Source organism: Mucilaginibacter flavus, assembly GCF_030409315.1.
In the GTDB taxonomy this organism is placed as follows: domain Bacteria; phylum Bacteroidota; class Bacteroidia; order Sphingobacteriales; family Sphingobacteriaceae; genus Mucilaginibacter; species Mucilaginibacter flavus.
Genome location: NZ_JAUFPS010000034.1, coordinates 57,672 through 115,342 on the forward strand (window position 1 = coordinate 57,672; position 57,671 = coordinate 115,342).

56 protein-coding genes and 1 tRNA gene (2 of these 57 cut by a window edge) are annotated in these 57,671 nt (G+C 42.6%); 28 read left to right on the top strand and 29 right to left on the bottom strand.

Going from position 1 to position 57,671, the window contains the following annotated elements:
* On the top strand, positions 1 to 404 hold the 3' portion of the coding sequence (locus QWZ17_RS15590) for a hypothetical protein (protein ID WP_290306187.1). Its footprint begins 313 nt before the window's first position; 404 of the gene's 717 nt are visible here — the last part of the coding sequence; its start codon lies beyond the left edge, outside the window; its stop codon occupies positions 402 to 404.
* A gap of 223 nt (positions 405 to 627) precedes the next feature.
* Here the strand turns inward: QWZ17_RS15590 and QWZ17_RS15595 are convergent, their stop codons facing one another.
* Positions 628 to 1,104: an Lrp/AsnC ligand binding domain-containing protein gene (locus QWZ17_RS15595; protein WP_076373882.1), complete on the bottom strand. Its 477-nt coding sequence runs from the start codon at positions 1,102 to 1,104 to the stop codon at positions 628 to 630.
* 151 nt (positions 1,105 to 1,255) lie between these two features.
* Between QWZ17_RS15595 and QWZ17_RS15600 the strand changes: the two genes are divergently transcribed.
* Positions 1,256 to 1,367: transfer RNA gene (locus QWZ17_RS15600), tRNA-Asp, on the top strand.
* Between the two features lie 569 nt (positions 1,368 to 1,936).
* Positions 1,937 to 5,362 carry a ThuA domain-containing protein gene (locus QWZ17_RS15605; RefSeq protein WP_290306189.1) on the top strand — a complete coding sequence of 1,142 codons (3,426 nt, stop codon included), beginning with the start codon at positions 1,937 to 1,939 and terminating at the stop codon, positions 5,360 to 5,362.
* 98 nt (positions 5,363 to 5,460) lie between these two features.
* Here QWZ17_RS15605 and QWZ17_RS15610 read toward each other — a convergent pair whose 3' ends face one another.
* From QWZ17_RS15610 to QWZ17_RS15620, 3 genes are all read right to left on the bottom strand, one after another.
* Positions 5,461 to 6,042 (bottom strand): porin family protein, encoded by a 582-nt coding sequence (locus QWZ17_RS15610; protein ID WP_290306190.1) that lies wholly within the window; start codon positions 6,040 to 6,042, stop codon positions 5,461 to 5,463.
* 177 nt (positions 6,043 to 6,219) lie between these two features.
* Positions 6,220 to 6,381, bottom strand: a complete 162-nt coding sequence (locus tag QWZ17_RS15615; protein ID WP_290306191.1) for a hypothetical protein — start codon at positions 6,379 to 6,381, stop codon at positions 6,220 to 6,222.
* 93 nt (positions 6,382 to 6,474) lie between these two features.
* Entirely contained in the window at positions 6,475 to 7,674 is a 1,200-nt protein-coding gene (locus QWZ17_RS15620) for an aminotransferase-like domain-containing protein (protein ID WP_290306192.1), read from the bottom strand.
* A 79-nt stretch (positions 7,675 to 7,753) separates the two neighbouring features.
* Between QWZ17_RS15620 and QWZ17_RS15625 the strand changes: the two genes are divergently transcribed.
* From QWZ17_RS15625 to QWZ17_RS15685, 13 genes are all read left to right on the top strand, one after another.
* Positions 7,754 to 8,389: a pyridoxamine 5'-phosphate oxidase family protein gene (locus QWZ17_RS15625; RefSeq protein ID WP_290306193.1), complete on the top strand. Its 636-nt coding sequence runs from the start codon at positions 7,754 to 7,756 to the stop codon at positions 8,387 to 8,389.
* Between the two features lie 79 nt (positions 8,390 to 8,468).
* Complete coding sequence (locus QWZ17_RS15630; RefSeq protein ID WP_259095720.1) at positions 8,469 to 8,684, top strand: hypothetical protein; 216 nt, start codon at positions 8,469 to 8,471, stop codon at positions 8,682 to 8,684.
* Between the two features lie 67 nt (positions 8,685 to 8,751).
* A complete protein-coding gene (locus QWZ17_RS15635; RefSeq protein WP_290306194.1) occupies positions 8,752 to 10,488 on the top strand; it encodes a S41 family peptidase in 1,737 nt (578 codons plus the stop codon).
* A 127-nt stretch (positions 10,489 to 10,615) separates the two neighbouring features.
* Entirely contained in the window at positions 10,616 to 11,113 is a 498-nt protein-coding gene (locus tag QWZ17_RS15640) for a hypothetical protein (protein ID WP_290306195.1), read from the top strand.
* A 192-nt stretch (positions 11,114 to 11,305) separates the two neighbouring features.
* Positions 11,306 to 11,884, top strand: coding sequence for a hypothetical protein (locus QWZ17_RS15645; protein WP_290306196.1), 579 nt, complete (start codon positions 11,306 to 11,308; stop codon positions 11,882 to 11,884).
* 355 nt (positions 11,885 to 12,239) lie between these two features.
* Complete coding sequence (locus QWZ17_RS15650) at positions 12,240 to 12,893, top strand: metal-dependent transcriptional regulator (protein ID WP_290306197.1); 654 nt, start codon at positions 12,240 to 12,242, stop codon at positions 12,891 to 12,893.
* Between the two features lie 476 nt (positions 12,894 to 13,369).
* Entirely contained in the window at positions 13,370 to 14,314 is a 945-nt protein-coding gene (locus tag QWZ17_RS15655) for an FAD:protein FMN transferase (protein ID WP_290306198.1), read from the top strand.
* A gap of 190 nt (positions 14,315 to 14,504) precedes the next feature.
* Positions 14,505 to 14,840, top strand: a complete 336-nt coding sequence (locus QWZ17_RS15660) for a hypothetical protein (RefSeq protein WP_290306199.1) — start codon at positions 14,505 to 14,507, stop codon at positions 14,838 to 14,840.
* A 30-nt stretch (positions 14,841 to 14,870) separates the two neighbouring features.
* A complete protein-coding gene (locus QWZ17_RS15665; RefSeq protein WP_290306200.1) occupies positions 14,871 to 15,743 on the top strand; it encodes a hypothetical protein in 873 nt (290 codons plus the stop codon).
* Positions 15,744 to 15,752: 9 nt separating this feature from the next.
* The gene (locus QWZ17_RS15670; RefSeq protein WP_290306201.1) at positions 15,753 to 16,436 is read left to right on the top strand and encodes a response regulator transcription factor; all 684 of its coding nucleotides are present in this window, start codon (positions 15,753 to 15,755) and stop codon (positions 16,434 to 16,436) included.
* A gap of 3 nt (positions 16,437 to 16,439) precedes the next feature.
* On the top strand, positions 16,440 to 17,774 hold the full coding sequence (locus QWZ17_RS15675) for a sensor histidine kinase (RefSeq protein WP_290306202.1): 1,335 nt from the start codon (positions 16,440 to 16,442) through the stop codon (positions 17,772 to 17,774).
* Between the two features lie 430 nt (positions 17,775 to 18,204).
* A complete protein-coding gene (locus tag QWZ17_RS15680) occupies positions 18,205 to 18,699 on the top strand; it encodes a thioredoxin family protein (protein ID WP_290306203.1) in 495 nt (164 codons plus the stop codon).
* A gap of 182 nt (positions 18,700 to 18,881) precedes the next feature.
* Complete coding sequence (locus QWZ17_RS15685; protein ID WP_290306204.1) at positions 18,882 to 19,082, top strand: hypothetical protein; 201 nt, start codon at positions 18,882 to 18,884, stop codon at positions 19,080 to 19,082.
* Positions 19,083 to 19,138: 56 nt separating this feature from the next.
* On the opposite strand, the gene QWZ17_RS15690 is transcribed toward QWZ17_RS15685, so the two are convergent.
* The 12 genes from QWZ17_RS15690 to gcvH all read right to left on the bottom strand — a co-directional run bounded on the left by QWZ17_RS15690 (position 19,139) and on the right by gcvH (position 28,163).
* Positions 19,139 to 19,816: a TonB family protein gene (locus QWZ17_RS15690; protein WP_290306205.1), complete on the bottom strand. Its 678-nt coding sequence runs from the start codon at positions 19,814 to 19,816 to the stop codon at positions 19,139 to 19,141.
* 282 nt (positions 19,817 to 20,098) lie between these two features.
* The gene (locus QWZ17_RS15695) at positions 20,099 to 20,785 is read right to left on the bottom strand and encodes a peptidoglycan DD-metalloendopeptidase family protein (protein WP_290306206.1); all 687 of its coding nucleotides are present in this window, start codon (positions 20,783 to 20,785) and stop codon (positions 20,099 to 20,101) included.
* 12 nt (positions 20,786 to 20,797) lie between these two features.
* Positions 20,798 to 21,175, bottom strand: a complete 378-nt coding sequence (gene rbfA, locus QWZ17_RS15700) for a 30S ribosome-binding factor RbfA (RefSeq protein ID WP_290306207.1) — start codon at positions 21,173 to 21,175, stop codon at positions 20,798 to 20,800.
* A 63-nt stretch (positions 21,176 to 21,238) separates the two neighbouring features.
* On the bottom strand, positions 21,239 to 21,613 hold the full coding sequence (locus QWZ17_RS15705; protein ID WP_290306208.1) for a hypothetical protein: 375 nt from the start codon (positions 21,611 to 21,613) through the stop codon (positions 21,239 to 21,241).
* A gap of 9 nt (positions 21,614 to 21,622) precedes the next feature.
* Positions 21,623 to 22,849 (bottom strand): FtsX-like permease family protein, encoded by a 1,227-nt coding sequence (locus tag QWZ17_RS15710; RefSeq protein WP_290306209.1) that lies wholly within the window; start codon positions 22,847 to 22,849, stop codon positions 21,623 to 21,625.
* Between the two features lie 124 nt (positions 22,850 to 22,973).
* Positions 22,974 to 23,612 (bottom strand): MBL fold metallo-hydrolase, encoded by a 639-nt coding sequence (locus tag QWZ17_RS15715; RefSeq protein ID WP_290306210.1) that lies wholly within the window; start codon positions 23,610 to 23,612, stop codon positions 22,974 to 22,976.
* A gap of 183 nt (positions 23,613 to 23,795) precedes the next feature.
* The gene (locus tag QWZ17_RS15720; RefSeq protein WP_290306211.1) at positions 23,796 to 24,407 is read right to left on the bottom strand and encodes a SprT-like domain-containing protein; all 612 of its coding nucleotides are present in this window, start codon (positions 24,405 to 24,407) and stop codon (positions 23,796 to 23,798) included.
* Positions 24,408 to 24,687: 280 nt separating this feature from the next.
* Entirely contained in the window at positions 24,688 to 26,802 is a 2,115-nt protein-coding gene (gene feoB, locus QWZ17_RS15725; protein ID WP_290306212.1) for a ferrous iron transport protein B, read from the bottom strand.
* An 11-nt stretch (positions 26,803 to 26,813) separates the two neighbouring features.
* A complete protein-coding gene (locus tag QWZ17_RS15730) occupies positions 26,814 to 27,029 on the bottom strand; it encodes a FeoA family protein (RefSeq protein WP_290306213.1) in 216 nt (71 codons plus the stop codon).
* Positions 27,030 to 27,230: 201 nt separating this feature from the next.
* Positions 27,231 to 27,401 (bottom strand): hypothetical protein, encoded by a 171-nt coding sequence (locus tag QWZ17_RS15735; RefSeq protein ID WP_290306214.1) that lies wholly within the window; start codon positions 27,399 to 27,401, stop codon positions 27,231 to 27,233.
* The gene (locus QWZ17_RS15740) at positions 27,388 to 27,783 is read right to left on the bottom strand and encodes a VanZ family protein (RefSeq protein ID WP_290306215.1); all 396 of its coding nucleotides are present in this window, start codon (positions 27,781 to 27,783) and stop codon (positions 27,388 to 27,390) included. Before QWZ17_RS15740 ends, QWZ17_RS15735 begins: the two co-directional genes overlap by 14 nt.
* Positions 27,783 to 28,163 carry a glycine cleavage system protein GcvH gene (gene gcvH / locus QWZ17_RS15745; RefSeq protein WP_290306216.1) on the bottom strand — a complete coding sequence of 127 codons (381 nt, stop codon included), beginning with the start codon at positions 28,161 to 28,163 and terminating at the stop codon, positions 27,783 to 27,785. The genes QWZ17_RS15740 and gcvH overlap by 1 nt, the downstream gene beginning before the upstream one ends.
* 236 nt (positions 28,164 to 28,399) lie before the next feature.
* Here gcvH and QWZ17_RS15750 point away from each other — a divergent pair, with 236 nt between their 5' ends.
* Both QWZ17_RS15750 and QWZ17_RS15755 read left to right on the top strand, forming a co-directional pair.
* Entirely contained in the window at positions 28,400 to 28,972 is a 573-nt protein-coding gene (locus QWZ17_RS15750) for an RNA polymerase sigma factor (RefSeq protein WP_290306217.1), read from the top strand.
* A complete protein-coding gene (locus QWZ17_RS15755; protein WP_290306218.1) occupies positions 28,962 to 30,344 on the top strand; it encodes a carboxypeptidase-like regulatory domain-containing protein in 1,383 nt (460 codons plus the stop codon). The genes QWZ17_RS15750 and QWZ17_RS15755 overlap by 11 nt, the downstream gene beginning before the upstream one ends.
* Here the strand turns inward: QWZ17_RS15755 and QWZ17_RS15760 are convergent, their stop codons facing one another.
* From QWZ17_RS15760 to QWZ17_RS15805, 10 genes are all read right to left on the bottom strand, one after another.
* Positions 30,345 to 30,659 carry a low molecular weight protein tyrosine phosphatase family protein gene (locus tag QWZ17_RS15760; protein WP_290306219.1) on the bottom strand — a complete coding sequence of 105 codons (315 nt, stop codon included), beginning with the start codon at positions 30,657 to 30,659 and terminating at the stop codon, positions 30,345 to 30,347. It lies immediately after the preceding gene.
* Positions 30,660 to 30,668: 9 nt separating this feature from the next.
* A complete protein-coding gene (locus QWZ17_RS15765) occupies positions 30,669 to 31,547 on the bottom strand; it encodes a hypothetical protein (RefSeq protein WP_290306220.1) in 879 nt (292 codons plus the stop codon).
* A gap of 9 nt (positions 31,548 to 31,556) precedes the next feature.
* Positions 31,557 to 32,222: a hypothetical protein gene (locus QWZ17_RS15770; protein WP_290306221.1), complete on the bottom strand. Its 666-nt coding sequence runs from the start codon at positions 32,220 to 32,222 to the stop codon at positions 31,557 to 31,559.
* Positions 32,223 to 32,249: 27 nt separating this feature from the next.
* Entirely contained in the window at positions 32,250 to 32,756 is a 507-nt protein-coding gene (locus QWZ17_RS15775) for a DUF4440 domain-containing protein (RefSeq protein ID WP_290306222.1), read from the bottom strand.
* Positions 32,757 to 32,844: 88 nt separating this feature from the next.
* Positions 32,845 to 34,152, bottom strand: a complete 1,308-nt coding sequence (locus QWZ17_RS15780; RefSeq protein WP_290306223.1) for an amidohydrolase — start codon at positions 34,150 to 34,152, stop codon at positions 32,845 to 32,847.
* A gap of 107 nt (positions 34,153 to 34,259) precedes the next feature.
* Complete coding sequence (locus QWZ17_RS15785; protein WP_290306224.1) at positions 34,260 to 34,721, bottom strand: FKBP-type peptidyl-prolyl cis-trans isomerase; 462 nt, start codon at positions 34,719 to 34,721, stop codon at positions 34,260 to 34,262.
* Positions 34,722 to 34,815: 94 nt separating this feature from the next.
* The gene (locus tag QWZ17_RS15790) at positions 34,816 to 35,295 is read right to left on the bottom strand and encodes an FKBP-type peptidyl-prolyl cis-trans isomerase (RefSeq protein ID WP_290306225.1); all 480 of its coding nucleotides are present in this window, start codon (positions 35,293 to 35,295) and stop codon (positions 34,816 to 34,818) included.
* Positions 35,296 to 35,440: 145 nt separating this feature from the next.
* Entirely contained in the window at positions 35,441 to 35,920 is a 480-nt protein-coding gene (locus tag QWZ17_RS15795) for an FKBP-type peptidyl-prolyl cis-trans isomerase (protein ID WP_290306226.1), read from the bottom strand.
* Between the two features lie 68 nt (positions 35,921 to 35,988).
* Positions 35,989 to 37,734 (bottom strand): aspartate--tRNA ligase, encoded by a 1,746-nt coding sequence (gene aspS, locus QWZ17_RS15800; RefSeq protein ID WP_290306228.1) that lies wholly within the window; start codon positions 37,732 to 37,734, stop codon positions 35,989 to 35,991.
* Between the two features lie 159 nt (positions 37,735 to 37,893).
* On the bottom strand, positions 37,894 to 38,952 hold the full coding sequence (locus QWZ17_RS15805; RefSeq protein ID WP_290306229.1) for an acyltransferase family protein: 1,059 nt from the start codon (positions 38,950 to 38,952) through the stop codon (positions 37,894 to 37,896).
* Between the two features lie 410 nt (positions 38,953 to 39,362).
* On the opposite strand from QWZ17_RS15805, the gene QWZ17_RS15810 reads away from it, so the two are divergent.
* The 10 genes from QWZ17_RS15810 to trpC all read left to right on the top strand — a co-directional run bounded on the left by QWZ17_RS15810 (position 39,363) and on the right by trpC (position 51,154).
* On the top strand, positions 39,363 to 41,816 hold the full coding sequence (locus QWZ17_RS15810) for a TonB-dependent receptor (RefSeq protein ID WP_353959502.1): 2,454 nt from the start codon (positions 39,363 to 39,365) through the stop codon (positions 41,814 to 41,816).
* A 90-nt stretch (positions 41,817 to 41,906) separates the two neighbouring features.
* Entirely contained in the window at positions 41,907 to 42,539 is a 633-nt protein-coding gene (gene pnuC, locus QWZ17_RS15815) for a nicotinamide riboside transporter PnuC (protein ID WP_290306230.1), read from the top strand.
* 78 nt (positions 42,540 to 42,617) lie between these two features.
* Positions 42,618 to 43,715 (top strand): acyl-CoA dehydrogenase family protein, encoded by a 1,098-nt coding sequence (locus QWZ17_RS15820; protein ID WP_290306231.1) that lies wholly within the window; start codon positions 42,618 to 42,620, stop codon positions 43,713 to 43,715.
* A gap of 205 nt (positions 43,716 to 43,920) precedes the next feature.
* Positions 43,921 to 45,597 (top strand): alkaline phosphatase PafA, encoded by a 1,677-nt coding sequence (gene pafA, locus QWZ17_RS15825; RefSeq protein ID WP_290306233.1) that lies wholly within the window; start codon positions 43,921 to 43,923, stop codon positions 45,595 to 45,597.
* Between the two features lie 90 nt (positions 45,598 to 45,687).
* A complete protein-coding gene (locus QWZ17_RS15830) occupies positions 45,688 to 46,311 on the top strand; it encodes a thiamine phosphate synthase (RefSeq protein ID WP_290306234.1) in 624 nt (207 codons plus the stop codon).
* Positions 46,312 to 46,471: 160 nt separating this feature from the next.
* Positions 46,472 to 47,323 carry a DoxX-related protein gene (locus tag QWZ17_RS15835; protein WP_290306235.1) on the top strand — a complete coding sequence of 284 codons (852 nt, stop codon included), beginning with the start codon at positions 46,472 to 46,474 and terminating at the stop codon, positions 47,321 to 47,323.
* A 129-nt stretch (positions 47,324 to 47,452) separates the two neighbouring features.
* Positions 47,453 to 47,881, top strand: a complete 429-nt coding sequence (locus QWZ17_RS15840; protein WP_290306236.1) for a cytochrome B — start codon at positions 47,453 to 47,455, stop codon at positions 47,879 to 47,881.
* A gap of 235 nt (positions 47,882 to 48,116) precedes the next feature.
* Positions 48,117 to 49,526: an anthranilate synthase component I family protein gene (locus QWZ17_RS15845; RefSeq protein WP_290306237.1), complete on the top strand. Its 1,410-nt coding sequence runs from the start codon at positions 48,117 to 48,119 to the stop codon at positions 49,524 to 49,526.
* 77 nt (positions 49,527 to 49,603) lie between these two features.
* A complete protein-coding gene (locus tag QWZ17_RS15850) occupies positions 49,604 to 50,176 on the top strand; it encodes an anthranilate synthase component II (RefSeq protein WP_290306238.1) in 573 nt (190 codons plus the stop codon).
* A gap of 195 nt (positions 50,177 to 50,371) precedes the next feature.
* Positions 50,372 to 51,154: an indole-3-glycerol phosphate synthase TrpC gene (gene trpC / locus QWZ17_RS15855; RefSeq protein ID WP_290306239.1), complete on the top strand. Its 783-nt coding sequence runs from the start codon at positions 50,372 to 50,374 to the stop codon at positions 51,152 to 51,154.
* A gap of 142 nt (positions 51,155 to 51,296) precedes the next feature.
* On the opposite strand, the gene QWZ17_RS15860 is transcribed toward trpC, so the two are convergent.
* The 3 genes from QWZ17_RS15860 to QWZ17_RS15870 all read right to left on the bottom strand — a co-directional run.
* A complete protein-coding gene (locus QWZ17_RS15860) occupies positions 51,297 to 52,697 on the bottom strand; it encodes a SusD/RagB family nutrient-binding outer membrane lipoprotein (RefSeq protein WP_290306240.1) in 1,401 nt (466 codons plus the stop codon).
* 5 nt (positions 52,698 to 52,702) lie between these two features.
* Positions 52,703 to 55,978 (bottom strand): SusC/RagA family TonB-linked outer membrane protein, encoded by a 3,276-nt coding sequence (locus QWZ17_RS15865; protein WP_290306241.1) that lies wholly within the window; start codon positions 55,976 to 55,978, stop codon positions 52,703 to 52,705.
* A 593-nt stretch (positions 55,979 to 56,571) separates the two neighbouring features.
* Positions 56,572 to 57,671: the final stretch of a GH92 family glycosyl hydrolase gene (locus QWZ17_RS15870; RefSeq protein ID WP_290306242.1), read on the bottom strand. Its footprint extends 1,180 nt past the window's final position; the window shows 1,100 of its 2,280 coding nt (coding positions 1,181-2,280); its start codon lies beyond the right edge, outside the window; the stop codon is at positions 56,572 to 56,574.

Here is a 57,671-nt window from a genome sequence, read left to right on the forward strand (position 1 = left end):
CCAAAATGAACCCCGCCATTCAATTAGGTAAAGAAATTTATGATTTTGTGGAGAGCCGACTCAATATTAACCCCATTGGTATCATGCCGCTGATGCCCTATCACGGCTACTTTTCGCTCAGGAATGGCAAGGAGCGCACCGGCTTTATTTATGAATACCAGATCACCATTTTTGAAGGCAAGGACGATAAATACCGCGGCATCAACATTAATTTTATTGAAAACTACGAATACAGCATCGTAAATACGCCCGAGGCCCTGAAGCTAAACCTCATCAACCGCAATAAATTTATTCCCAATCCGGCGGTTTATTATGTGCATAGCGATATTACTTTCCCGCTGGAGCAAACTTTATTGCCGGTGGCTAAGCGGAGTTTGGTGAAATATATATCGAACGCGGCGTAATGTCTGAATCAGAATTTACAGAATTTTAAGATTAGCAGAATTACCTTTGATAGTTATTCATCTGAAAATCAAATCTAAAAGCTCGATTAATTTGCTCAATCTACTTAATCCAGAATTAGAAAAGATTTTGTTCATTCTTAAATTCTGAAAATCCTGATCCAAAAAAGGCCGTCACTTACATGACAGCCCTTCTTAAAAAATCGTTAAAATCTAAAGAACGGGGTTATTCTAAGGTAATCTGCCTTCTGATGCTTTCTTCAAGCGATATGAAGGTTTCGGTACGTTGAATGCCTTTTACACCCTGTATCTGCTCGTTTAAAACCTCGCGCAGGTGGGTAGTATCATGACATACAATTTTAGCAAATATGCTCCACTCACCGGTGGTGTAGTGCAGTTCTACTATTTCTTTTATCGTTTTAAGCTGTTTTACAGCCTCATTATATTGTGATCCTTTTTCAAGATAGATGCCCAAAAACGCGGTAATATCATACCCTAATTTTTGCGGATCAACCTCTAAACTGGCGCCTTTGATTACCCCCATCTCCTCTAACTTTTTCATCCTCACGTGGATAGTACCGCCAGAAACTATTAACTCTTTAGCTATCTCGGTATATGGAGTAGTAGCATTTTTCATCAATATTGATAAAATCTGGATATCAAGATTATCAATTTCTAAATTTTGAGCTTTTCTGTGGGACATAAATTTGAATATCTATATTGAAATACAAGTTTAATTAAAATTTGAATAAAAATAAAATATTTTTGTTGAAATATTTGCAAGGAATTGACAGGTCTCTTAAATTTGTATCAAGCAAATGACAATTGCCGGTAGTTCTTTAAAAGAAAATCAATGTTGGGTGGTGAAATTTTTGGCAGACACACCTCCTTGTCCCGGTGGCGGAGATCATAGAAAACCCGAAGCGGGCTAACTACTCTGTGGAGGTTCGAATCCTTCCCCAACAGCAAATCCATGAAAGACGGGATTTTTATACTGTAGGATGGTGAAATTTTTGGCAGACACACCTCCTTGTCGCGGTGGCGGAGAAATTGGGAAACTTTTAGCAATAAAAATAACCACTCCGTGGAGGTTCGACTCCTTCTCCTACAGCTCTTCTCATAATTTAGGTTTATAATTGGTTAGTAAAGGCCCCTGCCCATCAGGGGCTTTGCTGTTTTTAAGACTTTTTTTTCTTGGGAGCAAGGAGCAAAGATTTTTGGAATAAAGATTAAAATCAGACAACCACTACCTCAATCGCCGAAGCATTTACTGCATTATCAGAGTTTTAAAATTCGACCAACTTAAAAAATTCCGGTTAAAACAAAACTTTTTTCCTTAAAAAGTCCTTATTCCTTCGTCCAAAAATCCTTACTCCTAAAAAAGAAATATTGTGTCACAATAACACAATAGATATTGATACTTCAATTATTAATTATAAATTTGGTAGTGTGTCAATTGTAACAATTTGATACCATAGCTCCCAGAATACCGTCCTCGAAATACCAATTTTAAACCAACCACATAATAAGTCGATATGAAAAAAATCGCCCTGTTAGTTTTTATAGCGCTCAGCTGTACTTACTTTTCATGCAACAAAACCCGTCCGGATAAACCGCGGGTACTTATTTTTTCAAAAACCATGGGCTTTCACCATGCATCTATCGATGCGGGGATTGCAGCCATTCAAAAACTGGGGAAAGAGAACGGGTTTGATGTGGATACCACCAAAAACTCGGCGATGTTTAATGATACCACGCTAAAAAAATACTCAACCGTTATATTTTTAAGTACCACGGGCGATGTGCTTGATTACCGCCAGGAAGCGGCATTTGAGCGCTACATACAGGCCGGTGGCGGTTACGTAGGTATCCATGCCGCGGCCGATACCGAGTACGACTGGGGATGGTATGGCCGTTTAATGGGCGATTGGTTTTATGACCACCCCGGCATTCACGATAAAAACCCTAATGTGCAACCGGGTACTTACAACGTAGTTGATGCTGATAATGACGCTACCAGGCACCTGCCCAAAGTATGGAAACGTATAGATGAGTTTTACAGCTTTAAAAAAGCTTTGGCTCCTGACGTACACGTGTTGATCACCCTTGACGAAAGCACCTACAAAGGCGGCAAACGCATGGGCTTGCACCCTGCTACCTGGTATCATGATTACGATGGCGGCCGTGCGTTTTACACCGCCATGGGCCATACCGATGAAACTTATAAAGATCAAAACTATCTTAAAATGTTAACCGCCGGCATTAAATATGCCATTGGCGAAAACAAAGAGCTGGACTATTCAAAAGTGCGCACACAAAACCCGCCGGATGAAGATCGGTTTACCAAAACCCAGCTATCAACAGGTGAGTTTTTTGAGCCTACCGAAATGACCATTTTACCAAACTTCGATATCCTGGTTATTCAGCGCCGCGGCGAGATCATGAAGTTTGATCATGCTACCAAAAAGGTAAAACAGGTAGGTGCTTTCGATGTGTACTGGAAAACACTACATACTCCCGGCACAAATGCCGAAGAGGGCATGCTGGGACTTGCTAAAGACCCTGACTTTGCCAACAACAACTGGATCTATATTTACTATAGCCCGGCCGATAGTTCCGTGAACCGCCTTTCGCGCTTTACATTTAAGAATGATACGGTTGATAAAAAGACCGAAAAAGTGATTTTGGAAGTAAAAGCCCAACGCGAAATTTGCTGCCATACGGGCGGCTCCATCGCTTTCGGTCCCGGCCCCGATAAAATGCTGTTCTTCTCTGCAGGCGATAACTCTACCCCTTTTGATGAAAAAGGGCAAAAATATGTAACCAGTGGTTATGCGCCGCTGGATGATCGTCCGGGTCATTTGCAGTTTGACGCCCGCCGTTCGGCAGGTAATACCAATGATCTGCGCGGCAAAATTATGCGTATCAAAATTAAGGATGATGGCACGTATGAAATTCCCGAAGGAAACCTTTTCCCCAAAGGCACACCCAAAACCCGTCCCGAAATTTATGTAATGGGCGATAGAAACCCGTACCGCATTTCGGTAGATCAGAAAAACGGCAACCTGTACTGGGGTGAGGTTGGCCCCGATGCCCATAATGACAGCCTGGATACCCGCGGTCCTATGGGTTACGATGAAGTGAACCAGGCCCGCCATGCAGGCAACTACGGCTGGCCATATTTTGTAGGCGATAATAAACCGTACCATATTTATGATTACGCTACAGGCAAATCGGGCCCGGCGTTTGATCCTAAACACCCTGTAAATAACTCCCGTAACAACACCGGTTTAACAGATTTGCCACCGGCACAACCGGCGTTTATATGGTATCCTTATGGCCCATCGCCCGATTTTCCGCAAGTGGGCACAGGCGGCAGAAATGCCATGGCAGGTCCGGTTTATTATACGGATATGTTCCCTGCCGAAACCCGTTATCCCGATTATTATAATGGCAAGTTCTTAGCCTACGAGTGGATGCGTGGCTGGATCAAAGCCGTGAGCCTTACACCCGAAGGTGACTTTGATAAAATGGAACCTTTCTTCCCCGGCTTAAAATCAAACTCAATGATTGATATGGAGGTTGGACCCGATGGAAGGCTATACGGTTTGGAGTATGGCAGCGGATGGTTTAGCCACAACCCCGATGCAGGCTTGTTCCGCATTGATTACATAGGCGGCAACAGGCCACCAACCATCAGCAGTGTAAAGGCTGATAAAAACACCGGATTGCTGCCATTTACTGTAAAACTAACGGTACAAGCCAAAGATCCCGAAGGTGATAAAATAACCTATAGCTGGAAAATGGGCGATGGCACCACCAAAGAAACCGATGTACCGCAGCTAAGTTACACCTACACCAAACCCGGCGACTATAAAATAAGCGTTGAAGCTAAAGACGCCGAGGGCGCGGCCAGTAAAGCTGTAAATGTTGATATTTATGCCGGTAACGAGCAGCCGGTGGTTTTGGTAAACTTAACGGGGGGCAATAAATCGTTCTATTTACCCGGCGTACCGCTTAGCTACGCGGTTACGGTAACAGATGGCGCGGCAACCAAACTGGTCGACCCGAAACGTATCATTGTTAACGTTGATTATATTGATGGTTATAAAAAACCTGTTGAGGCATCGCAATTAGAGCAAACCGCGCCAGAAAATACCGGTAAAACATTAATGCTGAGCATGGATTGCAAAAGCTGCCATAAAGAAGTAGGTAAATCAATTGGCCCCGCGTTTATAGATGTGAGCAACAAATACCAGAAAGATCCTGATGCGATGAATAAGCTTAGCCAAAAAGTAATTAAGGGTGGCGCGGGCGTTTGGGGCGAAACGGCCATGTCGGCCCACCCAAGTATCAAAAAAGGCGACCTGGAGCAAATTATTACCTGGGTAATGTCATTAGGCAATAAGGCCAATCAGAAAAAATCGTTGCCACCATCGGGCACCATTATGCCGGATGCGGGCAAAACGCCAACAGCCACCCTGGTGTTAACTGCAAAATACACCGATGATGGTACCGACGTGATCAAAGCCTTAACCGGCACAGGCATTGCTACCCTAAACAGCAGCAACTACCTATTTAAGGGCACCGAAAAAACCAATGGCTTTACGGCGTTTAAATACAATGGTATTAACCTGATGATCCTTCCAGCAGCTGAAGGTTGGTTTGCGGTTGATGACATTGACCTTACCGGTGTAAAATCTATCAACCTGAGTACATTTTGGCAAGCTGCGCCAAGCACGGGTTTCAACTTTGAGTTACACCTTGATGCTGTTGGCGGCTCGCTTGTGGGCAAAGGCGGCATGCCAACGCCGGCCAAAGACCAAAAAGGAGGCGTTGCCCACATAACCGTAAACCCGGTTACCGATGGCAAAATGCACAAGCTATTCTTTATTTATAAACCGGTAAAAGCTGGCGCGTTAACGGCTGGAGTTACCGGGATATCTTTTGGGGCAAAATAGAGCCTCACCCAACCCACTCCAAAGGAGAGGGCTTTAAAAAAGAAGCTCCCGGCAGTATGGTCTGCCGGGAGCTTTTTTTTTCTATTCTTAATCTACTATTAAAAAATCTTAAAGCCCACACTTAAAGCCCAAAGGTTTTGGCGCTGGCCATAGTTAGAGTTTACTTTTGATAAACCGCCTTCGTAACGTAAATCGGCAGTGATGGCACCAATATCAACACCGGCACCGGCCTGGAAACCTAAGGTGCTTTTGTTGTAGTTGCCAAAATCCTGGTAAGCACCGGTGAAGTTATTTGAGAAGCTTTCGCTCTTATCCAACTGGTAAGTATAGATAGGGCCCGCCATAACACGGAAATTTAAATCTTTACCCCCAAAAGATTTACCAACCAACAAAGGCACGTTTAAGTTGGTGAACCTTACTTTTCCACTATACTCTGTTCCGTTATTATTTGAGTCGAATTTACCACCTGTACCGCTTAAGTATAACTCTGGTTGTAAATACAAGCCCGAGCCAACGCGAGCAAATAATCCGGCCTGGTAACCTGTGAGGGTTGATTCCTTTAAATTATCGGTATTAATCTTCGAAAAATTGACACCGCCTTTAACGCCTAAAGAAAATTGTGCTTTTGCACTGATGCTTACTGCTATCAGTAATACCGCACTTAATAAGTACTTTTTCATAAGTTTTAATTTTTGAGGGGGCGAAGCTATACTTTTTGGTACAATTTACATCGTCCCCATGGTTAACATAGTTAGTTTATAAGTGGCCGCATTGAAGCCATTTTATTGACTATCAATTGACGCGCCAAAGTTTTAAACGTTGCTTTACCTCTGTTTTTTATAAAACGGCAAAAATAATTATGAGTTTGCCAGCAGTTTAGCCAGTATTTCTACACTGCTTTCCAACTCATCCGGGGTAGATGATGCAAAACCAAGCCGGGTAAAACCGGGAGCCGCGGAGCTGTTAAGTCCCTGAAAATACAGTCCTTTTTTTATTGCTTTTTGGGCCAGTTCATCCAAATTGATGTTTTTATCAAATTGGGTCCAAACGGCCAGGCCACCTTCGGGAATTTTAAATTGTACATAATCTTTAAGCCTATCGTTCAGCAGGGTTCAGAACAAATCTCGCCGCTGGCGGTACAATCGTAAAGATTTACGCAAATGGCGTTGAATAATGCCGCTTTGCAGCAGCTCAGCCATTCCGTTTTCGAGTAAGGTATCGCCTTGCCTGTCAATAATGCGGCGTAGGCTTGCTAAATGCTCAATCACATTTTCGGACGCTACCAGGTACCCCACCCTTATAGCCGGCGAAAGCGTTTTAGAAAAAGAACCACAGTAAATTACCATACCAGCATCATCGGCGCTGGCCAGTGGCATCAGGGGTTTATTTTCGTAATGAAAATCGTAGTCGTAATCATCCTCAAAAATAATGAAGCCATATTTACGGGATAGTGCCAGCAGGTTTACCCGCCTATCGGCCCGCAATGCCACGGTGGTAGGGTAATGATGATGCGATGTTACGTATACCAGCCTAACCGTTTGTTTTTGGCAAAGTGCTTCCAGTTCATCGATATTAAGCCCGTATTCGTCAACACCTATTTTTAGCAGCCTGGCACCGGCCTGCAAAAAATTGGCCTCGGCACCCAACCAGCCGGGATTGGCTGTCACTACCGTATCGCCTGGTTCTAATAAGCCGGTGCAGCAAAGGTTAAGCCCCATAATGGTGCCCCGCACTACAAGGATATTGGCCGGCGTTGCCCGCAGGCCACGGGTGGCATTTAAGTAGGTAGCCAACTCGTTCCGCAGCCATTCAGATCCCCGGGTATCGCCATAACCCAACCTTACATAAGGGTTGCCGGTTAAAAGCTGGGTACGGTAAGCCCTTGAAATATCCTGCACCGGGGCAATGCGCGTATCCGGAAAACCATCATCAAGGTGCAGGGGAATATTAAGATTAGCCACCGCTCTTTGTAAATGGACCGGGCTTTTTATGGCAAACCCTGCTTTAACAACTGTATCGGCTTCGTTAATAGCTATCGTTTTCGGTTTAATAAGCGGCAGGTTAGCGGCCACAAAGGTACCGCTGCCTGCATAACTCTCCAGCCAGCCCTGCGCCAATAGATCCTCATAAGCCCGGGTAACCGTTTTACGGTGCACGTTTAATTGCTCGGCCAATTGCCGCGTGCTGGGCAATCTGTATCCGGCTATTAAAATCCCTGTTTTAATAAAATTTGTGAGCTGGTTGGTAAGCTGCAGATAAACCGGCGAGGCCGCTTCTTTATCTAATACTAAATGTGCTGAAAGCGCCTGCATAAAATTGGACTACTCTTTTTATAATTATTGGATGATTTTAACCACCCAATAAACGCATAATTTTATAAAAAACAACATTATGGCTAATCCAAAATCACATCTAATTCCCAGCCGGTCGGCCAAGAGGGCCAACTATGATCCCGAAGTAATCAACAGCATCCTGGATGAAGCGCTGTATTGCACCATCAGCTACAGCTATGATAACAAACCATTTTCGATACCAACCGCGTTTGTGAGGTATGAAGACAAGATCTATATACACGGCTCGGTCGGCAGTCACTTTATACGTGAACTGGAAAAAGGGATTCCCGTTTGTATTTCGGTTACCCTGATGGATGATCTGGTAGTTGCTAAATCGGCTTTTCACCATTCGGTAAATTACCGGTCGGTAATCATTTTTGCGCAGGCCGAGAAGATAGAAGATGCAGAAACCAAAACAGAAGCATTTAAATGGCTTACCGATAAAATTGTGCCGGGCAGCTGGGATTACCTGCGCCCTATACAAGCCCGCGAAGTGCTTAAAACAACAGCGCTGGCTTTTAAAATTGAAGAAGCATCGGCTAAAATACGCAGTGGCATGCCGGTTGATGACGATGAAGATCTGGAGCTGCCTATCTGGTCGGGCCTTATTCCTTTACAAACCAGGCGGATGTCGCCATTGGCCGATAGTTTAAGCCAAACCATCCCTGTGCCTGCCCATCTTCAACACCTATAGGTAAAATATCGGGCCGGGCCCGATATTTTAAATTCGCCTGCTGTGTATTTTTTATATTTTTGCTTAAAATAATTTAATCATGGCTGAGATCAGTATCACCAATAAGGATTGGGAACGTGTAAAAATTAAAGTTCAACGTAAATACAACCACCTTACAGACGAACAATTAAAATATACCGAGGGTCAGGAAGAGGCACTGATAACCAAACTTATGGACCTGGTAAACCGTAACAGGGAATACGTGGTGTTCACTTTGAAAAAAGCGTTGGTGAATATTGATAATAACAGGCTGTAAATGAGCCTGTATTTGCAAAAATCGGGATGCTTTTAGTATTTTTATAAGCTTTAATGTTGCGCAGTGTATGGTGATCTTCAAAAAATACAAAAAGATAGGCTTTTTTGCCGGCATAATTACGCTGGCAGTTGGTGTTGCGGCTTTTGACGACGACTTATTCCAGATCTCCAAAAACCTGGACGTTTTCGCATCGGTATATAAAGAGGTAAACATTAACTACGTTGATGACATCAACTCGGCCAAACTGGTGAAAACCGGTGTTGACGCTATGTTAGATGGCCTTGACCCTTATACCGAATTTGTACCCGAATCTGAAATTGAAGATTACAAACTCCACTACATAAGTACCCAGTACGGCGGCATCGGCGCCAGCATTTTTGTACGCAACAATAAAGTATACGTATCTGATGTATTTGAAGGCTTCCCGGCACAAAAAAGCGATGTGCACCCCGGCGACCAGGTATTAAAAATAAACGACATTAATCTTGACGGTAAAAATAACGATCAGGTAAGCCTGTTGCTTAAAGGCTCAAAAGGCGCGGCCATAAAGCTGCTCATCAAAAGGGATAATATTGCCCAGCCGTTTGAAAAAAACCTGCTACGTGATGAAATTAAGCAACCCAATGTATCCTACTTCGGCATGGTACAGGGTAATATGGGGTACATCAAGCTCGATAAATTTTTGGAGAACTCGGCCGCCGAGGTTACCAGCGCTTTAGTTGCTTTAAAAAAGAATAACCCTAACGGTATAATTCTCGATTTGCGCTCAAATGGCGGCGGTATTTTACAGGAGGCTGTAAAAATTGTGAACCTGTTTGTTCAAAAAGATGTTGAGGTAGTATCACAAAAAGGTAAAATAAAAGATAAAAACTTTACTTACAGCACTGTAAGCACACCACTTGAGCCAAACCTTCCTTTGGTGGTTTTGGTAAACAGCCATTCGGCATCAGCGTCAGAAATTGTTGCAGGCTCTTTACAGGATTTGGATAGGGCCATCATCATCGGCCAGCGCAGCTACGGTAAAGGACTTGTTCAGCAGACGTTTAATTTGCCTTACAACAGCCTTGTGAAAATCACCATCGCCAAATATTACATTCCATCGGGCCGCTGTATCCAGGAAATTGACTACACTCACCGTAAGGATGATGGCAGCGTAGTTAAAGTAGCCGATTCATTGATCCATGAGTTTAAAACCAAAGCTGGTCGTTCGGTTTATGATGGCAGCGCTATATACCCGGATATTTTTGTTAAGCAGGAAAAATTCGCTAACGTAACACAAGCGTTAGTAGGCAAGTTGCTGATATTTGATTATGCCACAATTTACCGCGACAAGCACGCCAAAATAACCGACAGCAAATCGTTCAAACTATCAGATGACGAGTATAACGATTTTGTAAAATACCTGGCAGATAAAAATTACAGCTACAGCACGTCGTCAGAAAAACAACTCAATAACCTCAAAACCGAGGCAACTAAAGAGAAACAGTTCAGCGAAATTCAGGCCGAGTATGATATACTGAAAAGCAAGCTGATGGCCACCAAAAAGAACGACTTACAGCTGCACAAAGACGAAATTAAACAGGTACTTGAAAACGAGATAGCCTCAAGATATTACTACGAAAAAGGTCGCTACGAAGCCAACTTTAAATACGACCAGGAACTGGCCCAGGCTGTAAAAACCATGCAGGATAAAACTCAGCTGGCATCAATACTAAAAGGCGAAGGCAACTATAAAGTGATTGGAAAACCGGTATTGGCCATGGCCGGTAAAAAAGCTGTCGAAAAAGACAGCGACGACGAATAACCTCATTACCTGACATTTACTTATCCATTTAAACATTGTAACCGATTAGTTACCGGCTATACTGTGCTATGGGCTAAACTTTATACCTGTGTTATTGTCATACAAGCAAAACAAACAATAACACACCATGAAAAAGATCATTTTAACAGCCGCTATAGTTTTAGGCTTTTTATCAATAAAACCTGCAAGCGCACAGATCAGTTTAAGTATCAACATAGGTAGTCAGCCAGAATGGGGGCCAACCGGTTATGATCGTGCCGACTACTATTACATGCCCGATATTGATTCCTATTATGATGTAAACGCGCATCAGTACGTATATTTTAATAATAACGTTTGGATACATTCTGCGGCTTTACCTCCACGCTACAGCAATTATGATGTTTACCACGGTTACAAAGTTGTGGTAAACGAGCGTACCCCATGGGTTCACAACACTGTCTATCGTACCAGGTACGCCAGCTACAGGGGCCGCAGAGACCAAACCGTAATCCGCGATAGTCGCGAGGTTAAATACAGAAACCATTGGAATGGCGATACCCGTAAGGTAGTTGTACATAAAGACGTGCGTGTTGATAAACATGATGACCGTCATGAAGATCATGGCCACGGACACAGAGACTAATTTTTATTGTTAATTTTTATATAAAGAGGCTCTTCAACTACGGAGAGCCTCTTTTTTTGCTATTCACCTATCTATCATTAAACCATATAATTAAAGTTTTAAACTTTTTGCGTTAAACATTGTCATACATTCAAACAATGCGCAACCTGTAATTATTTTAACAATAACAGCGCATTATAAAACTACTACAAAATGAAAAAGATAATCTTATCCGCAGCAATATTGTTAAGCTGCTTAGCCGTAAAAACTGCCAGCGCGCAGGTAAGCTTTAGCTTAGGGGTTAACATTGGCAGTCAGCCGGCCTGGGGCCCTGTTGGTTACCAAACCGCAAATTATTACTACATGCCCGATATTGATACCTATTATGATGTACCTACCCATCAGTATGTGTACTATGATAACAACGTTTGGGTACACCGTGCTTATTTACCGGTGCGTTACCGCAACTATGACTTATACCATGGTTATAAAGTAGTGATCAATGATCGCAGCCCATGGCTAAGGCACGATGTTTACAGAACCCGGTATGCTGGCTACAGGGGCCGTCACGACCAGGTAATTATCCGCGATAGCCGCGATGTCAGATATGCTAACTACTGGAGAGGTAATCATGATCGCCGGGTAGTAACATACAATCGTGGTGGTCATTTTGATAATGGAAATCACGGTGGTCGAGGCCCACAATATCATGGAAACGGTGGCGGCCACTGGGACGGAGATCACGGCAACCGTGGTGGCGACCACGGAGATCATGGCCATGGCAGGCACTAAGCTGTAACGATATAAAATAACAAAACAGGCTTCCTTTAAACAGGAGGCCTGTTTTACGTTAATGCCCCAGGAAAATCGCTTTTTAGATTCTGATTTTTTCGGCTAAAGCCATCTTATTAGTCACTTCTATTAACCGTTGGCTAAAGCCAAAACGGCAATGAATTAAAAATCAGATTAGAAAGCCACTGTAATTTCATTGCCGTCCCATTTATGGGGCGGAAAAAAGTAATAAGCAAGGTGGCTTTAGCCAAAACGAGCTATAAAAGTTTAAAATCGATTGCTGTTAATAGCCGGGCCGGTTATTAAAACAGCCTTCTTTTTATTTATGTTTGTGTGTTAGCAGGGAATTACGTCGATGTACACATTATCAGAAGAGAATTATTTAAAGGCCATTTACAGGATAGCACAGCAAAAGGATGTTAAGATAACGCCCACCGCTATTGCCGAAAACCTGGGTAATAACCCAGCCTCGGTTGTTGATATGATCCGTAAGCTTACCGAGAAACAGCTGATAGCATACGATAAAAAACAAGGTGTAAAACTTACTGCCCAGGGCTTGAAAGATGCTGTACTGATAGTGCGTCGCCACCGCCTTTGGGAAGTTTTTTTGTTAGAGAAATTAGGCTACCACTGGGACGAAATTCATGATATTGCCGAAGAACTGGAACACATCAGCGATGCCACCCTTGCCGACAGGCTCGATAAATTCCTGGGATTCCCCGAGTACGACCCTCATGGCGACCCGATACCGAAGGCAAACGGCAAAGTGCCCAAGTCGTTCTCGGTATCACTTACCCACCTAAAAACCGGTTCAACTTGCAGGGTAGCGGCAGTGAGGGATACCAGCAATACCTTTTTACAATACCTCATCAAATTGGATATAGGAATAGGCACCCGCATAACGCTGATAGAAAAGATCCCTTTTGATAATTCACTGGTGATCAGTATCGATGGAAAAGAAAACACCACGGTATCGCAAAAATTTGGCGAGAATATATTGATAGATTAAGGGGCTAAATTAATCTTGTTAAAATGTAGAGACGCAATATTTTGCGTCTAAAACCAAACGGGGCGAACATTTCAACCGGCTTTGCAAATTCGATCTGTACAGCGGGAGACGCAAAATATTGCGTCTCTACAAAAAACCAGGAAAGCACTTGTTCTTTATTCCATAAACCCTCCATCTAAAAGAATCCTTATCCCATAAAACCCCTCTCCCCAAAAAGTCCTTATTCCTTGCTCCAAAAATCTTTTCTCCAAAAAGTCCCACAGTCCGCCAGTCCCAAAAAGATTGTCTGCCAATTGTTAAATAATGTGAAAACTAAACATTTACGGTAATTGCAAAACCGTTTTCATCTTAATTTCATAGAAGCCCGCTAATTTAGTTTTTGTAGCGTGATGACTTAGTGTTTTTAAAATGTAACAACTCGCTATTTTATAACACCTAAGTCGTTAATTTTTAACTATATAATTAATTTATATTTTATGCTGGCTGTAAAAACCTTAAGTAATAATTTAACCACCTTTAGGCGCAATGTACACGCCATGGGCGATAAATTTGAAATTAGTGTAGTTGGTAATGATCCTTTACTGGCCAATGAGCAAATTGAAATTGCTATTGATGAAATTAACCGCGTTGAGAAACTCCTCTCGGCTTTTGGCGACGACAGTAATATCAAGCAAATTAACCGCAATGCTGGCATAGCGCCGGTAAAAGCGAATGGCGAAATTTTCAGGCTGATCAGCAGGGCTTTACAAATATCCGAACTTACCCACGGTGCATTTGATATCACCTATTTTACAGGTAATGCCGCAGGTAATGATAGCCCATTAGTTGAAAACACAACAGTTAAAACAGCGCCTTACACTGTTATGCAAACCAATTATCAAAATGTAGTGCTTGATGCTGTTAAGCAAACCATTTTTTTAAAGGAAAAAGGAATGCGTATTGGCTTTGGTGCCAACAGTAAAGGCTACGCAGCCGATAGGGCAAAATACATATTGCAAATGAATGGTGTTAGCAGCGGCGTTATAAATTCAGGTGGCGACTTGCTAACCTGGGGCACACAGCCAAACTTTAAACCGTGGACAGTTGCCGCTGCCGATCCGGAACAAAGGAAACAGCCGTTCGCGCAGCTTAACATTAGCGATATGGCTTTTGCCACCGCTATAAATGCCGAAAGATACGCCAGCGCAGGCAATAAAAAATTCCAAAGCGCTGCCAGCAATAAAAAAGGGTTCCCGGTAAGCGAAATTAAAAGCGTAAGCATTATGAGCCCCACCGCCGAGCTGGCCGATGCCATGGCTTCGCCGGTTATGAACATTGGCGTTAACGCAGGCATGTACATGATTAACCAATTAAACCAAATTGCCTGTGTTGTAATTGATGATCAAAACCGCGTTTATACTTCAAAAGGCATCAGCATTTAATCATCATATTGTAATTAAATAAACCAATCATAATAGATACGGTAAACGTACAAATAGCCTGTTTGCATCTGCTTTTAACCCAGGCAGCCGTAAACAGGCTATAATTGTTATCAACAGTGCCCCTCCCATTGGGCGTTACTGCTTATATTGACCGATATTTGAATATAATTTTAAGTTTTTCTTCCTCCCAATGATAAAGTGGTTTGCGTATATTGTCCTGTTATTGATATTTGCGCCATGTTTATCATCTGCCGGCATTACAAACAGCACACCAAATTCTGTTTATAATTATCATTTGATAATAGTATCTAAGCATGATATATTGGCAGATACCACCACCAAAAGCAAAAAGGAGCAGGAAGAAAAAAATAAAATTAAAGAGGTAGCTAAGGCAAAGCGGCAGGCAAAACCCGAAAAGGTGATTGAAAACGGCACACCCGTACCGGCCAAACCAAAACCCAAAAGACAGCGACGCCCCGAAGGGCTGGAACGTCCGCCGGAAATACCACGAAGAAATGGCGATTAAACAGGTTAACAAACAATTTACCGATTTTTGATGAAGTACCTTTGCTTACTTTTTTTGGTTGCCGGCACTAATGCCTTATATGCCGCAAGCATTAACCCAACTGGTTTTACCGGGAGGGATTACCATGTTGTTGCCGATACGGATACCATTATCAGGAAGCAATCTGTTTCGGTGGGTGTAAACTATGGTAGCGATGCCTTGTTTTTCGGTCGCACAAGCCCGGTTAAATACCCTTTTGTTACCGGCGATATAATTTATAACAGCAAGCCCGGCTTTTTTGCTTATGGTTCTGTTTTAAAAGTACTGGGGTACAAGCCAGTTGATGAGGTAGACGTGGGGGGCGGTTATTTTTACAAATTTTCAAAACAGTTTTCGGGTGCGGCAAGCTATACCAGGTTTATTTTTAATAAGGATGCCAACGTAATTAAATCGGCCTCATCAAATGACATCAACCTCAAAAACTCTTACGACTGGCATTTTCTGAAAACCAGCGTAATTGCCGATTATCTTTTTGGTAAATCGAACGATGCATTTGTTACTGTTACCAACTCCAAATACATTGAAACCAGCTGGAGCATTTTTGACGATCAGGATTATCTTTCCTTTAACCCATCGTTCAATTTTATAATGGGTACCCAAAACTTTGTGCAACGCTATTCTGTAGATCATCAATACAAGCAAGAGGTTGATAATATATATGTGAAGGACGATGCAAATTCGGCACGCTACAACCGCAGGTTTAATATGCTCAACTACAGCTTTAAGGTGCCTATAGCTTACAACAGACCACATTATACGCTGGAAGCCTCATGGCGTTATTCGATACCGGTTAACGTTGAAGGGGTACTTGAAAATCATCGGGAATCATTCTTCAACTTTACTTTTTACTACCTGTTTTATTAGCCCTGGCGTATGAATGTACTGATCATCGAAGACGAAAAAGCGCTGGCGCAGGAGTTGGAAATATTTCTGACTAACTATAACTACATATGCGAGGTTTGTTACGATGGTGCTTCGGCATCTGAAAAGATAGCCACCAACTTGTACGATTTTATTTTAATAGATCTCGGGCTGCCAGATTATGATGGCCTTGATCTGTTAAAGGAATTAAAAAAATCAGGATCGGACGCAGCCTGTATTATATTAACCGCCCGCACAGAAATTGATGACCGCATTAAAGGACTTGATTTAGGTGCCGATGACTACCTGCCCAAACCGTTTTCGCTGCTGGAGTTACAAAGCCGCATGCAGGCCATCATCCGCAGAAAATTCGGCGTAAAAAATAATATTATGGATCTGGATGGTTTTTTAATTGACCTTACCAACCGCACCATATCATATGGCACCAGTGCGGTGAATACCATCACCAAAAAGGAGTTTGATTTAATTGCCTACCTCATTCTGCATAAAAACCGAACCCTTACCCGCATGCAGCTTAGCGAACATATTTGGGGCAGTGTGGTTAATAATGATTACGATTCCAACTATATAGACGCGCATATCAAAAACATCCGGAAAAAACTAAATGCTTTTGCCCCGCCAGATTGGCTGGAAACCGTACGCGGATTGGGTTATAAAATAAAGATCAACGCTTAAGGATTGAAACTCGGCACAAAACTTACGCTTTTTAACACCATATCAAAACTGGTGATTGTGGTACTATTTGTATTGCTGGTGCCCGTATTGATCAAAAATATCAGTAGTAATTATGTTGATAGCAAGCTAATTAAACAAAAAAACAAATTACTGCAGATTGTAAAAAGCCAGGGCATTGAAACCTATATTGTAAACGGCGAGGCCTACGGTAGCTACCTGCCCCTTAAAGACGAATACATTAGCCTGGATGAGGTTGACCCTAAGTATTTTTTAGATACTATTCAACGTGGCAAGCGCTTGTTTAGCGAGGGTGATACCCTTGAATACCGCATACTAAGCCACACTTTTAAAGTAAAAAACAAAAACTACCTGCTTGAAATTGGTAAAAGCGTAGATACCCTTGACGAAACCAGCATCCCTCTGCAAAACATTGCTTTTGAGGTACTGTTAGGTATGATATTGCTTACTGTACTTGCCGACCAGATTTACAGCACCTACGTACTTAAGCCACTCCGCATCATTATCAAAACCAAACTGGTAGGCCAAAAATTTCCAAACTTTCAATCGTACAGAAAGGTGCGTACCACCACATCAGATTTTGAGCACCTGGATCTCAGCATCCATAAAATGGTAGAAACCATTGCCGATAAGTTTCATAAGGAGCGCGAATTTATCTCAAATGCCTCGCATGAGTTGATGACGCCCATATCCATCCTTCAATCAAAAATTGAAAACATGTTTGAAGAAGAGGATGTAAATGACGAACTAAAGGTGCGCCTGCTTGAAATGCAAAAAATCCTAAACCGGCTAAAAAGCATCACCAAAACCCTGTTGTTGATTTCCCAAATAGAAAATGAGCAGTTTTTAAAAGAGGACAAGGTAAGCGTAAGTGAACTTTTGCAGGATGTTTATGACGAAATTTCCATTCGCCTGCAGGATAAAAATATCGATTACGAAATGAATGTACCGGATAACTGGTACATGGTTAACATCAACAAATTCCTGCTGTTCAACCTGTTTTTTAACCTGATAAACAACGCCATCAAATACAACCGCGAAGGTGGCAGCATCAGCATTACGGCGGTGGCCGTGCATGATAAGTTTGTGATTAGCATAACCGATACCGGTATTGGTATTGATGCTGAGGCCTTGCCATTTATATTTAACCGCTTTAAAAAATTCCGCCAGTCATTACAACAGGATAGCTTCGGCCTGGGGTTGCCTATTGTAAAATCAATAGCCGGTTTTCATGACATTGAAATTGATGTGTCATCTGAGAAAGATGTTGGTAGCACGTTTAAGCTGATTTTGCCGGCTATGTTGATAGTGGTGGATTGAGGAGAATAAATAACAGCACCGTAAGAAGCGCAACGAAGTCAACTTCACCAAATCACTTTAAATAACTCTCGGCAAAATCCCAAAATCCTTTCATAAAAAAAGCCCCGCGTTGCGCAGGGCTTTAACACATATTAACTATTTATAACTGAAAAAACTCAAGTTTAAATACGCGCCGGCACCTATCTTTCGCAACGGTTTTTAGCAACCATCGGGGCATACCAAGGGTATGTTATATCAAAAATATCGTTCTTGATTTATGGTTGTATTTCAGAGTTTTCCACATTGTGTGCACAAGTGCCTTTTCATTGCCTTAAAACAACAATTTAGCTGTAATATTTTTGAGAGCATAAAAATTTTGAATGCTTTTTTTGTAGCTTTAACATGATGCCGTCACCATAATTAACGCGGATAAAAAGTTCAAAAACTACCCATGAAAAAATTGCTCCTGATAACCCTTATTTCGGTATTTGCTTTAAGCGTTAAAGCACAGGAAAAACCACACTTATATAATCCATCGGCAGATGCTAAGGCCGAGATAAGTGCCGCTGTTAAACAAGCATCGGCCCAACATAAAAATGTGCTTTTACAAATTGGCGGCAACTGGTGCAGCTGGTGTATTAAGTTTAACAACCAGGTAACGCAGGATAGCTCCCTTAACACTTACATGAACAACAACTATGTTGTGCTGCATGTAAACTACAGCCAGGAAAACACCAATGATGCCTTAATGACCAGCCTGGGTTATCCGCAACGTTTTGGCTTCCCGGTTTTTATTGTTTTAGATAGCAAGGGCAACAGGCTGCACACCCAAAACTCCGAATACCTGGAAGAAGGCAAGGGCTACAGTAAAGATAAAGTACTGGAATTTTTTAAAGGCTGGTCGCCGGCGGCACTTGATCCTAAAAGTTATACAAAAACCAAATAGTTAAAGGTAATCACCTACAAAACAAACAATTAATAAAAATACGGCGTTTGTATTATCACAAAAGGTTTAAAAGCCGGTTGTAATAAACCCGATACAAAAGAAAATTTATATTCCAAAGGTTAAATATTTTCGCAATTGTTAATTAACTTAGTTTATTGTTTCATCCTTTAAAAATTAAACTTATGGCAAAGCACACAACTTTAAAACGTGGTCAGTTACTTAAGTACATTGGTAAAAGATGGAAAAACCTGAACATCAGCAACCCCATAATCAAGTTTTTAGGCTATGATTGTAATGGATTTGCCGATGTTTGGGTTGAATACCAGGGCCGCTTAATGTTGTTGGCCATTGGGGATGTTGAGCTGGTAAGCTTAGCTGCCTGATCTTATCCGCAGGTTTGCGGAAATCATTCAAAAAGCCTTAATCGAGTACAAATCGGTTAGGGCTTTTTGTTGCAGTATTGTTGAATAAAACTATCCGCTTTATCGCTGCCTATGTTACGGATAAAAGTCCAGTCGGTACAGGCACCTTCCAAATCTTTTTGTTTGAGTTTTTCATTGGCCTGGCTTAGCAAATCGCTTATCAGTTCGTCATCAAAACCCAGTTGCTTTTTTAGGGCGATGATGATTGGCTCTTTACTCAAATCGGCTTTACCCTGGTACTTATTGATGTAATAATTGGTTACGGCGTTCTCCAACTCCTGCCGGTTACGATAATCAGTAATGGCGGCCTGCATATCCTTAGCGGTGGCAGTACGGCAAAGCGCCGGATTAGGGTCAAAACGAATGGGCTGTACCAAGTAAGTACTGCCCACATGATCTACCGGAACCTGCCACATGCCCGATGTAAGTTTTATAACGCGTAAAGCCTCATCATCCAGATCAATCCCCGGTCCCTGCTGAATTTTGGCATCCATGACATTGCCGTTTTTATCCAACCTGAACGCAACATCAATAACACCAGAGATACAGTTTTGACGGGAATACTCGGGATAAACGATTTTGCTTTTGATAAACTCATCAAGCGCTTGCTGACCGCCCTTAAATGCAGGCTGCGCATAAGCCACGCCCATTATGGACATTGCTAAAACGATACCGATGAGCAGGCGCTTGATCATAGTATAAATATCGACAATAATTAGGGGATAAACGCACCATATTTAAAACGGCTATCTATGACATTTTTGAATTGGTTATTTTTGAATCCCCTCTTGAGAGCCGGACTGGGTGATGGCGGGGTGTGTTAGCCTGCGTTCTATCACCCGTATAACACACCCCTCCGCCCCTCTCAAGAGGGGATTCGCACAAACCCTCACTTTTTAAAAGTCATTTCCACTTTCAGAGTCCGTGGATTTAAAAACTCAGCATGACCCCATTTTTATTTGATTTCATGAACGCCCCTAAAACCCCAGCACCAATCCCGGATCGGGCACATTGAGCTTATACTTTTCCATTTCACTGTATTTGCATACGCCGGGGTAATCGCCAAACTTGCCCTCCATATCAAACATCAGTTGAAAATGCAGGTGTGGTGGCCAGTGACCATTTTCGGTATTATTGCCCAGGGTGGCTATCTGCTCATCTTTTTTGATGGACTGGCCTACCGTTAAACCAATCAAGCTTTCGCGGCTCAGGTGGCCGTAAAGGCTATACACTGTTAAACCATCAAGATTGTGTTGCAGAATAATGCAGGGCCCATAGTCGCCAAGATTATTGTTATCCCGGAAGCTGTGTACCAGGCCATCAAACGGGCTGTAAATGGGCGTGCCTTCGGGGCCCCAGATGTCTACGCCCAAATGCAGGCGGCGAGGTTCGTCTTCCGTATCAAAATGGGCGCTTACAGCATAAATGGTACGGTGTTCCAAGTAGCCGCCTATGCCGTAGCGGCAATTATTGGCTTTGAGCTTATCGCTTACCCATTGGGTAAATTGTTGGGTATCGGCAATAATACCGGTGCTTAGCTCGGTATTGGCGGCGGTAAAATCTAAAGCACAAAGCCGGTCGGTACCGGCTTTGTAGTCAACCACTTTGCCAATGGCATCGGCGTGGTTTTGCAAATAAGTTTTGAACTGCTGGTTACGGTCCATCAAAATAAAAAATTATTCTTCGGTATCCGGCTGGCGCTCTTCCTTGCTTATTTTATCAAATATTTTGTCCATACGTTCAACGTATTCACTGGTATCGTCAATAAAAAATTCCAGTTGGGGGATAATCCTTACCTGGTCTTTAATACGGGCACCTAATTTATACCTGATTTCTGACGCATGCAGTTTAATGCTTGCCAATGACTGTTGCAGGTTGATGGTGTTACCAAAAAAGCTTAAAAAGATACGCGCGATAGCCAAATCGGGCGTTACACGCACTTTGGTGATGGTTACTAATGTATTGGGCAAATAATTCATGCCTTCGCGCTGAAATATGGCCGCGAGGTCTTCCTGTATAACTCCGGCAAATTTTTGCTGACGTTTTGATTCCATGGTGATAATTTAACGCCGCTAAGGCAGATAAGTTTATTTATTCAGATGCTGCAAAGTATGGTATTAGTTACACATATCCTGCGGAATCTCTTTGGTTATTTTTACTACTTTTTTCACTATGAGGGTACTATCATACTCGGAGCCTAAACCCTCTTTGCCCGATTTTATTTTTACACCCTGTACTTCAACATATACGGGCTCATAAGGTTTTTCGAAATTCATTTGCGAGTATCGCAACTCCAGCGTGGCCGAACTATCGGTAACCCAAAACTCCTGGCTGTTATCGCAATCTTTAAATGATTTTATTTCGGGGCCAAAGCTATATAATCCTTTAAAAACAACCGGTTTGGCCGGCTCCTTGGGTTTCCTGTTACATGAGGATGCCGCTAAAAAAAGAATAAATAAGAAGGCGAAATACTGAATATACCTGATCCTCATATAACAAATTTACAAATCCTGTTTGATATCGTCCAATCCTTTAATACTTAATCGGGCGCTGATGCCTGCCGCTATCATTGAAATACCGCCTACGGTTAAAAACACCAGGCCAAAATCGCTTATTTTTAAATCAATGGGATATGAATCGATCATTGAATTGCTTGCACCCATTTTAATAAAACCATAGTGCTGCTGCAACAGGCAAAAAGCAAGCCCCAACACTAAACCCGCCAAAAAACCGGCTAAGGATATCATCATCCCTTCAAAAAAGAAGATGCCCTGTATGGTACGTTTGTTAGCCCCCAGGCTGCTTAAAATGGCAATATCGGCACGCTTATCAATAACCAGCATGGTTAACGAGCCAATGATATTAAATATTGCGATGATAAGCACAAAGGTTAGGATCATAAAAATACTCCAACGCTCATAATTAAGCGTTTTATATAGCTCGGTGTTTTGCTCTTTTCTACTTTTAACCGTGAATTTATCACCTATATCGTCCTTTATTTTGTTCTGAATGGATGATATGTCGGTACCTTTTTTAAAGGTAAGTTCAAGTGAGCTTATTTCTTTAGGCTGGTCGAGCAAATCGCGGGCAAACTCAATGGGGGTTACCACAATATCATCAAATTCCTGCTGCAGGTTAAACACACCCGATGGACTGATAGAACGCACCACAAATTCATCTAATGGGTTTACCGAACTCACCACCGCACGCCTTGGCGAAAAGATTTCGATAGGTGCCAGATCATCATGTACATTGATGCCCAGGCTACCTTGAATAGTACCGCCAATAACAGCCATAGGTCTGCCGTTGCTTTTTAGCGTGAAAGAGCCGTTTTGTACGATGCTATCCAGCTGTTTATTCTTCAAAAAATCGTCGCTTACGCCTTTTATAGTGCCAATGATGGGCTTATCCCCGTAACGGACCAATACCTTTTCCTGCAAAACCTGCGTGAACGAGAAGATCCGCGCGTCTTTATGCAAACTATCAAAATAGGGCGTATTAGGGTCGAAAGTTTTACCCAGCCGGGTTTCTATCTTAAGCTCGGGCGTAAAATTGCTGTATGCCGATAGGATTACTTTTTCAAAACCGTTAAACACCGATAAGATGATAATGAGCGCCGCGCTGCCAAAAAGCACCCCAAGCGTAGATATCCCAGAGATGATATTGATGGCATGCATCTTTTTCCCCGAAAACAGGTATCTTTTAGCTATGTATACGGAGGTGTTCAATTGTGCTTGTAGCTTTTTTAGGTTATACGTTGTACGTGATAAGTTATACGTAATCTGTGTTTATAGTTATCTTGCTTCGGTTACGTATAACGTAAAACGTTCAACGTATAACATCTTCAGCATGCTAAGTCAAAAACGGGTTGTTTTGTTTTTCAAAACCGATGGTTGTTTCGGGGCCGTGGCCGGGGTAAACAGTACAGTCATCTGGCAAGGCAAACAATTTGGTTTCGATATTATCCATCAGGGTTTTAAAATCGCCGCCCGGCAAATCTGTACGACCGATGCTCATCCTGAACAACACATCGCCCCCAATTAAAATATTGGCAGCCCTATCATAAAAACACAACGAAGCAGGCGAATGGCCGGGTGCAAAAACAAACTCTAAAGTAGTATTACCAAATTTTATGCTCCCGGTTTCGGGCAAATACGTATCCGGCATAGGAGAAACCTCATACCTGATACCCATTTGCGGCGCGTAGGATACTACCGCGGTAAGCACCGGCAGTTCGCCTTCATGAAACTGGGGTTTAAGCCCGTATTTATCAAATACAAATTTATTGCCCAGCACATGGTCAATATGGCAATGGGTATTAAGCAGTAAAACGGGTTTTAAATTATTATCCTTTATAAAGTTTGTTACTGCATTTTGCTCCGGAGCAGTATACATACCCGGATCAATAATCGCGCATTCGCCGGTTTCATCAAACAAAATATAAGTGTTTTCCTGGTAAGGATTATTCACAAATGATTTAACTTTTGCCATGCGGTAAAAGTAATGATTTAATTTGTTGGGGAGGGAAAGGAGTTTAAAGCCACTCATTAAACACATCCCGGCATGTAGCAGATCCCAGACTTACGAAGTTTTTAAAACTTCGTAAGTCTTTCGCCGCTTTGCCATTTTACCTCATTGCTTCAATTTTATAACTTTCATCTATCTAATTTAAACCTACTCTTCCACCAGCTCCACCTCGGCCACCGGGCTAAACAAGTAAACCCGTTTGGTTTTTAGCTCCACGCATTTGAAACGTTTACGAAGCTGCTCTTCTTTACGAAAAACACGATCTCCTTTTATTTTAAACAGCGCTTTCATAGGCAGTTTTTCTACCGTGGTAACCGCTTCTTTAATGGCATCATATTTACGGAGCGAGCGATACAGGTTTAAATCCGAACAGCTGGACGCTGCCGGGTTATCCAGGTAGCTGATGATGGCATGTTTAATATCGGGCGGAAAAACTTCTTTTTCAAAAAAAGGCTGCATCATTTTTTTGAAGTTATTTTTCCACTCGGTGCCATGTGGCTTGGCTTTTTGCTTATGCTCGTTCCAGGTGTGCAGGTGTGCAAACTCATGTACCGTGGTTACCAAAAAAGCGTAGGGATTAAGATCGTAATTTACCGAAATACGGTGACCTTTACCGGCATAAGGCGAACGATAGTCGCCAAATTTAGTGCCGCGGTTGCGCGAAATTTTAAACTCGCATTTAAAGTAGTCAATCCACCTGCCAATGAGCGGGGCAGCATCGGGAGGGAGATACCTTTCTAAAACTTTTACTTTATCCAATTTTTACCTCTAACACAAATATAATGATTTCATCAGTTGATGGTTAATGGTTCATAGATCATAGCCGGAAGTTTTCAAGTATTTACAAAGAGATTATTATTTATATAGTTGATGGTTCATACCTCATGAAAGTTCATAGTTGATAGTTCATAGATCATAGCCGGAAGTGAGTTATATAACTAATTGGATTCGCTCAAACCAGGCATACCATGAACCATGATCTATCAACCATGAACCATCAATCTTGATACTTACTACTTGCTACTTACTACTAAAATCGCTACTTCAGCAAATGATAAACAATAAAACTTGCCGTATAGGCCAATACCGTCATGTAAGCGAACTGGGCTGCCGGCCAGCGCCAGTTTTTGGTTTCGCGGTATACTACGGCCACGGTGCTGGCGCACTGCATGGCAAAGGCGTAAAACATCATGAGCGAGAAAGCCACTGCCAGCGTAAACACCGGCTGGCCCGTATCGGGGTTTTTGGCTTCGTGCATTTTTTCCTGTACCGATTGTAGCTTATCCGCATCGCCCTCTACACTGTAAATAGTAGCCATGGTGCCCACAAATACCTCGCGGGCAGCAAATGAACTTATAAGTGCTATACCTATCTTCCAATCAAAGCCCAACGGTTTAATTACGGGTTCAATTACGTGGCCAAATACACCGGCGTAAGAGTTTTCTAATTTTTCTGAAGCGATAACCTTGGTGAGGCTATCGGGTGTCATGGTTTTGGCGTATTGAGGCTGGCTGAATGTTTTATCAATCTGGGCAAACTTATCGCCGGGTCCGTATGATTTAAGTACCCATAAAATAATGGATACCGCAACAATCACTTTACCTGCCTGTAAAACAAAGGTTTTTGAACGATCGTACATGGTAAAGGCAACGTTTTTCCACCTTGGCATACGATATACTGGTAACTCCATAATGAAGTAACCACGCTCGCGGGCTTTTAAAATGAATTTCATTACAAAGGCCACCAAAACTGCCGATACAATGCTGAGCAGGTACATGGCCGTAAGCGCGAGGCCTTGCAGATTAAACACCCACCAAACGTTTTTATTAGGTACTACCAAGGCTATTAGCAGGGTATAAACCGGCAAACGGGCCGAGCAGGCTACCAATGGCGTAACCATAATGGTGATCATCCTATCTTTCCAGTTTTCGATGGTACGGGTACTCATGATGGATGGTACCGCGCAGGCAAAACCGCCAATAAGCGGCACTACAGATTTGCCGTTAAGGCCAACCTTGCGCATCACCTTATCCATCATAAACGTAACGCGCGACATGTAGCCGGTATCTTCTAAAATGGACAGCAGCGCGAAGAGAATGGCTATTTGAGGTACAAATACCAACACCCCGCTTAAACCGGCCAAGATACCATCAACCAATAAACTCACCAGCGGACCGGCAGGCAAAGCTTTGCTAAGCGCGGCCTGCAGCCAGGCAAATAAATCGCCAATAAGCTCCATGGGGTAGGCCGACCAAGAGAAAATAGCCTGGAAAATAAACAACAGGATGGCAAAAAATATCGCGAAGCCAAATACTTTGTGGGTAAGTATCTTATCTATTTTATTGCTTACAGTTTCGTCGTGTGCCGTTTCGGGCTTTTTAACTGTATCGTACAGCAGGTCGTTTATAAAATTGTAGCGAGCTATGGTTTCTGTGGCCTGCGCTTTTTGCGAGTGGAAAGCGTGCTCTTTTTCCAACTCTTCTATGCGGTCGCTTTCCTGTGTCGATAAAAAATCGAGGGTTTCATGCTGATGCGCCAACTGCAGGGCAAAGTAAGGGTTATCTACCTTGTATTCTTCCCTAATTTGCGCAATCAGTTGTGGAGCAATAGCATCTACATCAATAGTATCCTGCTGTAAGGCAACTTTATTGGCGTAAGTGATAGCGCTTTTCAGTTCGTCTATCCCTTTTATTTTACGGGCTGAAATGGGCACAACCGGCACACCCAGTTTTTGAGCAAAAAGGTTAACATCAATAGTAATACCCGCTTTTTCGGATACGTCTATCATGTTGAGGGCCACCACAACCGGAATTTTAAGATCGGCTATCTGGGTATATAGCAGCAGGTTGCGTTTAAGATTTGACGCGTCAAGGATCACCACAATCAAATCGGGCACCATGCCTTTGGCTTTATCTGCCAATACCGAAAATACAATGGATTCGTCTTTGCTTTTGGGATAAACGCTGTAGGTGCCGGGCAGGTCAATAATTTCGGCGGTACGCCCATCAGGCAACTGGCAAAAACCCGTTTTTTTGTCAACAGTAACCCCGGGAAAATTTCCTATTTTTTGATTAAGACCGGTTAGTATATTAAAAAGAGTTGATTTACCGGTGTTTGGATTTCCTACAAGTGCAACTCTGATATCGGCTTTCAAGACTTACAAAACTACTGCAAAACTATAGTGGAGGCTTCAAACTTACGCAGGCTTAACTGGTAGCCAGAAACGTGAATGGCGATAGGATCGCCCAATGGTGCCACGCGCGAAATTCTAACTTCCTCGCCGGGTAAGCAACCCATTTCCATCAACTTTACCGACATTTCAAGGTCGGTAAATTCCTTTACTATTCCTGTTTCGCCTACTTCAAGTTGTGAAAGTGTCATCGTATAATTTTAACCTCAGCAAATGTAAGCTTATTTATATTAAATCCAAATAAAGCGGTGGTTTAGATGTGCAAATTTCAGATGTGCAAATGTGCAGATGATGAAAAATGATTTAAAGATGAATCTCTGAATCAGAATTTACAGGATTTAAGAATTAGCAGAATAATAAAATCACTTGAAATCTGCATATCTGCAAACTCATTAACTCATCATCTGCGCATTTGAAATCTGCATATCTGCACATCCTTTATTCCCTGCACCTTTGGTTACCCCAAACGTTGGGCAGCCGCAGCCTTTGTGAAAAATGCCGCAGGAAGAAAAGCTTAAGAGTATAACCGCTCCTGCCAGGATTAAAAATTTACTTTTTTTCATTACCAATTGCGCCAATTGTAAACATTACACCAAAAATCCCCATACAGGTGCCCAAGGCATCGCAGAACAGGTCATTCCAATCTGCATCACGCCAGGTAAATACCTTTAGCTGTAGTATTTCAATTAAGCCGCCATAAAAAATAGCTGCTATGGTTACTATAGCCAGCTGTTTATACGGAAAAGACGATGGCCTTTGTTGCCTTATAAAACCATTGCAACAAAAAACCGTAAGGGTAAAAAACAAGCCTGTGTGCGTAAGCTTATCAAACCCGGCAAAAAACATGGGGGACTCGCTTTCTGCTTTCAGGTCAACGGCGCAGATAATTAAAATAAATAAGGCCCACAAAATTGCGGGCCAGTAATATTTAAAAGTCGCTTTCATTAAGCGCCAACAACAGATTTATAGTCATCTGCGGATAATAAGCCGTCAATTTGTGACAAATCGGCAATGCTGATTTTCACCATCCAGCCTTCGCCGTAAGGATCGGAGTTTACCAGGTCGGGCGCGTTGTTCAAAGCCGCGTTAATTTCGGTTACTGTACCGGTAACCGGCATAAACAGGTCTGACACTGTCTTCACAGCCTCAACCGTACCAAAAACCTCGTCTTGGGCAACTTCTTTCCCTAAGGATGCAATATCTATGTAAACGATATCACCCAGCTCGCCTTGTGCAAATTCGGTAATGCCGATGGTAGCTTCATTGCCTTCAACTTTTATCCACTCGTGGTCTTTGGTGTATTTTAATTCAGCGGGAAAATTCATGTCAGTAAATTTAATGTGCTCAAAAATAATAAAACTTTAGGCTATCGCAATAATTAAAGATTTATTGAATGAACAATACCTTTTGTTGAAAAAACAGCTATCCTGTAAACTTCGATTTTTATTCATAAACAGCTAAATATAAGTAATAAACACGCCCATACTATTGATTTTAATATTGTGTTATTAACGGTTAATTTCCATAAACCGTTAAAAAACACTTATTTTGTAGTCTTTTAATGACCAATTTTATTAAACCAGGCAAAACAGGCACATCAACAGATGAAGAACTGCTTAGCACATACCGCAAAAACGGCGATGTAGCAGCTTTAGGGGCACTATACGAAAGATATATGCCACTGGTTTATGGCGTTTGTTTAAAATACCTGAAAGATGAAGACCTGGCCAAAGACGCGGTGATGGGTGTTTTTGAAGAACTGGTAGAAAAAGTTAAAAAGCACGATATCAGCATATTCAGAAATTGGCTGTATGTGCTTGGGCGCAACTATTGCTTAATGCAGTTAAGGGCAGGCAAAAAACTAACTGTGGTTAATTTAGATGATGTTGTGGAATTTACCCCGCTTTTGCATCATGAAGATAATAACCGCGAAGAGGCCTACGCAGCCTTAGAAAAATGCGTTGATAAACTGGCCGGCGCGCAAAAACAAAGCATCGACTTGTTTTATTTAAAAGAGAAGTGTTACAAGGAAATAGCCGATATAACCGGCTTTACCCTTAACGAAGTAAAAAGTTATATACAAAACGGCAAACGTAACCTTAAAATTTGCCTGGAGAAGAGCAGTGGAAACTAAAAAAGCCGACATATTGCAGATCAGGAAGTACCTTAACGGGGAACTTGATGCCAAAGCTATGCACCGGCTTGAACGTGAAGCGCTCGATGATCCTTTTTTGATGGACGCGCTGGAAGGCTTTGAAACCGTGCCAACAAACCAGCAAGCTAACCTTGCAGATTTAAGCAGCCGTTTACAGCAACGTGTTGAGCCACCACAAAAGGGCCGCGTAATTGCCTGGCGAACATGGGTAGTAGCGGCATCTGTACTTTTGGTATTAACTATAGGCGGTTTGTGGTTAAAGAAAGCCGCTCCTGTTCAGGAAAACAAACAGCTGGCACTTAATAAAGATAACGCGGTTGTTATCCCCGCCACACCCGATAATACCAAAGTTGAACTGAAGGATACGGGAGTTGCAAAACCACCGATAGCCCCTTCTGCTGCTTTATTAGCTAATAATACCCCCAAACATTTTGTAGTTAAACAGGCAGATAAATCTGTATATCAGCAGGAAATTTCGGCAAGCGATAATAAGAATGCCGAAGCGGTTAATGCCGATGAACTCAAAAAAATGGCTCAGTCGCCCCAACCTGCTGCGGAGTACAAGTCAGAAAATTCGGCATTAAGCGAGATCGTAGCCTTAAACTATAATGATAAAAAAGCCGATACCCTGGCTATGCTGGCTAAAAAAGCACGGGAAAAAGCGGCGGCACCGCTGGAGTCAAAACTACAGGGTAAAGTGGAGGGCTTGACAACGATAACCTCGCGCGAATCAAACTCCGGTTATAGTTATAACAGCATCTCGGGCATTATCAGGGCCAAAGATGACGGAGCGCCGGTAATTGGAGCGGCCATCAGGATGCAGGGCACCAACAAAAGTACGGTTACCGATGCTAATGGCTATTTTGCCATGCCCGCTACTGCCGGCAAAAAAGCCACTTTAGAAATAGCTTCCATCGGCTATCAGCCCAAACAAATAAGCGCCAAAAGCGGCGACAGCTTAAAGGTAGAACTTAACCCCAATGGCGCGCTTAACGAGGTTGTGGCTGTTGGTTATGGCAGCAAAAAAAATAGTGAGGATGAACCTGCTTCCATCGTATCGGCACACCCGCAGGGCGGCATGAGCACGCTCAAAAAATACCTGCAAACCAACGCGGTATTGCCCGATGGCGACGTAGCCGGCACCGTAAGCGTTACCTTTACTGTTGCAAACGATGGTTCGCTAAGCGATTTCAAAATCAAGAAAAGCCTTAGCCCCGTAGCCGATCAAAAAGCTATCGACCTGATTAAAGCCGGCCCTACCTGGGTAGCCAACAGCAACGGCAATGCAGAACAGGTTACCGTGAAAGTAAAGTTTTTTAATAGAGTCAAGAATCAAGACGGAAGCCTTTGATTATAAATACTCGCTCAATAAATTTCTGAGTATTTCGATCAACTCCGGGTCATTAAACTGATAGTTGTCTTCAATATCAAGCACCACCAGCTTTTTACCGCTTAATCTAAAGCGTTGCTTTAGTATTTCTTTGTGGCGGCGTTCCATTACCAATATAACATCGGCTTTATCAATCATCTTTTGATTTACGCGGATGCGGGCTTTATCACTTGTACCTGCCGAATAAGCATTATGTTCGGGATGATCTTTAAACAATAACTCGGCCGTGAGGCTGCGCCATTGGTTTTTACTACAGATGAAAAGGAGATTGGCCAAATGAGGTTATTATTGTTTAGGGTGCCTTTTAGCCTGATCATCGGCAATTCTTTTCCAGGCTTCCATTGTTAATACAACAAGGTCGTTCTTTTTACAATCCCATATAGAAATATAGTTTTTTGACATGATGTAGTATTGATTCCAGGTAGTAAATTTTTCATATAACATCAGCGTGCAAATATCTGTCGCTGTTATAAAATCGCCTGTGGTTGGTAAATGTGAGTGCATTCCGGCCACCTCCCGTTTGGTGCTATCCTGAATACTGTTGTTATCTTGGGTGTTTTTATAATAAGCCGTTATAATATTTTTATGCAGCCGGTTTATTGTTGTTATTTGGTATTTATCATCAAGGTTTACCAAGTAATCGTTTCCAAAAACCACTACCCCATTAACGCCTGGTCCGGTTAGTATATACACCTTTTTTTCCCCATTGGTAATTATGGGTATCGGGTTAAGCCTGGTATTTTTGTAATACTTAAAAATGGTATCGGTTCCCATTCGTTTGATTACGGCTGCCCTCATGGTAAACAGTTCTTTTTCGGCCTTAGTGAAGGTTCTTTTTGTGGTATCCAACGTATAATTCTCCGGCACAAAATCCTTTCCGAAGGAGGTAGTTCCAAGTACAAATGGATCATCGCCTTTAGAATAAAAAACATTGTTTAGACCTGTAGGGGTATCGTATGAAAGATAGCCACCAATTAATTCACGCTTATTTGCGCATTTAGCCAAAAAAATATCTGTCCCAAACCAGGATGCAAACTCTGATCGATACAGGGCCTTACCTTCGTTAACAATGCTATCTGTTATTCTTTGCGTATCTTTTTGCTGAGCAAAAGCATGGAATACAAAAAGCATCGCCAATAATAAAACAACAATTCCTTTGTTCATGCTCGTTTTTTAATTGCCTGTAAACACCTGCGAAATCCTGTAAACTACCACCAGCACCGTAACAGCTATGGCAATGTATAAAATCCATTTCCCTTGCTGCCTGTCACTTTCATTGTATGCGTATACCCGCTCGCCGTTGGGTAGTGTTTTTTTGAAGGTAACCAGGTACCAGCCTATAAATATACCCAAAGCACCACCCAGCAGGGCAAAAACGTATCCTACAATTATCCACCCGTTTTGCGGCGGCTCAGGCGTTTTTAGTGCCTTCAGGCGTTCGGCTTTAAGATCGGTCAGGATTTTTTCATTGATGTTAACGCCGCGTTCGGTTAATATTTTGCGGGCAAGCTGGTAATCAAAAGGGCTCCACTCATCGGCCTTAGCCAGCACCTCAATAAGCTCAGCATCGGTAAAATTAAATAAGTAATGATCTTTATCTGCATTGGTAGCATTCTCCAATTCGCTTTCGTTCAACAGGTTGGTTACGCGTTCAAAATCATCGGCTTTTATTTTTACTGAATATTGTTTAGTTAAATCATTATTCCTGAAACCGGGATCAAAAGAATGATCGCTTTGCTCTGTTACGTAAGCAATGCCATTGGCATCCAACACTTCGGTTAGGGCATTGGCCAGGGCAACGTCATCAAACCGTTTAAACAAAATAAATTCGGGTTCCATAAAGGAGTTTTAGGTTAGGTTAGTATATCAGAGGGCATTTTTGGGTACCCAGGCCTGGCTTTTAATGAGCCATTTGCCGCTTACATACCTAAAAACAAAGGAAAAAGCTCCCTCCTCATTAAAAGGATCGCCGTTAATGGTACCGGTATATTCAACAGGGACCACCAGGTAGGCTACCTCTTCTGTTTGCTGAAAGATTTTGATCTTTTTTACACTCACAAAAAAGTCCCTTATCTTAAAATCTTTAACGGCTTTTTGTACCGAGTTTACCCACTGCACACCGGCCAGTTGCCCATTCCAGGAGTATGGTTCCTGCTCATCTGTCACCACGGCATTGGGGGCATACATATCGGTAACCTTGTCAATATCAAAAGTATAAGATGCTTTTAAAACGGTATTGATGGTTTGTAAAACTTCGGGCTTTACTTTTTTTACAGTATCCTCAACACTTAAACCTGCCGCAACAGCTTTTTGCCCGGTTATAAACATTAATAACAAGCCCATGCATATCACAGTTAACGTACCCTTCCTCATGATATTCAATTATTGTATCTCATTTTATTGGCCATTGCGGTTATAAAGTTAAGCATCAATATGGTATTATACCAATAACAGCGATGTCTTATTTTCCTTTACTATTCATGTAATCAAGCGTTAAATTGCATAGCGCCTTTACGCCCAATGTAAAACCACTTTCATCAATATAAAAATCGGGCGTGTGATGCGATGGCGCTTTAAGTGGGTCGGCCCCTTTTGGCATGCCGCCTAAAAAGATAAATAGTCCAGGCACTTTTTCTTGGTAAAAGCTAAAATCTTCGGCACCGGTAACTGGTGGTTTAAGCAACACATTGGCTGCGCCCGCAGTTTGCTGCAAAGTGGGCAACATTTTTTGTGTTAGCTCGGGATTATTAAAAGTTACCGGGTAATGGCTGCTGTATGGAATTTTCACTTCGGCAATCGCTCCCTGTGCTTCTGCGGTTTTTGTGGCTATCTGGGTAACGCGCTCAATCAACAGCTTTTCATCGGCAGCGGTAAAAGCACGTAGTGTACCCAGCATTTCTACCTTTTCGGGGATGATGTTTGAGCGGTTGCCTCCTTTTATAGAACCGATAGTAACCACTGCCGGGTTTTCGGTTACATTTACGTTGCGGCTTACTATAGTTTGCAGATTGTTAATGATCTCGGCCGATACCACAACAGGGTCAACGCTCGACCATGGGTACGCGCCATGTGCAGATCGTCCTTTTACAATAATCTGCATATCATTAACACCGGCCATTGTTCCACCCGGGCGGTAGGTTATTTTACCAACTTCGGTTTGTGAATTAATGTGCAGGCCAAATACTACGTCGACCTTGGGGTTTTCAAGCACGCCTTCCTTCACCATCTCTTCAGCGCCGCCTTTCTGTCCTGGCTCTACCCCCTCTTCCGCCGGTTGAAATATAAACTTCACAGTACCATGCAATTCGCTTTTCATTGACGAAAGCACCTGGGCCACTCCCATCAGGATAGCCATGTGCGAATCATGCCCGCAGGCGTGCATTACACCTACTTCCTGCCCGTTATACGTGGTTTTTACTTTTGATGCAAAAGGCACATCGGTTCGCTCAACCACGGGCAAGCCGTCCATATCTGCACGCAGGGCCACCACCGGGCCGGGCTTCCCTCCTTTTAAAATACCCACCACACCGGTTGTAGCAATACCGGTTTGTACCTCAATCCCTAACGACTGTAAATGTTTGGCTATAATGCCCGATGTACGCACCTCATGGTTGCCCAGCTCGGGATGTTCATGAAAATCGCGTCGCCAGGCTATAACCTGGTTTTGCAGGGCATCGGCCTTACTGCTTACCTGCGCTTTTTGTGCCGAATTTTGCGCGAATGCCGGTATCGAAAAAAATAAAAAAACGGGGAGTAGGTGTGTTTTCATCCAGGGGCGTTTTTGAACAGTTAATATAAGCACAATACTTTGAAATAAAGCACCATACTTATTTTAAACAGCCCAAAGCCGAATGCAAAAGGCTAAAAGCCCTTTAATTACTTAACCGCGATAACATCGATGTCAAAAACCAAGATGGAATTTGCAGGTATTGGGCCGAGATTGGCAGAACCATAACCCAAAGCTGATGGCGCTATCAATAATATACTGCCCCCCGCCTTCACACGCGGAATACCTATTTGCCATGCCCTGACCAAATTGGATAGCGGACTGGAGAAACCATTGGCGGCATCAAATGGCGGGCCGCTAATAAGCTTACCCTTGTAATTTACAGTAACTGTTGAGTTTTCGGTTGCGTATGCACCTGTGCCTTCTTTTGTTACCTGGTAATATAAACCCGATGAATCCTTAACTGCTTTGATCAAAGGGTTGTTGGACAGAAAAATCGTGATGAGCGAGTCGTCCGTACGGGCTTGTTTTATAGCATCAACAGGCGGCGCTGTTTTGCAGGATGCCAAACCAATAATTGTAATAAATATTATCAGTAATAAATTCTTCATCTTTCCTTTAAATCTCAGCTGCTAAAACTACAGAAATATAGCCATAAAAAAGCCCGGAATGTTTATCCCGGGCACGATATTCTAAGCTTGGAATTTACGCCCCGGGGGCTGCAGTATTGATATTAAACACCAATACAGAGTTGGCCGGGATTGTGCTTGTGCCAGATGTACCATATCCATAAATTGATGGAATGAACATCAATACCTTTGAGCCTGTAGGCACATGGGGTAATACAATTTGCCATCCATAAATTAAAGTTCCTAATACGGCGCTAAAATCATTATTGGTTTCAAACGAAGTTCCGTTAAGTAAACTGCCTGTATAGCTCACATGAATAGTAGAACTTAGGGTAGGATACGGGCCCGTACCCTGGCTGGTAATTTGATAATAACAACCCAAGGTATCCTTAACGTTTGTTATTTCGGGATGAGCCGTTAAATAAGCCTGAATGGCGGCGTCATCGGTTTTAGCTTGTTGTATAGCGTTTGATATTTCCGGGTCTGTTGATTTTGTGCACGACCAGAATGAGCAAACTGCTAAAGGAAGTAAAATTAAAAATATAATTTTTTTCATTTCTTATAAGTCAGTGTTAACGTTAATAAATCAACCACACTAATTACAAACCGATGGATTGATCATCGGTTTGTGGTTGGTGATATAAATATACCGAAGCATAAGGTTTAAACACTCATAACGGTTTGCACCCGGCGGTGTATGGTTAATTAGTTACGCCATTCAGGTTAACCGAAAATATCAGCACCGAATTAGGAGGGATAACACCAGCCTGGGCATTACCATAAGCATAACGTGAAGGTGTAAGAATAAGCATTTGCCCGCCAACTTTAAGATGGGGCACAGCAACCTGCCATGCCGGAATCAATAAATTTAAGCGGTATACTAAATTCGTGCTCGAATCAAAGATAGTTCCATTGGTTAATTTACCAGTATAAGCGGCAGTTATAGTGCTTGTTAAAACAGGTGCACTTCCTGTGCCGGCGGTAATTACCTGGTAGTATACACCAGTGGTATCTTTTACAGCATGAATTTCGGTATGCGCCGCAAGATACGATTGTATTGTGGCATCGTCAAGAGCTGCTTGTTTTACAGCGTCGAAAGGGACTATATTATCATTGTTTGACTTGATACAAGATGATAACATAGCGAAGGGTAGTAATAGCAGCAGTAGCGTTTTTTTCATTTTTTATACGATCAGGTTACCCCAATACGCTCAAAAATTCTTCAACGCTACAGCTGCCAACAACTTATTTATACGGTTGTTTTTATTTTAAGCTCATTCATCTGAGTATCAGCGATGGTTGATGGCGAATCAATCATCACATCGCGGCCCGAATTATTTTTAGGGAAGGCTATCACGTCGCGGATAGAATCTAAACCTGCAAATATTGATACCAGCCTGTCAAACCCAAGCGCTAAACCACCGTGCGGCGGCGCGCCATATTCAAAGGCATCCATTAAAAAGCCAAACTGTTTTTGTGCTTCCTCTGGCGAAAACCCAAGATGCTTAAACATTAACGATTGTGTAGCTCGATCATGGATACGGATAGAACCGCCGCCAACTTCGGTACCATTCATTACCAGATCATACGCGTTGGCGCGTACCGCTCCCGGGTTGGTATCCAGCATATCAATATCCTCGGGTTTAGGCGAGGTGAACGGGTGGTGCATAGCATGGTAACGGTTTGTTTCTTCGTCCCACTCCAGCAAAGGAAAATCCAATACCCAAAGCGGCGCGAATTTATTTTTATCGCGCAGGCCTAAACGATTGCCCATTTCTAAACGCAGTTCGTTCAGTTGCTTGCGTACTTTATCTGTCTGACCGGCAAGTACCAACATGATATCGCCTTTTTCGGCGTTGAAAGCAGCCGCCCAGTTGGTCAGCTCGTCTTCGCTGTAAAATTTATCTACCGATGATTTTAAAGTGCCATCCTCGTTATAACGGCAATAAATCATACCGGTAACGCCAATTTGCGGGCGTTTTAACCATTCGGTTAGCTCATCTAATTGCTTGCGGGTATAGCTTGCACAGCCTTTGGCGTTAATACCAACTACCAGTTCGGCATTATCAAAAACGCCAAAACCTTTGCCTTTAACAATATCGTTCAGCTCAACAAACTCCATCCCAAACCTGATGTCGGGTTTATCAGAACCGTACAGGCGCATGGCATCGGCATATTGCATCCGTGGGAAATCGCCCAGGTCAATCCCTTTTACAGTAGTGAACAAGTGGCGGGTTAAGCCTTCAAATATGTTTAATATATCCTCCTGGGTGATAAAAGAAAGCTCGCAATCTATCTGTGTAAACTCCGGCTGACGATCGGCACGTAAATCCTCATCCCTAAAACATTTTACAATCTGGAAATAACGATCAAATCCGCTCACCATCAGCAATTGCTTAAAGGTTTGCGGCGATTGCGGCAGGGCGTAAAACTCGCCGGGGTTCATGCGGCTTGGTACCACAAAATCGCGGGCGCCTTCTGGGGTCGATTTGATGAGTACCGGAGTTTCAACCTCAATAAAATCCAAATCGCTTAAGTACCTGCGAATTTCCTGTGCCATTTTATGGCGTAAAACCAGGTTGTTGCGGATGGGCGCACGGCGCAAATCAAGGTAACGGTATTTAGCCCTAAGCTCTTCGCCGCCATCGGTTTCATCCTCAATCATAAACGGCGGAATTTTAGCCGCGTTCAGGATCTCGATATCTTCTACAATAATTTCAATTTCACCGGTTGGTATTTTGGTGTTTTTGCTGGTACGCTCAACTACTTTACCGCTAACTTTTATCACAAACTCGCGCCCAAGCTCACGGCTTTTTTCGCGAATCAGCGCATCGGTATCGGTATTAAAAACCAACTGTGTTAAACCATAACGATCGCGAACATCAATAAATGTGGTACCGCCCAAATCGCGCGATTTTTGTACCCATCCGCATAAAGTAACAGATTGGCCTAAATTGCTGATATTTAATTCGCCGCAGGTGTGAGTTCTAAGCATAACAATGTTTTATAAAAGTTTGCAAAAGTACATTTTTGAGGCGAAAGCAGAAAGGTAAAAGCAGAAAGGTGATAAATACGATGGGATTAATATTAATTTATTTTTTCAGATGATTTGATAAACAGCCCCTATTAAAATTGAACAACCAGTAAAAACTCATCAATCCGCTTTAAATAAGGTTATTGTTTTGAGCTTCAATATAGGCTTTTCCATAAAATGCCAGGATAACGCTGCCACAGGCAACACCATAGCATAGGATACAAAGAAATTACTAAAGGGGTTTAACAACGCAAACTTTTGCACCACCAATTGCTGAATAGGCATTGCGTAAATGTACAGGCCATATGACAGATCGCCTATTTTATGAAAGTTTTTTATCTGGAACTTGGGATGATAGGCAAAAGTTAAAATACAGTACATCAGCACCACATCAAATGCTATTTCTATAAATTTAAACCTGAAATGAAAAAGCAATAAAAAGGCGATAGCCATACCTACAAAAACAGGGACACTCAACACTATTTTACTTCTTAAAAAATAACAGGTCATACCTAAAAAGAACAGTATTGTCCAGGAAACTATATACACATTATTTCCCTGTAGCCAATCAACACCCCAAACAAAAGCCAGCACCGCTATTGCTAAAGGCACTATGGTAATTAAAGTTTTAACGCCCTTTTTTACCATGAGCAATACAGCACCCAAAAACAATACACCTATATACATCATCAATTCGCCGGGCAAAGTCCATACAGGAGAATTTACATTATTGGGAATAGGGTTTGATATAAAAACGCCTGGTAGGGTATTAGGATAATTGTGCAGGATAGTTAACCGCCACACAAAACTATACAAAGCCCCATTGTTAAGATATTGACGCAGGGGCAAAACAGTACATATTGGTCCGATAACAAATGTACAAAATACCGAAGCCATAAGTAAACCGGGAAATATGCGTAATACCCTTGCCCAAACAAAGCCGGTTAACGTAGGCTGCCTCATTACACTTTTGGTTATCAGGAAACCGCTTATGGCAAAAAACACTTTAACACCTAATGAGCCAAAATTAACTATACCACATAATTTACCCAGAGGCTCAATAGATAAGTTACCTGTAAGCCAATAAGAGTGCGAAAAGATAACCATGCTTGCTGCAATAAAACGGATTAGATCAAAATTGTTATTACGCCCCGAATCCAGTTGTTGTAAATTATTCATTATAGAAACAAAGCTATAAATTATATCAACATCAGGCGCTTGTTACCCCCGCCAATATCCCTTATAACGGCCTGGCCAGCCCCGGGTTGCAGGCATCCAACTAAAAAACTATCTTTGCGGCATAATTTTCTCAAGGGGTGCCTTGCTTTGGTGTAATCATAAACAAACCACAATTTGTTTTTACCAAACTGAAAGACAGGCTGAGATTAAACCCAGGGCTTCAAAGTCAAAATTCAAAAGTTAAAATTCAAAAGTCGCTTGTCGACCCAGAACTTAAAACTGAGAACTCAAAACGGAGGAAGCCCGCACCTGATCCGGATAATGCCGGCGTAGGGAGAGGTAACAAGTTAAGTGTACTGCCATTGTACCCTGATGAGCAGGTGGTTTAACTAATTTTAGTTTTACAAATTTTGAAAAATGTATTCGCGGCGATCTTCGCCCTGCTGCTGCCTGTTATGGCATCGGCCCAACTTTCTATTTCTGGAAAGGTAACCAACACATCCGGCGAAGCACTGCCCGGCGCTACCATCACTGTTTTAAATCCATCATTGAGTGTTGTTGCCGATGCTAATGGCAAGTACGCATTTACCAACCTTAAACCGGGTAGCTACACGCTTCAAGCCAGTTATGTTGGCTATCAAACCATCAATAAAAGCATTGTTTTGGGTGCTAACACCATAGTCGATCTATCGTTAAACAATGGAACGTTTACCGCCGAGGAAGTTACAGTTAGCGCAACCCGAGCAGTTAAAAATTCACCTACGGCCTTTACTAACCTTAGCAAAAAAGATTTAGCCAAAAATAACTTCGGCCAGGATCTGCCCTACCTGTTAAGCTTAACCCCATCTGTAGTGACCACATCAGATGCCGGCGCTGGCATTGGCTATACGGGTATCCGCATCCGTGGGTCTGACGCGACAAGGGTTAACGTTACCATTAACGGCATCCCGTTAAACGATGCGGAAAGCCAGGGATCTTATTTTATAGATCTGCCGGATCTGGCTTCCTCCGTCGATAATATCCAGGTTCAGCGTGGCGTGGGCACCTCAACCAACGGCGCGGGCGCATTTGGCGGTAGCATCAATATTCAAACAACTACCCGCCGGGATACAGCGTATACCGAAATCAATACATCCGCAGGCTCATACGGTTCTATTAAAAACACGGTTAATGCCGGTACTGGCTTATTAGGAGGGCATTTTAGTTTAGATGGCCGATTGTCGCGCATTCATTCCAACGGCTATATTGACAGGGCATCATCTGATCTTAAATCGCTTTACCTTAGTGCTGCCTGGTACACTAAAAACAGCACGATAAGGGCTAACGTCATATCGGGCCATGAGCGTACTTACCAGGCCTGGAACGGTATTGCCGATTATGTTATTGGCGATAATACACGCAGTGACAACCGCACCTATAATGAATTGGGCCTGATGAGCAATGGCTCATTTTATAAAGACCAAACCGATAACTACCTGCAAAACCATTACCAGTTACTTTACGATCAAAAGATAAGCGATAAGCTTTCTTTTAGCGGTGCGCTGCACTACACCAAAGGCAGCGGTTATTATGAAGAATACCGCAATGCCGATAATGTGGCCAACTATGGCCTAAAGCCGGTTATTATTGGTGCCGATACCATCAAAGCCACCGATTTGGTGCGCAGGCTTTGGTTAGATAATAAATTTTACGGCGTTACCTATGCCTTAAAATATCAGCCCCAAACTAATTTGAACATGACATTGGGCGGCGCGTACAACCAATATGAAGGGGCGCATTTTGGCGATGTTATATACACAAAAGAAAGCGCCGGCATAGGCCCCAATTATGAGTACTACCGCGATAACGCCAAAAAGAACGACTTTAATATTTTTTACCGGGCCGAATGGCACATTAACAAAGTATTACTTTATGCCGATGCCCAGTACCGCCATATTTACTATTCGTTTTATGGTATTGATAAAAACCTGAACAATGCCCAGCAAAGCGCCGAACTTAACTTTTTTAACCCTAAAGCCGGCATCACCTACCAGCTTACCGAGCATAGTAACATTTACGCCTCTTTCGCGGTGGGTAACCATGAACCCAACCGTGACGACTATGTAGATTCGCCGCCGCAAAACAGGCCAAAATCCGAAAACCTGAAAGATTTTGAGGCTGGCTACCGTACCGTTGGTAAAATATTTAGCGGGGGTATTAACGGGTTTTACATGCTGTACAAAAACCAGCTGGTGTTAACCGGCTCATTGAATGATGTAGGATCGGCAGTGCGCACCAATGTGAAAGACAGCTATCGCGCCGGCATTGAGCTTGATGGCAAAGCGAGGTTAGCCAGTTGGGTTAATTGGGGACTAACAGCAACGTTAAGTACCAACAAAATCAAAAACTACAGCCAGTTTTTCTCTAATTATGATAATGGAAGCTTAGTAGGCGAAACCTTCAAAACTACAACCATCGCCTATTCGCCGTCGCTTACCGCGGCAAGCATTATCAGTTTTATTCCGTTTAAAGGGGCCGAGTTTGCTTTTATCAGCAAATACATCAGCAAGCAATACCTGGATAATACCATGAATCAAAATCCGGCTGGTTTTAGCATTGCGCCCGATAATTTGAGTAACCCTTACGCGACCAACCGTTACCTCAAAGGCTATTTTACCAGCGATGTAAGGCTGCGCTATGACTTTAGCATACGTTCGGTAAAAAATATTGGATTGGGCTTGCAGGTGAACAACATTTTCAGCAAAAAGTATGAGGCTAACGGCGCTACCTATCCCGATATTGAAGGTGGGCATGTTGTAAACTATAACTACTTTTTCCCGCAGGCACCGCGCAACTTTATGGCATCATTGAGTTTGAACTTTTAATGCACATGAATGGGGCGAATTTGGGCGAATTTCACGAATTAATACATGACAAATTAATGAGGGTGTTTACAGTAAACAAACGATACGCTAATGCATAATCTGATCTCACTTTTTATAGAACAGATAAAGGAAACCACCTGGGTGCAATGGCTTGCCGTTGTACTGGGTGTTGCCGAAGTGTTACTGGCACGGGTAAACAATATATGGCTTTACCCGGCCGGCATTTTAGGCACAGCTATAGCTATTTATTTGCTGTTGGATGTTGGCCTTTATGCCGAATCTATTTTGAACGGTTATTACGTGGTGATGAGCATCTACGGTTGGATCTATTGGATAAAAAAGAAGAACGAACCACCTGTAAAAATTAGCTGGCAAACTAAAAACGAATGGATCATTAGCATCACCATATCTGTTGTGGGCTGGGTATTTTTTTATATGCTGCTTAAAAATCTGCCGGCTAAATATTTTACACCATCAAACGTGCCGGTTTGGGATGCCCTCATCTCCTCGACAGCCTGGGCGGGCATGTGGCTATTGGCTCGCCGTAAAATAGAAAACTGGGTGTTTTTAAACATATCAAACCTGTTTGCCATCCCCATCCTGTTTTACAAACACCTGCCCATGTTTGCCCTGCTTACCATATTTTTATTTATCATCGCCTTTTTTGGATACTTCGATTGGGTGAAGAGAGTCAAGAATCAAGAGTCAGGAATCAAGACGTAATTTGCGAAAGCTTTTTATCCTTTGTCTTTTGTCCAAAAGTCCTTTATCCAATAGTCCTACAGTCCCAAAAATCCAACAATGTCTAATAGCCATCCCTTACAACTGCTAAAACCCGAATGGGTAAAAACCATCCGCGATACAGCTGCCGAAGCGGAGCAATTAGGTGCTTTGCACCCCGATCAGTTAGCGTTGGTTTATGAACAAGGCTGGTTTAAATTCCTGGTGCCGCAGGCTTACTCTGGCTTGCAATTGGCTTTGCCCGATATGGTAAGGTTAGAAGAAAGCCTGGCCTGGGCAAACGGTAGTTTGGGTTGGGTGGTAACGCTTTGCAGCGGGGCCGGCTGGTTTGGCGGGTTTTTGTCGCCGGGCATTGCAAACCAATTGCTAAACAACACTCATTTATGTTTAGCAGGCAGCGGGGCTTCTACCGGCACGGCAACTATTACCGATGGTGGCTACATCATTAACGGTACCTGGAAATATGCCAGCGGCGCACACCATGCAACCCACATCACGGCCAATTGCATTATTAAAAACGGGAACGAAACCGTTTTAAATGCCGACGGTACCGAGCTGATCCTCCCCTTTATTTTTGAAAAAAAGGATGTGCAGGTTTTTCCGGCCTGGAAATACATCGGTATGGTGGCAACCGGCAGCGACGCTTATAAGGTAACCAACCTTTTCGTGGAGGCCGACCGCTGTTTTAAAATTGACCCTGAGTTTACTGTTGTAGATGAACCATTATACCGATACCCGTTTTTACAATTAGCCGAGGCTACACTCGCGGCCAATATCTCGGGCATGGCTGTTCACTTCCTTGATCTGTGCGCCAGCATCTTTGAAGAAAAACAATTAGCTAAACGATTTAGCGCCGATCAAAAAAAGTTTACTAAACAATTATTGGCAGATGCTAAACATTTGCTAAACCAAACCCGCGAAGATTTTTACCAAGCCGTTGATGCCTCGTGGCAAAGTGGTTTAACGCAGCCTGCAGGGCATCTGCATGAAGTAAGCCAAACCAGCCGCAACCTTGCCAAAACCGCCCGCGAATGTGTTGACCGGCTATACCCCTACTGCGGCCTGCAAGCCGCAAGCCCCGATACCGAGATTAACCAGGTGTGGCGGGATTTGCATACCGCGAGCCAGCATGCGTTGCTTACGTTTAGCCTCACCTAAATCCTCTCCAAAGGAGAGGACTTTAAAAAGCAGGTGGAATTAGGTTGCTCCTTTGGCGTAAATCAAAAGCCCTCTCCTTTGGAGAGGGTTGGGTGAGGCTTCCTTTGGAGAGGATTTAGGTGAGGCCGTCTGTAACAATACCCTATAACTTAACACAAAGTTCACACAGCAATTGTGATATTTGGCCATTCAAAATCGTCATAAAATGAAGTTTAAATATCTGCTGCTTGTTTCCTTATCATTGGTAACCATATCGGTATCGGCACAAAATAAAAAAACTGTTGCCCCGGCTGCCTCGTCTTCTGTGCCCCGCCCCAAATTGGTGGTTGGTTTGGTGGTTGATCAAATGCGCTGGGATTACCTGTACCGTTATTATGACCGTTACCAAAGCGGCGGTTTTAAACGCATGCTCAACGAAGGTTTTACCTGCGATAATACCAATATTGATTACATCCCCACTGTAACCGCCGCCGGGCATACTTGTATCTATACCGGCTCTATCCCTGCCCTTCATGGCATTGTTGGAAACGATTTTATCATCCAGGCTACCGGCAAATCTATTTATTGTACAGATGATAGCACGGTAACCGCGGTGGGCAGTACTTCAAAAGCCGGCCAGATGTCGCCACGCAATTTGCAGGTTACTACGGTTACTGATGAACTAAAACTGGCCACTAACTTCCGTTCAAAAGTGATCGGCATCGCCTTGAAAGACCGCGGCGGAATTTTACCCGCCGGTCATACAGCAAACGCGGCCTACTGGTTTGATGATGCCAGCGGTAACTGGATCACCAGCACTTATTACATGAACGATTTACCTGCATGGGTTAAAAAATTCAACGATCAAAAGATTCCAGAAAAATATCTGAAACAGGATTGGAATACACTTTACCCAATAAACACTTACCTGCAAAGCGCACCGGATAACAGCCCAAGGTATGAGGGTAAATTTGCCGGTATGGAAGCGCCAACCTTCCCCATCAAAACATCAGAATTGTATAAAGGCAAAATGGGATTAATCCGCTCAACACCGTACGGCAACTCCATGACGCTTGACTTGGCCAAAGCCGCCGTAGAAAGTGAACAATTAGGCAAAAATACCGTTACCGATTTTTTAGCGGTAAGCCTGTCATCAACCGATTATATCGGTCACCAATTTGGACCAAACTCTGTAGAGGTTGAGGATACTTATTTAAGGCTCGACCGCGACATTGCCGCCTTTCTCAACTATCTCGATGCTACTGTTGGCAAAGGCAACTACACTGTATTTTTATCTGCCGATCATGGCGCTGCCCACAACCCAACTTTCCTGAAGGATCACAACATCCCGGCAGGTACCTGGGATGATGGCGGTACCCAAAAAGAGCTGAACACCATGCTGAATGATAAGTTCAAGGTAGATCATTTAGTAATCAGCATGGATAACTACCAGGTAAACCTTAATAATGCCGCTATTAAAAAAGCGGGCATCAGCGAAGATGCTATTAAGGCCGAATGCATTGCTTACCTGCAAAATCAAAGCCAGGTTGCCTATGCTATCGATCTGCAAAAAATTCAAACAGCCAATATTCCTGATGACTTGCGCAGCATGGTCATTAACGGTTACAACGCCGAGCATAGTGGTGTAATCCAAATTATTTTAAAACCAGGTTACTTCACCGGCCATGGTACTAACGACCGCGCGTCAACAGGCACCACACATGGTACCTGGGCACCGTATGACAGCCACATCCCACTGGTATTTATGGGCTGGGGAGTTAAACACGGCAGTCTTAATCGCCAAACGCATATGACAGATATTAGCGCCACCATAGCGGCCCTGTTACACATCCAGGCACCTGATGGTAATGTGGGTAAAGTGATCAGCGAGGTTATAAAGTAGTGAGAAAGTCCGGAAGTCGGAAAGTCCGAAAGATTGTAGTTTTTATTATCTTTCGGACTTCCGGTCTTTACTGACTTCCGGACTAAAATCATGAAAAAATATATCTCCCGGTTTCACTACCTCACGCAGGATCTTCCAGATCGCACTCATATTGAACAGGTTGAAACAGCCTGCAGCGCCGGGGCCAACTGGGTGCAATACCGATGCCTTACTAAGCCCGATGATGAACTAATAGCCGAGATCAGCCAAATTGCCGGCATTTGTGACGACTGGGGCGCTACCCTCATCGTTACCAATCACTATCACCTTATTCATAAGGTTGATGTACAGGGCGTACATATTGAAGATCTTGATGCCGATTTTGCCGCCATCCGTAATTTTATTGGCGAGGATAAAACGCTTGGCGTATCTGCCACAAATTTGACGGGCCTATTAAAACTACAAAATACCGGCGTTGTTGACTATTGCGGTTACGGCCCGTTTGCGCACACCGATACCAAACCAAATGACTTTCCTTTATTAGGCTTTAATGGCTACCGCGAATTAGAAAAAGCGCCTATTGATATACCTGTCATCGCGGTAGGCGGCATACAGCTAAAAGATGTTGAGCAGCTGCTCAAAACCGGCATTTATGGCATAGCGGTTTCATCGGCAATAAATTTATCTCCAAGTCCGGCCAGCATGGTTAAAGAGTTTTACAGATCGATGTATTGATTTTCAAAGCGTTAACAAATGGCGCTACCAATACTTTTTTTCTGAACAAACTGAACGGGAGTTTATAAAGTCCTTATACACAATATTTTCGTTGATTAGAATAATTTAAACTGAATTTGTAAATTGCATATAAATCCAATAACCATTATCCCTAATCTTTATGGAAACCTATAACAAAGTGTGGCGTTTGTTTTTTGCCGTGTCGTTAGTTTCAATCGCGATTTTACAATTCATCTGCACTGGTTTCCGGCCTGTGATTATGCCGCCAGAACCGGCGTTTATTGGGCAAAGCACGTTTTGCATGTGCGTAGCGGGCATTATGCTCATCCTGGTATCTGTAGCCATCATTTTTGGCATCAACTCACACATTGTGGCCGATTACCTTGGCGCTTTTATGCTGTTGATCCTTATCGTTTTCCAAATTCCTTATAACATCAAAACCAATCTGCTTTTCCTGGGCGGATGGGGTGATGCCTTTAAGTTATTGGCTTTTTGCGGCGGGGCGCTGGTGGTGGCCACTTCCTTACCGACCGAAAAAGTGAGCGGCATAGATGCCATTGCCGATAGGCTACGCCCTTATGGCCCCTATTTTTTTGCAACTACCATGATCGTTTTCGGGATAGAACATTTTGTATACCCTTCTTTTGTTGCAACCCTTGTACCCACCTGGGTGGGCTTCCCTTTATTCTGGACTTATTTTGCCGCCATCGCGCTCATTGCCGCCGGTACGGCTATCATGTTTAAAATAAAAGTAAAACTGGCGGCTAATTTATTAGGGATAACCCTGTTTTTATGGCTCATTACGCTGCATATTCCGCGGGCTGTTGCCGCTCAAAAGCAGGATAACCTGAAACGCAGCGCGGCGTTGCTTAAAAACCCTAAAGATGATACCGCCAACGGAACAAAAGTAAGCGAATCTACCGCCAACGAGTGGACCAGCGTTTTTGAGGCTTTGGGCTTTAGCGGCATCGCCTTTTTAATTGCCGGTACCTATAAACCCGGGGGCGAATAATTAATTTGAGAATGAGCTATTTATTGGGCTTAACTACTTTCAAATTCATGTAAAAACATTTTCAAATGTTTAATTTGCCGGGGTTTAAAAGTCAGTTTTGCTTATCTTCACGCAAAAAATTTTGATAGCATGACAGCTTACAGCTTTTTACAACATCTTCACTCGGGTTTCAGGTATATTGTACTGGCGCTAATTGTGGCAGCCATTATTGGTTCGCTAATTGGCTGGCTGGGCAAAAAATTATACACCAACGGCAATCGCAAGCTTAACTTGTTTGCCATGATATCGGCCCATACACAATTGCTTATCGGTATTGTGTTGTATTTTGTAAGTCCGTTGGTACAGTTTAACAACGAAACCATGAAGAATAAAGTAACCCGCTATTTTACTGTTGAACATTGGGTTATTATGATCATCGCGCTGGTTTTAATTACCATTGGCCACAGCAAATCAAAAAAAGCAGCTACTGATGAGGCTAAGCACAAAACCGTTTTTGTGTTCTATATCATCGCTTTAGTACTTATTTCGGCCGGTATTATACTTATCCCACGTAGCTAATAGGATTTAGCAATAAATAAAGTTTCAAAAAAATTTGATAATTCATTTTTCTTTATAAATTTGTGACCTCAATGATTAAAAACACACATACAAACATCTGGTGGCACCAATTAAATTTGGCAGCCGGGTATGTTTTTTAGTCATAGATGATCTAATCAATTGTAAACCTAAGTGAAAACCCGGCGACCCCAATTCGCCGGGTTTTTTTATTTATAAAATTTTTGAAAACATAAAAATGAGCAACTTTAAAATAACAACTACTTATAAAAAGCTATTGGCCGATACCACCACGCCGGTAAGCATTTACCTGCGCCTGCGCGATGTATTCCCCAACTCGCTGCTGCTGGAAAGCTCGGACTACCACAGCCGCGAAAACAGTTTGAGCTATATTGTTTGCGAACCTATTGCCGGCCTGGTGCTCAACAACGGCATCCTTAAAACACAATACCCCGATGGCAGCCAGGAAACCAGCGAAGCCGGGACCTTTGAGCTGATAGAGGAGCTTAATAAATTTGTGGGCAAGTTTGAAACAGACTCGCTCCCTGTAAAAATGATCACCAATGGCTTGTTTGGTTATTTCACCCACGAGGCTGTTGAACACTTTGAAACCATCAAGCTAAAAGATAGCGACGACGCAACCCGCCAGATCCCGGTGATGCAGTACCACATATACCGGTACATCATAGCGGTCGACCATTTTAAAAATGAGCTATACATTTTCCATAACCAGGCAGAAGGCGGACCAACCAACGGCGGTATCGAAAAATTAGAGTACCTGATCAAAAACAAAAACTTCCCCGAGTATAGCTTCAAAAGCAATGGCCCCGAGCAATCGAACTTAAAAGACGAAGAGTTTATTGCCATTGTTGAAAAAATGAAGCAGCATATTTACCGGGGCGATGTTTTCCAGATCGTTCCATCACGGGCATTTTCCCGCGCTTTTCAGGGCGATGAATTTAATGTTTACCGGGCTTTGCGCTCCATTAACCCTTCGCCATATTTATTCTACTTTGATTATGGCGATTTCAGGATCTTCGGCTCATCGCCCGAGGCGCAGATCACCATTAAAAACAAAGTGGCCAGCATTTTCCCTATAGCAGGTACATTTAAACGCAGTGGCGACGACGAAAAAGATGCCGAAATAGCCCGGGCTCTTGAAGCCGATCCCAAAGAATCGGCCGAACACGTGATGCTGGTAGATCTTGCCCGTAACGACCTGAGCAGGCATTGCGAACAGGTTGAAGTGAAGGCGTTTAAAGAAGTGCAATATTACTCGCACCTCATCCATTTGGTGTCGCACGTGAGCGGTAAACTATTACCTGCCGTCTCCTCTTTTAAAATTGTGGCCGATACCTACCCTGCCGGTACACTAAGCGGCGCGCCAAAATACAGGGCGATGGAGATCATTGACGAAAACGAGAAAACCAAACGCAGCTTTTACAGTGGCGCAATCGGCTTCATGGGCTTTAATGGCGATTTTAATCACGCCATCATGATCCGCTCCTTCCTCAGCAAAAACAACACCCTGCATTACCAGGCCGGGGCAGGCATTGTAGCCGGCTCGGTTGCCGAAAGCGAGTTAAGGGAAGTGGATACCAAGATATCAGCGCTGAGAAGAGCTGTGGAGTTGGCGGAAGAACTGTAGTGATATCGGATTTCGGAATTTCGATTTCGGATTTAAAAAATTAGAATTTAGGATTTTCCCTTTTAGAATTTAAAGAAATGAGCAAAATATTAATAATAGACAATTACGATTCTTTCACCTATAACCTGGTGCATTTGGTTAATGAGCTTGGCCTGCAATGCGAGGTTTGGAGGAACGATAAATTCTCGCTGGAGGATGTGGACGCTTTTGATAAGATCATCCTTTCGCCGGGCCCGGGCATACCATCTGAGGCTGGTTTGCTATTGGATGTAATTGAAAAATACGCGCCAACCAAAAGTATTTTCGGTGTGTGTTTAGGCCAGCAGGCTATTGCCGAAGTTTTTGGCGGCAGCTTGTATAACCTTAGTCAGCCAATGCATGGCATAGCCACGCCCATAAAAGTCACCGATAAAAGCGAGCAGTTGTTTAAAGACCTACCCGAAAGCTTTAAGGTAGGCCGCTATCACTCATGGGTGGTAAGCAATGATGGGCTGCCTGAAACATTACAGGTTACCGCCATTGACGAGGCTGATAATTCCATCATGGCGTTATCGCACAAGGAATATGACGTGCGTGGTGTACAGTTTCACCCGGAATCTATCCTTACCGAGTTTGGTAAAGAAATGATGGGCAACTGGTTAAAGGCGTAATTGCCGGATAATGATAACTTTGCGTTAACATAATAAATATACATCCGTAGTTGCGGTGAAAGACTTACGAAGTTTTAAAAACTTCGTAAGTCTGGGAATCTACGACATGCTTTCAAAAACTTCGCAGGATCACCCTGTGCCGTTTGGAGATTGCTTCGTACCTCGCAATGACGGTTCTTTACAACTTTTAGTCGCATGACCATACTTGATAAAATAGTTGCCAACAAAAAAAAGGAAGTAGCTTACGCTAAAAAACGTACATCATACGTAGAACTTGAAGAATCTGATTATTTCCATAGAGAAACCTATTCATTCAAAGATTTTTTGCTTGATCCAACCTGCAGCGGCATTATTGCCGAGTTTAAGCGCAAATCGCCATCAAAGGGTATTATCAACGATAAAGTTAGGGTAAGCAAAGTCACTACCGACTACGCCGCCGCGGGCGCTTCTGCCCTATCGGTACTAACCGACCGCAATTTTTTTATGGGTCGCAAAGCCGATTTAAAAAGGGCACGTTCTGTAAACACCATCCCCGTTTTGCGAAAGGATTTTATGATAGATGAGTACCAGGTAATTGAAGCCAAAGCCTTGGGTGCCGATATCATCCTGCTCATTGCGGCCATCCTTACCCCCGCCGAAATTGATAAAATGGCCACCCTTGCCAAAAGCATTGGCCTTAACGTACTGCTGGAAGTACACAATCTGGAAGAACTGGAGCGTAGCATCCACCCCAAACTTGACGCTATCGGTGTAAATAACCGCAACCTGGCCGATTTTACCGTATCTGTGGATACATCATACCAACTGGCCAAACATATCCCCGCAGAGTTCCTTAAAATATCCGAAAGCGCCATCAGCGATCCCGAAACCATCAGGCATTTAAAATTAGCCGGCTTTAACGGCTTTTTAATTGGCGAAACATTTATGAAGCAGGCTGATCCAGGGCAGGCGATGAAGGATTTTGTGGCGCAGTTGTAATATCGGGCTTATTTATTGCAATACATTTTATTGACTTGTCGTCAATTGCAGATTATTGCAGTAGAAATTAAAATAAGTTTTTAAACAAAAGAGGGAGTTACCATTATGGCAACTCCCTCTTTTTGTATGAAATTAACTATAATTAGTGTTTATCGAAGAATAATTTGGTTGTAACCAAATCACCACCGATAGCAGCAGAAGCCGCTTTATAGTTAGCGCCGTTTACGTTGCTCTCAGCAATTGGGTAAGGGAAACGTACAGGGAAAGCACTCGTAGCAGTACTTGGTGCAACAAGAGCAGGAATATCTAACCTCCTGGTTTCAATCCATGCATCCCATCCCCTGTTGTAATCAGCAATCCATTTCTGGTAAGCTAAATTAGCTGTAGAGTAAGGAAGAGCAGCAGTATATACTGTCGCATCGCCAGCTCCCCAATAGGTGAATGAAGCCTGTATACCGGCAGCATAGTAAGTAGCCGGGGTTCCGGTTATGTAACCTTTATCAGCAGCTTCTGCCTGGTAAAATGCAATCTCGGCATAATCAAGTAACAAACCAGGGAATGTTGTTGCTGTTAGTGTAGGATTAACGTGTGAGAAGCTATCATAATTTGATTTAGCTCCCGGATCATTCCCTTTATAAGTACCATCGGCCAGTGCAGTAAAGTACTTACCTACGCGAGCATCAGTATGTGCATTTAAGTAGTTAACAAATGTGTTACATGCCACGTAGTCAAAACGCCCGCTTTGTACTATATCCACCCAAACAGGGTTTGTGTTAGGAGTGGAAGAAGCGTAAGCATAAGTAGCATTGTCTGCATTAGATGTAAATACACCACCTGCAACAGCTGCAGCCGCAGTTGTTTTAGCAGTAGCCGGATCAGAATCAGAAATGGTCATCGCCATTTTCAATTTGAAAGAGTTGGCAAACTTTTTCCATTTGCTCACGTCGCCTTTGTAAATTAAATCGGCAGCACCAAAACTGGTTGAGCCGGTATTTAACGCAGCGATATCAGCATCTAAACGCGCCAGCAAATCTTTGTAAATAGTTGCAGCATCGTCATATTTAGGAAAGTTATTCTTAGCATCAAATGCCTGTGTATAAGGGCAATCTCCAAAAGTAGTCACCAGGTAATAAAATGAATACACCTGCAAAATATCTAATATGGCGATATCATTTTTTTGAACATCGGCGCCAGTAATTGCAACGTCGGTTGGCACAATCGTTTTTGCCAGCCTTAAGTTGTTTAAAACGTCGCGATAAAGAGCATTCCATTCAGCTCCGTTAATATTACGGGTGTTAATGATGTAGTTACTTTCATCTGTATAGGTGGTTTCCTGCCATTGCTGTTCTATCAATCTGTAAATGTTTGTATTTACACTTGAAGTGGTAACAGTATTGGTAAGCACTCTTTCTGCCTGTGTAAATAACGCAGCGGTAGGTACCGTAGGGAAAAGCTTCGGGTTCGTATTCAACGAAGCCAGGTCTTTATGGCATGCCCCCAACGTAAGTATAGGAAGCAATGCGGCTAAAAAATATTTTTTCATAATCGTTAGAATCTTACTTTTAAATTAAGGTTAAACATTCTCGCAGTTGGGAAAGCACCGCTTTGATAACCTTGTAGGTTACCTGAGCTTAATCCTTCTTCTGGATCTGTATAAGGGGTGTTTTTATGGATGATCCATAAGTTACGACCGCTTACACCTAAGTCGATACCTTTAATAGCACCAAGTTTTGAAAGAACGCTTTGTGGGAATGAATAAGCAAGCGCAGCCTCACGTAGTTTCACATAACCGGCGTCATAAACGAAACCGGCAGCCGGGTTATGCTCATATCCGTATAAGCCAGAACCTGTATTATCTGCTCTAACTGTATTTGTAGCACCTGTGCTTGTAACACCCGGTAAAATTACACCACCGCCAGCGCTTAAAGCGTTTCTTGATGGGTTACCAAGATCATTTTTTCCGGCAGTTTCAGGATACAAGCCAGTATCCATACCGTAATAAGTATCTAAAGAAAATACGCTACCACCTTTTTTGATATCAACAAGGAAGCTTAAGGTAAACGCTTTGTACCTGAATGAGCTATTGATACCGCCAGTCCAATCTGGGTTAACATTACCTAAAACAACGTTGTTGCTTGATGATAATACATAATAACCATCAGTACCTACAACTTGCTGACCAGTTTTAGTAGCAAGTGCATTACCATCTTTATCAACATAGCCATTACCGCGAATATCGCCATAAGCATGGTTTAAAGTAGCATTAAGAGAAACACCACCCTGGAATGACCCAATTTGCAGGTTTGTAGCTTGCTGACCAGAACCATCGGTGTAAAGATCTAACACTTTATTCCTGTTACGGGTAAAGTTTACGTTCAATTTCCAGCTAAAATCCTGAGTTTGTACTGGTGTACCGTTCAATGAAAGCTCGATACCTCTGTTACGGATTGTACCAGAGTTGATGTACGCTGCATTATAACCTGTTGCGGTAGATAATGTAACCGGGATAAGCTGATTAACTGTTTTGTTGTTGTAATAAGTGAAATCGAAACCTAAGCGATTGTTAAAAAACGCCATTTCCACACCAGCTTCAGCCGCTTTTGTACGCTCTGGTTTTAAAGTAGCATTGTTTTGAGTTGTACCAATGTAAGCCTGAGGATTGCCATTGATAGCAGTGGTAATGGTGTAATAATTATTTGTGCTTTGTGGCGTGCCACCGTTGCCTACTTCGGCGTAGTTAGCTCTTACTTTACCGTAAGACAACCAGCTGTATTCCTTAAGCAATTCTGAGAAGGTAAAACCCAAATTAACAGATGGGTAGTAATACTTATTGCTGTATGATGGTAAAGCCGATGAAGCATCACGCCTTAAAGTTCCATCCAATACCAACATTTTTTTCCAGGTAAATGTAGCACCGGCAAATATACCATCTGTTTCAAACGGAACATATGATTCAGTTGGCGCATTAGGTGTATTTACAGAGTTTGATAAACTGAAAATACCAGGAACAATTAAACCACCGTTTGTAGTAGCAGCAATTGACTGGTAAGTATTTTTCCTGATGTTAACACCTAATAACCCTTTAAAATTAAGGTCTTTAGTTATGTTATTATCTGTTGTAGCAAGGAAATCAAAGTTGGTTTCATTAAAGCTCAGGTTTCTGCGGGTATAAGAAGGTACACCTACTGAACCTACCTGACGACGTTCTTCCTGAATTTGGCTCCAGTTATCAACCGTAACACGGCCTAATAAATTTAACCAGCTTGTTGCTTTGTAATTTAAGCTTGCATTACCAAAATAACGATTACGAGTATCAGTCTCGTAGTTTTGATAACGAATAAAATAAGGGTTATCCCAGTAAATAGGAACTAAGTTTGTTGGGCTTGCCCAGTTCCAGGTAATGTTTTTACCTCCTGAAGCAAAGTATTGATCTTTTAGCTCTTGGACATCATTATTAACCTGGTACCACTGCCTGAAAGAGTTTAAAATGTTATCTGATTGATAACCGCTTCCATAACGGCCTTTACCATCTGTACGGGTGTACGCGATGCTTGCAGCAGCTGTTAATTTATTAGTAATGTTATAAGTGCTTGAGAAATCAAGGTTGTTTTTTAACTCATTACTGTTTGGCATAAAACCGGTTTGGTTATTACGGGTATACCCCAACTTGAAAGTTCCATTATCGCCACCATTGGTAATAAACAAACTCTGGTTGTTAGAAACAGGGTGAGTAAAAAATGTTGTAGGATCATTTGCCGCAGCAACCCATGGAGTAGCTTTGCCATAGTTAGGAGAGTATTTGCTGAAAGCATCCCACTGGTAAACTTTCAAATTAGGATCAAAAGCATGGCCATAAGAAGCATCTTCAGTTAAAGGATCAACTAAGTCTTTAACACCATCGCCATTAATGTCTCTGTATAAGAAATAACCGCTTGGGTCTTCGTAATACTGTCCGTAACCACCACCATATTGTTTTTGGTAAGTTGGCAAGGTTGATTTATCAACAGCACCGTAACCGTAGCTGGTGTTAAAAGTAATACCTAAACCTTTTGCAACTTTTTTGGTAGTGATTAAAATTACACCGTTAGCACCAATTGAACCGTATAAAGCGGTTGCAGCAGCACCTTTAAGCACAGTAACAGATTGAATATCATCAGGGTTGATATCTGATGCAGGTGAACCGTAATCATAACCACCAGTACCCGATGCTACAGAGCTTGAGTTACTGTTACCCTGGTTACCACCGCCAGAGCCTCCGTTGTTGTAAGGTACACCATCAACAACAAATAAGGCCTGGTTGTTACCAAGTATTGATTTTGTACCACGTAAAACTACGTTGGTTGATCCACCAAGCGCGTTATTCTGCCTGATTTCCAAACCTGCCACTTTACCTGATAAACCGCTTACAAAGTTACTGCCACGCTGTTTGCTTACCTCGTCGCCGCTAACTTGCTGCGCCGCGTAAGCTTGTTGATTGCGTGTTCTGTTCAAACCAAGAGCACCGGTTACTACAACTTCACCCAATTGCTGACTTGAAGCCACCAAAACAACATTTAGTGTAGGGCCATTGGCTGGCAAAGTTTGGGTAACGTAACCAATAAAACTGATTGTTAATGAGGAACTTTGTGGTACCGATAAGGAGAACCTTCCGTTAGAATCGGTTTGGGTACCAGTGGTAGTTCCGTTAATCCTCACCGATACACCTGGTATCGGCAGGCCATCTTCCCTGGCCGTAACCTTTCCGGTTACGGTATGGTTTTGCGCAAATAGCTGTGAAGCAGCTAACCACAAAATGCACAAAGTCATTAGTAGACTTTTTTTCATAAATAAATGAGTTAGTTAATAGTTAAAAACTTAAAACGATAAACCTACAGGAGATTTATAAAATATCAAATAAATAAATGTAACATCTCCATTACATAAGTATTTAAATGCAATTATATTATTTTTTATTGAATAAATACTAAAACATTTTGTTCCTTTGTTCGTTCTTAACACATGACTAAATCATTTAGTTAATAATAAGACAGTTAATAAAGTTAATTTGAACGAGGGAAATACGCGAGGTATTTCCCTCGTTTGTTTTATAATACAATGCATAAAAAACCGTCTTCAGAAAAAGAAACAGTTCAATTATTGTGATTAGTACAATCTATTGACTTGACCACCTATTAAGGCTACCTTTTTAAAGCAAATTATTTTACACCTACAAAACCTTCTATCCCGATTGTCTTTCTTTTAAAAAAGCCCAACCAATCCTCACACCCGTTTAGTTATTATTAATTATTTTAACAATAAATACTTCTTCACTTTAAAGAAACAATATTTTTACAATTTTATTTAACTGATAAATAGATGTTTAAACAGAAAAGGCCCGCCAATGGCGAGCCTTCTTAAAAACAGAACAATATTTGAAATTATTTTTCGTTGCTCATCGAATACGGAGCATCTGCATCCCTGGTTCCACGCTCTTTATTTGGGGTGGCCTGCATATCAAAATTAAGTTCGGCACCGCCTAATAGACCTTTATGACTTAGCCAGTTATTACTATATGGTTTACCATCAATGGTAAGGCTGTTTACGTATTTGTTATCGGCGCTGTTGTTTGGGGCGTTAATAACAATCGTTTTACCATTCTCTAAATTAATGGTAACCTTTTTAAATAACGGCGCACCTAACACATACTGGTCGCTTGCCGGCGTTACCGGGTAAAAGCCCATGGCCGAGAAAATGTACCAGGCCGATGTTTGGCCATTATCCTCATCTCCGCAATAACCATCAGGAGTAGCTTTGTAAAGTTTGTTCATGGTTTCACGTGCCCAGTACTGGGTTTTCCATGGCTGACCGGCGTGATTGTATAGATAGATCATATGCTGTATAGGCTGGTTACCATGGGCGTACTGGCCCATGTTGGCTATCTGCATTTCACGAATCTCGTGAATAACGCCACCATAATAGCTGTCATCAAATGTTGGCGGCATGCTGAATACAGAATCGAGCTTGGCCGCGAATTGCTGTTTACCACCCACCAGGTTAATTAAACCCTGAATATCGTGGAACACCCCCCAGCTGTAGTGCCAGCTATTACCTTCGGTAAAGGCATCGCCCCATTTAAACGGATTGAAGGGCGTTTCAAAACTGCCATCCTGGTTTTTACCACGCATTAGCTTGGTAGCAGGGTCGAAAATGTTACGATAGTTTTGGCTGCGTTTTTTGTATACTTCAATTTCGGCCTTAGGTTTACCTAATGCTTTACCTAATTGGTAAATGGCAAAATCGTCATAAGCATACTCCAAAGTACGGGCGGCGTTTTCGTTAATCTTTACGTTGTATGGCACATAACCTAAGGTATTATAGTATTGCACGCCTCTACGGCCTGTTGCATTCGGGCCTTCATTATTAGCGCCATGTTTCAGGGCCTGGTATAAAGTTTCGATATCATAACCACGCATGCCTTTTAAATAGGCTTCAGATACTACCGATGCTGAGTTGTTACCAATCATACAATCGGCATACC

Excerpts from the sequence above, each read along its gene's own strand:
- QWZ17_RS15605 (WP_290306189.1), top strand. The coding sequence starts at position 1,937 with ATGAAAAAAATCGCCCTGTTAGTTTTTATAGCGCTCAGCTGTACTTAC.
- QWZ17_RS15685 (WP_290306204.1), top strand. The coding sequence starts at position 18,882 with ATGGCAAAGCACACAACTTTAAAACGTGGTCAGTTACTTAAGTACATT.
- QWZ17_RS15650 (WP_290306197.1), top strand. The coding sequence starts at position 12,240 with ATGTACACATTATCAGAAGAGAATTATTTAAAGGCCATTTACAGGATA.
- QWZ17_RS15780 (WP_290306223.1), bottom strand. The coding sequence starts at position 34,152 with ATGAAAACACACCTACTCCCCGTTTTTTTATTTTTTTCGATACCGGCA.
- QWZ17_RS15665 (WP_290306200.1), top strand. The coding sequence starts at position 14,871 with ATGAAGTACCTTTGCTTACTTTTTTTGGTTGCCGGCACTAATGCCTTA.
- QWZ17_RS15705 (WP_290306208.1), bottom strand. The coding sequence starts at position 21,613 with ATGAGGATCAGGTATATTCAGTATTTCGCCTTCTTATTTATTCTTTTT.
- QWZ17_RS15820 (WP_290306231.1), top strand. The coding sequence starts at position 42,618 with ATGTCTAATAGCCATCCCTTACAACTGCTAAAACCCGAATGGGTAAAA.
- QWZ17_RS15785 (WP_290306224.1), bottom strand. The coding sequence starts at position 34,721 with ATGAAGAATTTATTACTGATAATATTTATTACAATTATTGGTTTGGCA.
- QWZ17_RS15840 (WP_290306236.1), top strand. The coding sequence starts at position 47,453 with ATGACAGCTTACAGCTTTTTACAACATCTTCACTCGGGTTTCAGGTAT.
- QWZ17_RS15775 (WP_290306222.1), bottom strand. The coding sequence starts at position 32,756 with ATGAGGAAGGGTACGTTAACTGTGATATGCATGGGCTTGTTATTAATG.
- QWZ17_RS15735 (WP_290306214.1), bottom strand. The coding sequence starts at position 27,401 with ATGAAAAAAAGTAAATTTTTAATCCTGGCAGGAGCGGTTATACTCTTA.
- QWZ17_RS15715 (WP_290306210.1), bottom strand. The coding sequence starts at position 23,612 with ATGGCAAAAGTTAAATCATTTGTGAATAATCCTTACCAGGAAAACACT.
- QWZ17_RS15805 (WP_290306229.1), bottom strand. The coding sequence starts at position 38,952 with ATGAATAATTTACAACAACTGGATTCGGGGCGTAATAACAATTTTGAT.
- QWZ17_RS15865 (WP_290306241.1), bottom strand. The coding sequence starts at position 55,978 with ATGAAAAAAAGTCTACTAATGACTTTGTGCATTTTGTGGTTAGCTGCT.
- QWZ17_RS15850 (WP_290306238.1), top strand. The coding sequence starts at position 49,604 with ATGAGCAAAATATTAATAATAGACAATTACGATTCTTTCACCTATAAC.
- pnuC (WP_290306230.1), top strand. The coding sequence starts at position 41,907 with ATGCATAATCTGATCTCACTTTTTATAGAACAGATAAAGGAAACCACC.
- pafA (WP_290306233.1), top strand. The coding sequence starts at position 43,921 with ATGAAGTTTAAATATCTGCTGCTTGTTTCCTTATCATTGGTAACCATA.
- QWZ17_RS15795 (WP_290306226.1), bottom strand. The coding sequence starts at position 35,920 with ATGAAAAAAACGCTACTGCTGCTATTACTACCCTTCGCTATGTTATCA.
- QWZ17_RS15595 (WP_076373882.1), bottom strand. The coding sequence starts at position 1,104 with ATGTCCCACAGAAAAGCTCAAAATTTAGAAATTGATAATCTTGATATC.
- QWZ17_RS15645 (WP_290306196.1), top strand. The coding sequence starts at position 11,306 with ATGAAAAAGATAATCTTATCCGCAGCAATATTGTTAAGCTGCTTAGCC.
- QWZ17_RS15660 (WP_290306199.1), top strand. The coding sequence starts at position 14,505 with ATGATAAAGTGGTTTGCGTATATTGTCCTGTTATTGATATTTGCGCCA.
- trpC (WP_290306239.1), top strand. The coding sequence starts at position 50,372 with ATGACCATACTTGATAAAATAGTTGCCAACAAAAAAAAGGAAGTAGCT.
- QWZ17_RS15630 (WP_259095720.1), top strand. The coding sequence starts at position 8,469 with ATGGCTGAGATCAGTATCACCAATAAGGATTGGGAACGTGTAAAAATT.
- QWZ17_RS15860 (WP_290306240.1), bottom strand. The coding sequence starts at position 52,697 with ATGAAAAAATATTTTTTAGCCGCATTGCTTCCTATACTTACGTTGGGG.
- QWZ17_RS15765 (WP_290306220.1), bottom strand. The coding sequence starts at position 31,547 with ATGAACAAAGGAATTGTTGTTTTATTATTGGCGATGCTTTTTGTATTC.
- QWZ17_RS15770 (WP_290306221.1), bottom strand. The coding sequence starts at position 32,222 with ATGGAACCCGAATTTATTTTGTTTAAACGGTTTGATGACGTTGCCCTG.
- QWZ17_RS15830 (WP_290306234.1), top strand. The coding sequence starts at position 45,688 with ATGAAAAAATATATCTCCCGGTTTCACTACCTCACGCAGGATCTTCCA.
- QWZ17_RS15635 (WP_290306194.1), top strand. The coding sequence starts at position 8,752 with ATGGTGATCTTCAAAAAATACAAAAAGATAGGCTTTTTTGCCGGCATA.
- aspS (WP_290306228.1), bottom strand. The coding sequence starts at position 37,734 with ATGCTTAGAACTCACACCTGCGGCGAATTAAATATCAGCAATTTAGGC.
- QWZ17_RS15740 (WP_290306215.1), bottom strand. The coding sequence starts at position 27,783 with ATGAAAGCGACTTTTAAATATTACTGGCCCGCAATTTTGTGGGCCTTA.
- QWZ17_RS15680 (WP_290306203.1), top strand. The coding sequence starts at position 18,205 with ATGAAAAAATTGCTCCTGATAACCCTTATTTCGGTATTTGCTTTAAGC.
- QWZ17_RS15655 (WP_290306198.1), top strand. The coding sequence starts at position 13,370 with ATGCTGGCTGTAAAAACCTTAAGTAATAATTTAACCACCTTTAGGCGC.
- QWZ17_RS15640 (WP_290306195.1), top strand. The coding sequence starts at position 10,616 with ATGAAAAAGATCATTTTAACAGCCGCTATAGTTTTAGGCTTTTTATCA.
- QWZ17_RS15670 (WP_290306201.1), top strand. The coding sequence starts at position 15,753 with ATGAATGTACTGATCATCGAAGACGAAAAAGCGCTGGCGCAGGAGTTG.
- QWZ17_RS15690 (WP_290306205.1), bottom strand. The coding sequence starts at position 19,816 with ATGATCAAGCGCCTGCTCATCGGTATCGTTTTAGCAATGTCCATAATG.
- QWZ17_RS15750 (WP_290306217.1), top strand. The coding sequence starts at position 28,400 with ATGACCAATTTTATTAAACCAGGCAAAACAGGCACATCAACAGATGAA.
- gcvH (WP_290306216.1), bottom strand. The coding sequence starts at position 28,163 with ATGAATTTTCCCGCTGAATTAAAATACACCAAAGACCACGAGTGGATA.
- QWZ17_RS15790 (WP_290306225.1), bottom strand. The coding sequence starts at position 35,295 with ATGAAAAAAATTATATTTTTAATTTTACTTCCTTTAGCAGTTTGCTCA.
- QWZ17_RS15845 (WP_290306237.1), top strand. The coding sequence starts at position 48,117 with ATGAGCAACTTTAAAATAACAACTACTTATAAAAAGCTATTGGCCGAT.
- QWZ17_RS15730 (WP_290306213.1), bottom strand. The coding sequence starts at position 27,029 with ATGACACTTTCACAACTTGAAGTAGGCGAAACAGGAATAGTAAAGGAA.
- QWZ17_RS15625 (WP_290306193.1), top strand. The coding sequence starts at position 7,754 with ATGGCTAATCCAAAATCACATCTAATTCCCAGCCGGTCGGCCAAGAGG.
- QWZ17_RS15610 (WP_290306190.1), bottom strand. The coding sequence starts at position 6,042 with ATGAAAAAGTACTTATTAAGTGCGGTATTACTGATAGCAGTAAGCATC.
- QWZ17_RS15695 (WP_290306206.1), bottom strand. The coding sequence starts at position 20,785 with ATGGACCGTAACCAGCAGTTCAAAACTTATTTGCAAAACCACGCCGAT.
- QWZ17_RS15620 (WP_290306192.1), bottom strand. The coding sequence starts at position 7,674 with ATGCAGGCGCTTTCAGCACATTTAGTATTAGATAAAGAAGCGGCCTCG.
- QWZ17_RS15835 (WP_290306235.1), top strand. The coding sequence starts at position 46,472 with ATGGAAACCTATAACAAAGTGTGGCGTTTGTTTTTTGCCGTGTCGTTA.
- rbfA (WP_290306207.1), bottom strand. The coding sequence starts at position 21,175 with ATGGAATCAAAACGTCAGCAAAAATTTGCCGGAGTTATACAGGAAGAC.